The sequence below is a fragment of the Maritimibacter sp. DP1N21-5 genome (genome assembly GCF_019218295.1).
Taxonomy (GTDB): domain Bacteria; phylum Pseudomonadota; class Alphaproteobacteria; order Rhodobacterales; family Rhodobacteraceae; genus Maritimibacter.
In genome coordinates this window covers 168,875-224,444 of sequence record NZ_JAHUZF010000002.1, presented here as the reverse complement: position 1 = coordinate 224,444, position 55,570 = coordinate 168,875, and the positions used below count along the sequence as shown (strand labels likewise).

Genomic DNA, 55,570 nt, shown 5'->3' with positions numbered 1-55,570 from the left:
GCACAGGCGAAGGCCGACGCCGAAATCGCCGCCAAGACCGGCGAGTCGGAAAAGGCGATTGCCGAAATCCGCGCCGGTGCCGTCGAAAGCGCGACCACCGTTGCAAAAGACGCCGCTGCCGAAATCCTGGCTTCCATGGGCTTTTCCGCCGATGCCAAAGCCGTCGATGCCGCCGTGGCAGATCAGATCAAGGGGTAAGAACATGAAAAAGCTTCTCACCCTCCTGCCTCTGGTCGCCGCGACCCCTGCCCTTGCGGCGACGGGTCCCTTCTTCAGCCTGCACAACACGAACTTCATCGTGCTGCTGGCCTTCATCCTTTTCGTGCTGGTCCTGATCTACTTCAAGGTGCCCGGCATGGTGGGCGGCCTGCTCGACAAACGGGCGGCCGGCATCCGTGCCGAACTGGACGAGGCCCGGGCGCTGCGTGAAGAGGCGCAGACGATCCTTGCCTCTTACGAGCGCAAGCAGAAGGAAGTGGCTGAACAGGCCGCCCAGATCGTCGAGCACGCGAAGACCGAAGCCGCGACGGCTGCCGAAGTGGCGAAAGAGGACCTGAAAGCCTCGATCGTGCGCCGTCTGGCTGCCGCCGAAGACCAGATCAAGTCGGCGGAAGCCGCCGCGATCCGCGAGGTCAAGGACAAGGCCGTCACCGTGGCGATCGCCGCCGCGAAAGACATCATCGCCAAGAACATCTCTGCGGCCGAGGGCAACAAGCTCATCGACGCGGCGATCGGCGACGTGGAAACCAAGCTCCACTAAGACTGCTTCGCCTCTGACCTGACTTGTCAGACGGAGGCGAAACATGCGCAACCAACGAATGTTGCGCACTTTTCGTGAAACGCGCTGACGCGGCGTTTCGCGAAACGTTCCAAGAGAGCTTGCACCATGGGACAGTGAACCCGGGCCATCGGCCCGGGTTTTTTTCTTGCGCGGAGGTTGTCCTGAAAAGCCGATCCCGATCAGGCGGGCAGATCGTAGTCCAAGATCACGGACCAGAGCGCCGCGTTCGCTGCGCGAATCTGGGACAGGACCTCGTCGAGTTCCTCGACGCTCTCGCGGCCAAGCGGTTTCTCCTGCCCGTATTTCAGGCCGGACTTCCGATCTGCGATCTTCATCTGGATCGACCGCATGATCCCCTGATTGGCGTCGAACGCATAAAGCGAATGGTTGAGCTGGTTGCGGATGCCTGACAGACGCTTCATGTCATGGGTCAGTTTCAGGATCCGGTCGATCGCCTCTTTCGGAAGCGGATTGCCCTCGCGCTTGGCCAGACGTTCGATCAGGTCGATCCGTGCCCGCGTCGTGTTCAACGTCAAGTGGATGATCGTTGCGGTTTCCTTAGCGCTCGGCCGGGCCGCGTCGAGCAGCCCGGCGAGCACATGGATGAGAAGACTTTCCGTGTTGGTCCAGGCGTAGTTGAGATACCCGATCCGGGTCAGCAGCCGGTCGAAGTCCGGGGGAACGCTGGGCAGCGCCGGTTCCGGGCCTCGAGGCGTCTGACTGGTGCTAGCCATGGAGTGTCTGATGATACCAGACCGCCGCTTCGGTCCGGTTGTTCACCCCCAGTTTCGCGATGATCCGGTGGATGTGCAGCTTCACCGTGTGGCAGGACACGTCCAGATCGCGGGCAATCACCTTGTTGGGCTGACCGGAGGCCACGAGTTTCAGGACCTCGGTTTCGCGCGGGGTGAGCTTGCGCTTCACCACGGCGGGCGTGTCGTCACTGTCCAGCGACTTTCGTGTAACCGCCGGAGGTTCTGCGACAGGCTCATCCGCCTGCGCCGCGTCGCTCGCCTGTTGCACGGGGCGCGATCCGGCCCGCATGGAGACGACGCGCGGCGGCGGTTCGGGCCGTGAGGGCGGTTCGGACTCTCCCTCGCCCGCCAGTGACTTCATGTAGAACGACGGCACATAGCGCGTCCCACAGTCGATCAGCCGGACGAGCTGGATCCACGATGCGAGGTTCAGGTTCATGGGAAGAACACTGACGTTCTCGTAAGACAGAATGTGTGAATTGTCGGCCAGCAGGGCCCGTGCGCTGTCGTCCGACCGAACGGCCACGGCAATCTGCACATCACGGGTCAGGGCCGCGTCGCGGTCGAGGAACTGCGCAAGGCGACCCACCTCCCGCTCGTCAACGATCAGCACCCTCTGGATCAGCCCTTCGTAGTCCTCGGTCTGCGAACGGATCAGATCCCACGTCGCCAGGTCGGGCATACGCACGGCCTGAACATCCTCGAACTCATTTTCTATCGTCCGCAACACGACGTCAGAAAACAATCGTCCTGTTCCGACGAAACAGAACAAGAAATTACCCCCCACAACCTTTCCTCCCTTAAACCCGGTGCGCAATGACACTGGAACTGACAAATCATTTACGACATTACCCAACGGAAATCGCATCTTAGCCCCCTCAAGCTTGCGCGTTCCACGGCCCACAAAAACGACCGAAATGTTATGAATGAGAGACCGGCAGCCGGTCGCCCGATAGTGCTATGTTGATTAGGTTAGCCTTAACACCCCGTGCAGCAACCTATCCACAATATGTACATCTCTTGGGCAACATTCGCATCAACTCTTTCAGGAAACCTCTAAGGGCCTGAGACCGCGTCTTTTATTTGGATGACTTTTTGATCCGCAGCGCGGCGTCCTAGCCAAAAGCACAGGGTAACGTCGCGACATTATTTGCATTTTGCAAAGCGAACGCGCAACCGCAAGTAGAACATCTGGCAAGAGCAGGTGATCTACACCCTTCGGACATGACCAAAGGGCAACGATTCGCGGGCTCGCCGAGCATTTCGGAGGGCGCCGGGATACGATTCGCGGATCATGCAGAAATTTCATGAACATTATCAGTATCTTACGGTGAAATTCGAGATTGATAATCCTAATTCCGGCTGTTTGAACGCCCTCCCCCGGCTCAGTCTGTTGCTTGTCGGCCAACGTGGTCGGCGCTTGCGACATCCGGTTACGCGGTAGTGATGTTGCGGTTCGACAGACCTCCGGGTCCCAAGAACCAGTGTGGATGCGCAGGCCTGAGGGGGGTTTCCCTCACACCGAACGGGGGAGACCCCAACACCGAAACCGGTTCGACGACCGTTTGCGAGATGAGTGACGGCGTCCGGACCACCTTAATCCAGGAGTACCTATTATGGGTGGAAGAAGCCGTAACAACCACAACAACTACAACCATCATCCGTCGAAAGGTGACGACAACGATCAGGAACAGACGCAAACCGAAGCCCAGGCCCAGCTTCAGGCTGAGCTTCAGGCCCAGCTTCAGGGTCAGGGCCAAGGCCAGCTTCAGGGCCAGGCGCAGTCGTCCGAGAGCCACAACGGCAACCTGAACGGCAACGGCAATGGCAACCTGAACGGGAATGGCAACGCCAACGGCAATGGCAACGGGAACCTCAACGGTAACGGCAATGCCAACGGCAACGGCAACCTCAATGCCAATGGCAACCTGAACGGCAATGCCAACCTGAACGGCAACATCAACGAAAACATCAACAAGTCGGAAACCGACGTGGACGTTGATGTCGACGTTGAAGTCGATCTCGATCTCGAAGGCTATGAGCCGGACGACAACGACGCGATCGATATTGATGACGCCGAAGTTGGCGACATCGTGTTTGCGGATGGCGACCTCAGCTATGATCCCGGCAACGAGATCAACCTGAACGACATTCTCGACGAAGCCCTCACCGGTGCCGGCAACGACTCGGGTCAGGTGTTCGCCCAGGCGAACAACAACTACGACAACGATTCGCTCGAAGACGTTTCGGTGAAGAACGACGCTTCGTTCTCGATCACCGGAACGGTGTCGGGCGGCGGCGCGGAAACCGGTGACGGGATCAGCGCGTCCGGTGCTGCGGCTGGCGGTGACGACGGCAAAGACTGGGGTCACGGTGGCCACAAATATGGCGGCGGTCGCGATGATGACGACGATGGTCTCGGCGGCTCGGTCGGCAACTGGGGTTCGGGCAACGGCGATGACGGCTATGCCGACGGTGCGGCCAGCGCCTCGGCGGATGCGGTCTTCGACGTGTCGGCATTCAACCAGGACATCGTGATGGGCGCGAACGTTCTGGGCAACACCGTGGACACCACGGTCGTCGGCGGCAACATGACGTCGACCTACACCATCGGTGACGACGAGATCTGATTTTAGACTCTCAAGTCATTGACCGCTCCGGCTTTCGGACCGCCCCACGTCCGCGGAGCGGCTTCTCTCCTCCCCTCGACCCAAGGGGGAGGAGAGACCCCACTTTTTAGGTAGCGCCAGCCCCAGGTCCCGCCGCGCGGCCGGCTGTTGGAATTAACCAGGCGGGAATTAGTACCGCCTGCCGCATGTGCCATGACCCCTCGTCCATGTATGCGCACCACGGGCGGCCTTAGAGGACAGGGACCATGCTTGACCGCCATACCGAGATCATCGCGCACTTTATCGGAGCCTTTCAGCAGGACATCGAACAAGCCATCCTGCGCCTGCAATACGACGAGCTCCGCGCCCTGAAGGCCAAGATCGAGGAGGCGAACGCGCTTCTGGACGTGAATATCTCGGTCCGTTCGGAAATGACGCTCGATCCCTTCGATCCCGGCGTCTTCTATCAGGGGCCCGCCGATTTCATGGCGGCGCCGAGCGCGCCCTTCCGGGTGTCACCCGATATTCCTAACGCGAAACTATTGGGTCCCCATGCGCCCGCCCCGGAGTTCGACTTCGATGACGCCGGCCGCACGATTCATTTCAAACCCATGCCCTTCGAGATCATGCCTCCGGGCGCGTGGTTCGCGCTTCTCCACCAGACGAACTGGAACTTCGACAACGACTGGCTGATGCAGCGCCCGTTCGAGCTGAGCGACGAGATCCTCGCCGGGCGGTCGGACGCGGCACTTGGCGCCGACTTCGTGACTTTGGCCAAGGTGGCCGATGCGCTGTCGATTCTGGGGGTCGACTTCAGCCACAAGAACGCACTTCTCGACGGCGCCGAGAGCGGCGCACTTCTCGAGCGGGTTCTCGACGCGCTTGCTGACCGAGAGGCGGGCGTCGGCGTGCAACCGGGAGCGCAGGTTCACATGCTTCATGCCGGGACCGCCATCGGCACGCCGATGACCGGGATCATCGGCGACGGGGGTCCGGTGCTCATGGACGGGGTGGCGATGGCCGAGGTGCCTGACACGCTGGTCCTGCGGCTCGACGCCCGGATCGCGGAAGAGAAAGTGCTGGACCAGCACCAGCCGGGCTATGTTCCCCACGACAGCGAAGAAGGGGAAGAGGAGCCGGAAGACGATGGCTTCGGAGATGCCGCCACCGCAGCAGGCGAAACGCTCGACGTCTTGGTCCACCTGGAACCCGGCGACAGCGCCGGCGCGACCTCGGGGGTGGGCGGACTGGTCCAGACCATCGCGACAGGCGAGAACCTCCTGCTCAACGAGTTCTTCCTGACCCATGTCTCGGTCGATGCGAGCAAGTTCATCGTGGGCGGCGAGGCGCGCGAGCTGACCATCGTCGAACAGATCAACATCCTTGCCGACCGCGACCACATCATCGGCGAGCCGGAGGCGCTCCACGGCGCGGGGTCCTCGACGGCGCACAACGTGGTCACGATGGAATGGCTGGACAATGCCGCGAGCGGGCCGACCTTTCCGGTGCCCGCCTCGCACGAAGGGATGCCGGCCTCCTACGCGGTGGCCAACATCGCGGGCGATCTCGTCTATTCCTCGACGACGGTCCAGATCAACCTGATGACCGACAACGACATGATCACCTTCGAGACGGTGTTCCACAACTTCGCCGTCACAATGGGCGACAACGTGCTGTCCAACGCCGCGGTCCTGCAAGGCTTCCAGCACGGTTACGACATGATCGTCGTGGGTGGAGACATGGTTACCATCGCGTCGATCCAGCAGATGAACCTGCTCTTCGACAACGACCTCGTCGCCATGGCGCCGGGCACTGGGGGCAACCTGCATACCTCGGGCAACCTTCTCTGGAACGAAGCCAACATCAGCCGGTCCGGGGTCGATCACGCCGTCGATATGTCCGAGACCGGGCAATCGGCGCTCGACGGGCTGGCCTCCGGCAATTTCAATCCCTTCGTTTTCGATCAGGACGACACGTTCCAGGATTTCTACGTCCCGACGATCCTGACCATCGGCGGGGATTTCATCAGCCAGCAGAGCCTCGTCCAGATCAACATGCTGACCGACGCCGACACGATCCAGATCTTCGCGAGCATACTGGATGCGCTCGGCTTCGGTCGGATCGACGTTTCCACCGGGGACAACGTGCTCGCCAATATCGCGAACCTGACCTTCCACGGCCTGGACAGCGACGTCATGGCGCAGAACGGCGTCTACTCCGACGCGGTGATCTATCAGGCCGGGATGATCGACCACGACGGCGACATGTTCGACCTCGACTTCGGCGACGGCGGTCTCGGAGGGCTCGCCTCGGAGGCGGTCGCCTTCCTCGCGGACGGACTGCTGAACGATCGCGACGACGACGGGCAGGATTGCGGCTACGGCGGCGACGGTGCCGGAGGCGGCTCGGGCACCTTCGATGCCCTGAGCACCATGGTGGCATGACGATTGGGTAAGACATTTTAAGAAGGACAGCGTGGGGGAAAACATGGCTGACAGGAACGAAGACAACGCCGACGGGGTCGACGCCGGCGCAGGTGAAAACGCACACAATCCGCGGCTCATCCTTGGCGCGTCGGAAGACGCGCGCCAAATCGAGGATGACGTGGCGGGCGACCGGTCCACAGCGCCCGAGCCGGCGAGGGGTGAGGGACAGGGGGACACCCCGAAAGGGCCGGTCGCACCAAACAACGCGCCACCCGCGTTGGTGAACGGATCCTCTTCGCCCAGTTTCCACAAACGCACAAAGGCCGCTGACCCGGCGCAGGTGTTGTCCGCGGTGAAGCGGCGCATCACGTCAAACCTGCTTTACGTGATCGTCCTGACCATGGCGACCAACGTGCTCATCCTGGCGGTGCCGCTCTATCTGTTCCAGATTTCGGACCGGGTGCTGACATCGCGGTCCATCGACACGCTTGTGATGCTGACCGTGGTCATCGCCGGCGCGATCGTCCTTCAGGCCGCGCTCGACGCGGTCCGCCGCTTCGTCCTCATGCGCACGGCGGTGGATGTGGCGGCACGGCTCGGGGCACCGGTGCTCGCGGCGGCAGCGCAGGCTTCGCTCCATTCCAACGGACGCGAATACCAGACCCTTGGCGATCTCCAGACGCTGCGGGGCTTTCTCGTCTCCGGCACGCTCCTGTCGTTCCTGGACGTGCCCTTCGTGCCGGCCTTCATCTTCGTCATCTTCCTCATCCACCCGCATCTGGGGATGATCGTGATCGTGACGGCGCTGTTGCTGGCCGTCATGGCCTTCATTAACCAAAAGATCACGTCGCAGGGCTTCAAGGATGCCAATGTCGCGCAGGTGAAGGCCAACCTTCACCTGGAATCCATGTCGCGCAACAGCCAGATCATCAACGCCATGGCGATGATCCCCGAGGCCGTGCGCATCTGGGGCGCCGACACGGCAGCCTCGCTCAAGTCGCAGGTCAAGGCGCAGGACCGCAATATCGTGACCGCCGCTATGAGCCGGATGTTCCGGCTTCTGGCACAGATCGCGATGCTGGGCTGGGGTGCATGGCTGGCGCTCGACGGGCAGATGACCGGGGGCATGGTGATCGCCGCCTCCATCGTGGCAGGGCGAGCCCTGGCCCCGATCGAAGGGTCGATCGAAGGTTGGAACAGCTATCTCCTCGCCCGCGGTGCATATGACCGGGTCGGCAACCTGATGAGCCGGGCCGCGCGCAACAACGACAAGCTGCGCCTGCCGAACCCCGAAGGTCGGCTCGACGTCGAACGGCTTCTCTTCGTGCCCGCCGGCACCAAGAGCGTCGTGCTGAACGCGCTGACCTTCTCAATCGGCGCAGGCGAACGGCTCGCGATCATCGGCAACTCCGGTGCAGGCAAGACGACGCTGGGCAAGATGCTCGTCGGGTCGATCCTGCCCACCTCGGGCGCGGTGCGGCTCGACCTCATGGACCTGCGCAACTGGGACCCGCGCCAGCTTGGCGAATGCGTCGGTTACCTGCCGCAGGACGTGCAGCTCTTTCCCGGCACGATCAAGGCCAACATCGCCCGGATGCGGTCCGACGCCTCGGACGAGGCGATATACCGCGCCGCGATGCTGGCGGACGTGCACGACATGATCGCGGATCTGCCGCAGGGCTATGAAACGGTGGTGGCCGCCGATGGCGCGCCGCTGTCGGGCGGACAGAAACAGCGGATCGGGCTCGCCCGCGCCTTCTTCGGCGACCCCAAGTTCCTCGTGCTGGACGAGCCGAACTCGAACCTCGACACCCATGGTGACGCAGCCCTTGTGCGCGCGCTTGGCCATGCCAAGGAGCACAAGATCACGACCATCGTGATCTCGCAGAAGCCCAACATCCTGACCTCGGTCGACAAGATCATGGTGCTCGATACCGGGCATATCTCGATGTTCGGCTGGCGTGACAAGATCCTCAAGGAACTCGCGAACCGGCGCGCGGCCCGGCAACAGAACGTCGGCCAGCAATCCAACACCTCACTTGAAGGAGCACCGGCATGAGCAGCGCCCGTCTTCCCGTCACCATAGATCACCAACCGGCTGGGGCGGTCGCCCCCTGGGAGGCCTCCTGGGAGGCCGACGTGCCCCGGTCGATCCTCAAGCACCTGATCGCGGGGATCGTGATGATCGCCGTGGCTTTCGGTGGCTTCGGCTACTGGGCGTTCTCCGCGCCGCTTGCCGCCGCCATCATGGCGCCCGGCTCCTTCGTCGCCACGGGTCGCAACAAGATGGTGCAGCACCTGGAGGGCGGCATCATCGCCGAGATGCATGTGGCCGAAGGCGACAAGGTCCGCGCGGGCGCACCCCTTCTCAGGCTGGACGAGACCACGGCGCTCGCCAATCAGAGGGCACTTTTCCTGCGGCGTGTCCGGCTCGAAGCCATCGAGGCGCGGATCCTTTCGGAATACGACGCGAAACCCGAGCTTGTCTTTCCGAAATGGCTTGAAGATGCGCGCAGCGACCCGGAAATCGCTACCATGCTCGACAGTCAGGCGCTTTCATTCGAGGTCGCGCGTTCGCAGCTCGAGAACGACATCGGCCTGATCGAACGCAACATCGCGGTGCTCGACAGCCGGGAAGAAGGCTACCGTATCCAGCGCAAGGCGATGGAGCGGCAGATCGAGCTTCTGAGCGAGGACCGCGACGCCAAGGCGATCCTTCTGGACCGCGCCTTGATCCGGCGCTCTGACTACAACGTGCTCCTGCGTGCATTGGCGGAGGCCGATGGTCAGCTGGGCCGGATCGACGCGGAGATCAGCGAGAGCATCGAGCTTCGTGCGAAATACGAGGCACAGAAGCGCCAGGCCATCGACACCTACCGTCAGGCCGCGCTCGACGAGCTTGAAAGCGTGCAGATCGAGCTTGATACCGTCCGCGAACAGGAACGCGATGCGCAGTCGACGCTGCGCCGGGTGGTGATCGACGCGCCGGTGTCCGGCACGGTCGTCCGGCTCAACTATGCCGGGGTCGGCGGCGTCGTGGAGGCGGGCAAGGTCATCGCGGAAATCCTGCCCACCGACGTGCCGCTCATCATCGAAACGATGATCGCGCGCACCGACATCGACAGCGTGAAGATCGGCCAGCAGGCCTCGGTCCGGCTGACCGCGCTCAATGCGCGCACGACCCCGATCCTGACGGGCGAGGTCTTTTATGTCTCGGCCGACGCCATCGTGGACGACGAAGGGGGTCAGCCGCGGGAGGTCTATGTGGCGCGGGTGAAGATCCCGGTCGAGGAACTGGACCGGATCCCCGGCTTCGCCCCGGTGCCCGGGATGCCGGTGCTCGTGATGATCCAGACCGCCGAGCGCACCTTTGTGCAGTATCTGGTCAAGCCGATCGCGGACTCGATGCAGCGGGCGTTCCGCGAACAGTAAGGCCTCGGGTCAAAGCCCGTGCGTGCCGTCATAGGGGTTTCGCGCGGGCGGGCTCCAGGGTTCGTCGCAGGCGAAGACCTCGACCAGAAGCGGATGACAGGCGGCGGCGTCGGACGAATGTTCGGCGCCGCAGTCGCCACCGGGACAGGCCGACAAGGCGCCAAGGAGCCGGACTTCGGCGAAAAACTCGAGGTAGTCACCGGGGCGGACCGGCGAGGCCTTCATGAAATACTGACCGGTATCACGCGTGAACCCCGTGCACATGAAGACGTTGAGCACGTCGTGCACATGTCGTTCAGCCTCTGCCAACGGAAGCCCGCGTGCCGTGGCGAGGGCACGGGTGAGGTTCGAGTGGCAACAGTGGTGATAATCGTCCTCGGCCAGAAGCCGGTGGGTATAGGGGTCGCAGCGCGTGCCGATCACGTCATGAACACCGCCGCCATGCTCGTCGATCCCATACCAGCCCAGCGTGTCGGCGGTGATCGTGGCCATCGGGCGCAGGTGCGGGAAGGATGACCAAAGCCGGTCGCCCGTGGTGACATGGGTGCCGTGCAGCGCCCGGGTTTTGCCGGAAAAGAAGCGCTCCGACAGGTCCTCCGCGTTCCAGAGGTTGAGGTCGCCCACCTGCGGCCCCTCGATGCTCGTGATCCGGAAGAAGCCGCCCGCAGGCACCTCGAAGGTCGCCGCGTCGCGTGGCGGCACCCGGGTCTCGGCGACTTTGCGCGCGCCTTCCCGGCGGTCGCCATAGGCCGCGAGATCCGGCTTGGGCAGAGTCTCGGTCGGATAACAGATCACCGGCGCGATGGCGCGGCGATCGTCTGCGTCGGCGGGGAGCGGTGGCAGGGGCTGGGTCATGTATTCTCGTAGCATCCGCGACAGCAACGGGAAAGTCGGGGAACACCATTGCAGTGGGGGCTTTTCCCCGTGAGTGAATCCGCGCTACGATCATATCCGAATTGGGGAATATCTCGCACGGGACCTTCGGCGACGAGGTCTGGCGGGATGGGTTGACCAACGGGACTCAAAGGGAGTGGGGCAGGCGATGGGTGGAATGCGCACGGGGCTCTGGGCCACGATCAAACGGCTTATGCCTGCGTTGGTCCTCTTGGGTCTGGCGGCCTGCACGATGCCGGTGGTGCACCCGGATTTCGAGGGCCTGCCGCCCGATGCCGATCCGTCCGAGTTCACCTGTTGCCAGGACCCGGAGCGCCAACCCCGGTGGTTCGCCGACCTTGCCCGCAACATGGGCGAGACGCTCGAACCCCTGACCTCCGACGATGGCCATGGCGGGCTGCTTGCCGCCCGACCCGAGGCGCAGGCCCGGGTGGCCGATGCGGCCCGGCCGCTCGACATCATGGTTTTCGCGGCCAAGAGCCAGATGGTCTCACGCATGATCCCGGGCTGGTTCACACATTCCGCGGTCTACCTCGGAACCGAAAAGGAGCTGCGGGCGGCGGGTCTTTGGAACCACCCTGCCCTCGCGCCCTTTCGTGACGATATCCGCGCCGGGCGCGTGGTGGTGGATGGTGTGCCGCCGAAGGTGCGGCTCGCGAGCCTCGAGGACGTGCTCTCGGGGCGGGATGCAGTGCTGGTCACACGACCCGAGGTCACGGCCAGCGAAAAAAGCGCGGCCTTGGGGACCATGCTGTCCCTCGTCGGGCGTCCTTTCGATTTTCATTTCGATTTCGAGACCTGCGATTCCTACGCCTGCACCGAGGTCATTTGCCGGAGCTTTCCCGGCCTGAAATTCCCGATCCGAGAAAGCTACGGCGCCTTTGCGCTCCTGCCCGACGACATCGCGGCCAAGGCGATCCGGGGCGACGGGTTGCGCATCGTCGACTACGTCCGCGCGACCGAAGACGACTGGCGCGCACCCGGCCTGACGGGCGCGATGGAGGACGTGGCCGGATTCTGGGGCCCGCAGACAGGGCCCGTTGCCCGCGTCACGACTGCCGCGGCGCTGGGGACCTGTCCGCTGTGACGATCAGAAGAACGCCTGAAGCCCGGTCTGCGCCCGCCCGAGGATGAGCGCGTGGACGTCATGGGTGCCTTCGTAGGTGTTCACGGTTTCGAGGTTCACCATGTGGCGGATCACCTGGAACTCGCCGGAGATCCCGTTCCCGCCATGCATGTCGCGCGCCATCCGCGCGACATCGAGCGCCTTGCCGCAGTTGTTGCGCTTCATGAGCGAGATCATTTCGGGGGCTGCGCGACCTTCGTCCATGAGCCGCCCGACCCGAAGGGAACCTTGCAAGCCCAGCGTGATCTCGGTCTGCATGTCGGCGAGCTTTTTCTGGAAAAGCTGGGTCTGGGCGAGCGGGCGATTGAACTGCACCCGGTCGAGCCCGTATTGCCGCGCGGCGTGCCAGCAGAACTCGGCCGCCCCCATTGCGCCCCATGAAATGCCGTAACGCGCCCGGTTGAGACAGCCGAATGGCCCCTTCAGCCCTTCGACATTCGGCAGAAGCGCCCCTTCGCCCACCTCCACGTCCTTCATCACAATCTCGCCGGTGATCGAGGCGCGGAGCGACAGCTTGTTCTGGATCTTCGGCGCCGAGAGCCCCTCCATCCCCTTCTCGAGCACGAAGCCCCGGATCTTGCCGCCATGGGCATCGGACTTCGCCCAGACGACGAAGACATCGGCGATGGGCGCATTGGAGATCCACAACTTCGTGCCGGTGATCCGGTAGCCGCTGCCCGTCTTGACCGCCCGCGTCTTCATGCTGCCGGGGTCCGAGCCCGCGTCGGGTTCGGTCAGACCGAAGCAGCCGATCAGCTCGCCCGAGGCGAGGCCGGGGAGGAATTTCTTGCGCTGCGCTTCCGAGCCATAGGCATAGATCGGATACATGACGAGGCTCGACTGCACGCTCATCATGGACCGATAGCCAGAGTCGATCCGCTCGACCTCCCGCGCGACGAGACCATAGCTCACGTAGGACCCGCCCAGCCCGCCGTATTCCTCGGGCACGGTAACGCCCAGCAGACCCATGTCGCCCATCTCGCGAAAGATCGCCGGATCGGTATCCTCGTTCTCGAAGGCCGAGATCACGCGCGGGGCGAGTTTCTCGGCGGCATAGGCGCGCGCGGAGTCGCGGATCATCCGTTCGTCTTCCTCGAGCTGGTCGTCGAGGCGGAAGGGGTCTTGCCAGTCGAAGGGGCCAAGGTCGGGGCGGCTTTTCGCGGGTAGGTCGTGCGGCATGAGATCCTCCTGTTTCGCCCGAATTTCTGCGCAGGGCGTTACGCGGCGACAAGGGCCGCCGTCACTTCCGTCGCGTCATTGCGCGGGGTTTGGTCGGATGCTACGCCCAAGCGAACAGGAGGAAAACCATGTCGTTGCTGTCCGGTCTAAAGGTCGTCGAACTCGCCCGCATCCTGGCCGGGCCCTGGGCGGGACAGGCGCTGGCCGACCTCGGCGCCGAGGTGGTGAAGGTGGAAAGCCCCGAGGGCGACGACACGCGCCGCTGGGGCCCGCCCTGGATCGAGCGTGACGGCGACAGAACAGCGGCCTATTTCTATGCGGCGAACCGGGGCAAGGCGACAGCGACGGCCGACTTTCGCAACCCTTACGACATCGCCCGCGTGAAGGCGATGATCGCCGATGCTGACGTGGTGATCGAGAACTTCAAGGTCGGGGGGCTCGCGAAGTACGGGCTGGACTACGCCTCGCTCGCCGCCGCGAACCCCCGGCTCATCTATTGCTCCATCACCGGGTTCGGCCAAGACGGGCCACGCGCGGGCGAAGCAGGATACGACTTCATGATCCAGGGGCTCTCCGGGCTCATGTCGATCACGGGCGAGGCCAAGGGCGAGCCGACCAAGGTCGGGGTCGCGGTGACGGACGTCGTCTCGGGCCTCTATGCGGTGATCGGCATTCTGGCGGCGGTCGAGGCGCGGCACCGGACCGGGCGCGGCCAGAGCGTGGACATCTCGCTTCTGGACTGCGCCACCGCGCTTCTGGCCAATCAGGCGATGAATTACCTCGTCAGCGGCGAAAGCCCCGGTCGGCTTGGGAATGCGCATCCCAACCTCATGCCCTATGACACGCTGCCGGTGGCCGATGGCCATGTGATCGTCGCGGTGGGCAACGACCGGCAGTTCGCCTCGCTCTGCACTGTGCTGGGCTGTGCCGAACTGGCCGACGACCCGAGGTTTCGCACGAACGGCGACCGGGTGTCGGCGCGGGCGGAGCTCAAACCCCTGCTCGCGGAGGCGACCGCGCGGTGGAGCCGCGACGCGCTGCTTGCGGCATTGGCCAGGGCCGTGGTGCCAGCCGGGCCGATCAACGAAATCGCCGACGTCTTCGCCGATCCGCAGGTGATCGCGCGGGGCCTCAGGATCGCGCCCGAAGGCGTGCCGGGCGTGCGCGGGCCTTGGGTGTTCTCGGACGCCGACCTCGCCCTCGACCGAAGCGCGCCCGTGTTGAAGCGCGACGACGGCTGAGGGTCGCGGCCCACTCGAAGTCTGGTCAGGGATCGCGTCTGGCGTCGTTTCCCCTTTCCCCTTCGCGCGAACTCTTTCAAATTCGACCGTTGAGTCGGAAATTATTTCGCGCTGCAAAATAAGATTTCACATTGTTGACCTGGTGAACTGCCTCGGCTACGGTCGCATCTGCGGCCCTGCGCCGTCTGGGAGGAAACATGACCTGGCTGCACGACCTGACCCGGCGCCACCCGGCTGGCGACCTTGCGATCATTGACCATGACGGCCGAGAGTTCACATTCGGAGCCATCGATGCCGCGGCCCGCGACCTGGCGCAGCGGTTGGGTGATCTCGGGCTCGGTCCCGGCGACAGGGTCATGCTGGTCTGCGAGAACTCGGCCACCTATGCGATCACGGTCCTCGCGGCCAGTCGGATCCGGGCCTGGGTCATGCCGGTCAACGCGCGGCAATCCCCTGATGAACTTGACGCTCTGCGTGCTCATGCGGGACCGAGGCTGATCGTCTTCACGCCCGAAGCTTCGGCCCCGGCGCGTGACCATGCGGAGCGACTCGGCGCGACGGTGCGCGGGCACCTTGAAACCGGGGAGTTACTGGTCGCCGGTCCCTTTGATGATCCGGCCTGCGCGCCCGAGCCGGTGTCGGACGACCCGGCCCAACAGGTCGCGGCGCTCATGTATACCACCGGGACAACTTCGGCCCCCAAGGGCGTGATGCTGACCCATGCGAACCTCGTCTGGAATGCCGAGGTGTCGGCGCGGTTGCGCGGCATGGCAGCGGGCGACACCGTGGTGGGCGTGCTGCCCGGCACGCATATCTTCTGCTTCGCTTCTGCCTTTCTCGCCTCGCTCGCCGGGGGCAGCGCGATCCGCTTTATCCCGCGCTTCTCCGCCGCCGCCGTGCTCGACGCCTTTGCCCAGGGCGACAGCGTCATGCCCGCGGTTCCACAGATGTATCAGGCGATCCTCGCGGAACTTGCGCGCCGCGGGACCAGACCCGACGCGCCGAACCTGCGCTATATCTCGTCGGGCGGCGCGCCGCTCGATCCTGAGTGGAAGGAAAAGATCGAAGCGACCTTCGGTATTCCGCTTCAGAACGGCTATGGGCTGACGGAAACCTCGCCGGGCGTGTCGGGCACGCGACTTGATGATCCGCGGGGCGACACCTCGGTGGGACAGATCCTCGACGACGTGGAGTGCATCATTGACGCGCCTGACGAGGACGGTGTCGGCGAATTGCTGATCCGGGGCCCGAACATCATGCAAGGCTACTTCCGCAGCCCCGAGGCCACCTCCGAGGCGATCCGCCCCGACGGGTTCTTCCGCTCCGGCGACCTCGCCCGGATCGACCCGGACGGCACGCTCTGGATCATGGGACGGCGCAAGGAGTTGATCATCCGCTCGGGGTTCAACGTCTATCCGCCCGAAGTCGAAGCCATGCTGACGCGCCACCCGAAGGTGCTCCAGACCGCCGTCGTCGGCCGTCCCGTGCCCGGAAACGAAGAGATCCTCGCCTTCGTCACCGCGCGGCCCGGCACGACGGAAGACGAAATGCGGGACTTTCTCAAGGCGCATCTCGTGGGCTACAAAGTGCCGCAACGTGTCTTCATCATCGACGCATTTCCCGCCGCTGCCACCGGCAAGATCCTGAAACACAAGCTCCTGGCGACTTTCGCGCATCTCATCGACGCGCATGACGCCAAGGCTTCCTGACACATCCAAGGACAAGACGACCCCATGACCGCACCGACCAAGATCAACGACGTGATTTCCCTCGAACGTGTGGGGGACGTCGCCCTCGTCTGCATCGACAACCCGCCCGTGAACGCGAGCGCACAGTCCGTGCGCGCCGGGCTGATCGCGGCGATGGATGCCGCGAATGCCGACGAGGACGTGAAGGTCATCGCGATCTATGCGGCGGGCCGCACCTTTGTCGCGGGGGCCGACATTCGCGAGTTCGGCAAGCCGCCGCTGTCCCCGTCGCTCCCCGATACGATCAACCACATCGAAGCCTCAGGGAAACCCGTCATCTCCGCGCCGCATGGCACGGCGCTCGGGGGCGGGCTGGAAATCTGCATGGGCACCCACGCCCGCGTCGGCGTGAAGGGTCTGCGCGTCGGCCTGCCCGAGATCAACCTTGGCCTCCTGCCCGGGGCCGGGGGCACCCAGCGCGGGCCCCGGCTCATGGGGGTGAAGCATACGCTCGACATGGCTCTGTCGGGGAACATGGTCACGGGTGAGGAGGCGCTCGAGCGCGGGCTCATCGACCGGCTGGAAGAAGGCGAGCCGCGCGGCGTGGCCCTCGCGGCTGCCAAAGCCGTGCTCGACGGCAGCCTTCCGACCCGCCGCACCTCGGACCTGCCCGTGGAGGTCGATACCGCGGCGCTCGACGCCGCGCGCGCGATGGTCGCCAAGAAGATGCCCAACCTCGATTCCGCACCCATGGTGATCGAGGCCGTCGAACGCTCGACCGGCGACGTGAAGGAGGGCATGAAGTTCGAGCGCGAATGCTTCATGGCCTCTCTTCAGACCGCCTCGGGACGCGGCATGCAGCACGCCTTCTTCGCCGAACGCGCCGTCGCCAAGATCCCCGAAGCCGGCGCCACCCCGCGCCCCGTCGCGAAAATCGGCGTGATCGGGGGCGGCACCATGGGGTCGGGCATCGCGACCGCGGCGCTGACCTCGGGCCTTGCCGTGCGGCTCATCGAAATCTCGCCGGAGGGGCTCGACAAGGGTGTCGGGTTCATCACCAAGAACCTCGACGGTGCGGTGAAGCGCGGCAAGATGGGTGCCGAGAAACGCGATGCGGCCATGGCGCGGCTCGCGCCGTCGACAGACATGGAGACCCTTGCCGACGTGGACCTCGTGATCGAGGCGGTGTTCGAGAACATGGACGTGAAGAAAGACATCTTCGGCATGCTCGACAAGATCTGCAAACCGGGTGCCGTGCTCGCCTCGAACACCAGCTACCTCGACGTGGACGAGATCGCGGCGGCCACCTCGCGGCCTGAGGACGTGATCGGGCTTCACTTCTTCTCGCCCGCCAACATCATGAAATTGCTCGAAGTCGTGGTCGCCGAAAAGACCGCGCCCGAGGTGGTCGCGACCGGTTTTGCGCTGGCCAAGAGGATGAAGAAGATCGCGGTGCGCGCCGGCGTCTGTGATGGCTTCATCGGGAACCGCATCCTTGCCTATTACGGCAAGACCGCCGGCTACCTGATGGAGGACGGTGCCTCGCCCGAGCAGATCGACGCTGCGCTCGAAAACTTCGGCTTCGCCATGGGGCCCTACAAGGTCGGCGATCTCGCGGGGCTCGACATCGGCTGGGCCAACCGCAAGCGCATGGCGGAGACGCGGCCCAACGAAGAACGCTATGTGCGCATCCATGACAGGATCTGCGAAACCGGCGCCTTCGGCCGCAAGACCGGCAGCGGGTTCTACATCTATGATGAAGGCGACATCCGTCCAAACCCCGTGGCGCTCAGGATCATCGACGAGGAACGGGAAGCCAAGGGGATCACGCCGCGCGACTTCACCAATCAGGAGATCGTGGACCGCTACATGACGGCGATGATTTCCGAAGCGGCTCGCGTCGTGGAGGAAGGCATCGCGCTGCGTCCCATCGACGTCGATGCCGTGTTCCTCTTCGGCTACGGCTTCCCGCGCTTCCGCGGCGGACCGCTGAAGTATGCGGACGAGATCGGCGCGAAGGAGATCGTGCGCCGGATCGAGACCTACGCCATGGACGACCCCTATTACTGGAAGGTGCCCGCCATCCTGCGCCGTATGGCCGAGGACGGGACGACCTTTGCGGATCTGAACGACAAATAAACCGACGAAACGAGCGACGGGGAGGACCCTTATGGACCTGAGCTTCACGGACGAGGAAATCGCCTTCCGCGACGAGGTGCGGGCATTTCTGGACGAAAACCTGCCGAAAGACCTCTCCGACAAGGTGCGCGTCGGCGGCGAGTTGGACAAGGACGACATGGACCGCTGGCACGCGATCCTGAACGCCAAGGGCTGGCTCGCTTCGGGTTGGCCGGTCGAATTTGGCGGCCCCGGCTGGTCTCCTGTCGAGAAACACATCTTCGAGGAAGAAGCCGCCCGCGCCAACGCGCCCCGCATCGTGCCCTTCGGCCTCGCCATGCTGGGGCCCGTGCTCCAGAAGTTCGGCTCCAAGGAACAGCAGGACGAAATCCTGCCCCGCATCCTCGACGGCTCCGACTGGTGGTGTCAGGGCTATTCGGAACCGGGTGCGGGTTCGGACCTCGCCAGCCTCAAGACCCGGGCGGTCCGGGACGGCGACCACTACGTCATCAACGGCCAGAAGACCTGGACCACGCTCGGCCAGTTCGCCAACAAGATCTTCTGCCTCGTGCGCACCAAGACGGACGGGAAACCGCAGGAAGGCATCAGCTTCATCCTCGTCGAACTCGACACCCCCGGAATCGAGATGCGCCCGATCAAGCTCATCGAAGGCGGGCATGAGGTGAACGAAGTGTTCTTCACCGACGTGCGCGTGCCGGTGGAGAACCTCGTCGGGGAGGAAAACCAGGGTTGGACGATCGCGAAGTTCCTGCTCACCCATGAACGCACCAACATCGCGGGCGTGGGCTTTTCCATGAAAGCGCTCGAAGAGCTCAAGGCACAGGCGCGACGGATCAAGCGGGGCGGCAGGCCGCTTCTCGAGAACCCGCTCTTCGCCGCACGGGTTGCCGACGTGGAGATCGAGCTCGAAGCGATGAAGATCACCAACCTCAGGATGCTCTACCGCGCCCAGACGCAGGGACAGCCGGGGCCGGAAACCTCGATCCTCAAGATCAAGGGCACCGTGATCCGCCAGACGTTGAACGACCTCTCACGCCGCGCGCTCGGTCCGGCGGCGGCCCCCTTCCCGTCCGAAGAGATGTTCGGCAACGCCGCCTTGGGCGAGCCGGAAGACGTCTATGCGGCGGCGAAATACTTCAACAACCGCAAGCTGTCGATTTTCGGTGGGTCGAACGAGATCCAGCGAAACATCCTGACCAAAGCAATGCTGGAGCTGTGACATGGACTTTTCCCTGACCGAAGACCGCCGGATGCTGTCCGACAGCCTGACCCGGTTCCTCGCCGACAAATACGCCTTCGACCACCGCGGCAAGGTCGCTTACGACGCGCCGTTCCATGATCCGGCGCTCTGGGGCGAAATGGCGGAACTGGGGGTGCTCTATGCCCTCGCGCCCGAAAAGGCAGGCGGCTTCGGCGGCACTGGGTTCGACATCACCACGGTGTTCGAAGCCCTGGGTCGCGGCCTCTGCCCCGAGCCCGTGCTGGGCACACTCATGGCATCGAAACTGCTCACTGCGGCGGGCGCAGATCAGGCCGGCTTGCTTGACGGCTCGCGCCGCTATGCCGTCGCCATCGGCGAACTGGACGCGCCTTACGATCTGGACAACATCGCAACCCTGGCCGAGGACGACAAGCTGTCAGGCCGGAAGTCGGTGGTCTATGGCGGCAACGACGCGGATGTGTTCCTCGTCGCGGCGCGCAAGGGCGACGCGCTCGCGGTCTACGAGGTCACGGGCACGGACGCGCAGGTCACGGGCTATGGGCTGATCGACGGTGGCGGCGCGGCGGAGTTGTTCCTCGACGCGACCCCCGGCACGTTGCTTCTGGACGACGCCGAGGCCGCGCTCACCGACGCGCTCGACGCAGGGCGCCTCGCGCTTTGTGCCGAGGCGGTGGGGGCCATGGACGCGACGAACGAGATCCTGCTCGACTACCTTCGCACCCGGAAGCAGTTCGGCGTCGCCATCGGCAAGTTCCAAGCGCTCCAGCACCGCGCCGTGGACGTGGTGACCGAGATCGAACAGGCGCGCTCGATCACCATCCTGGCGGCGAGCCGGATGGGCGAGACCGATCAGAGCCGCGCGGTGTCCATGGCCAAGACCCTGACCGGTCGTGCGGCCCGGCTGGTCGCGGAAGAGGCGATCCAGATGCACGGGGGCATCGCCATGACCTGGGAGGCGGCCGTCAGCCATTTTGCCAAGCGGCTGGTCATGATTGACGCACAGCTTGGCGATGTGGACTTCCACCTTGAACGGGTCATGGCAGGCTACGCGGCCTGAAGACGGACCCTTGCGCGATGTCACCTCCCGGCGAGACAGGTCTCGCCAGGAGGTTTGCCTGTTCCGGAACTGTCCGGTCGGTAAACCATTGGTGCGGCCGATATATTCGCGGCTTCAGGATTCCAGAATTCCGGGATTCCAGAGTTCCGGAATCCCGAAACCGAACGCCCCCTGCACCTGCGCCAGACGCCCCGCTCAGCTCGCCCGGTAGCGAAACACGCCGGTCCCGGTGGCAACCTTCGCCCCCGTGTCGTCCGTGATCTCCGCCTCGGCGAAGAAGGTCTTCCGCCCGCCGCCGACTCGCCGCCCCTCGGCCACCAGCAGATCCCCTTTCGGCTGGGACAGGTAATTGACGGTGAGCGACAATGTCATCGCCAGGCGCCGGACATCCGGAGACCCGGTGTAGCAGCCCGCAAAGCCCATCACCGTGTCCAAAAGCGTCGCATGGACGCCGCCATGGGCAATGCCGTAGCGGTTGCCCAGATGCGCCGCCATCGGCAGTTCAAAGCGTGCGTAATCCTCGGACCAGGCCGTGATCCGGAAGCCCAGGAGCTTCTGGAACTCGTAGGGGTCTTCGACGAGCACGGGATCGAGGGACATCAGGCCCCTGCCCCGAGTGCCCCCGACGACAGGTTCTGTGCCGCGCGCTTGAGCGGCTCGGCGTAGTTGTCCATCAGTTCCTCCGGCGAGACGAGGAACGACGGACCACCCACGTTGAGCCCATAGATCCGGTCGCCGTTCAGGGAATAGACCGGGACCGCGATCCCGTGCACTTCCTTGCGCCAGCCGCCGAAGCCGGTGCAAAGGCCATATTTCGCGTAGTCTTCCAGTGCCTTTTCGATGCTTTCCTGGATGCGGTCGCTGTCCTGCGGGCGGTCTTCCTTGGCGAGCTGCACGATATGCGCGCGCTCGGCCTCGTTCATGGCGACGAGGATCGCGCGCCCTATGGCCGAATGCATGATCGGCAGCCGCGCGCCCACGTTGATGGTCAGCGCAACGGCCTGCTGCGAGCGGTGCACTGCGGTGTAGACGGCCGAAAGCCGGTGCTGTTCGGCGAGCGCGGCGGTGATATGCGGGTTGGTCCCCGTGTCGCAGAGCGCTCGGAGCTCGCCCTGGGCGCGGTCGGCGATCTCCATCCCCGACAGCACGCCATAGCCCAGCGACAGCACCCCCGCGCCAAGACGATACGTGCCCGTCCGCTCGGAATAGACGAGGTAGTCGAGCTTGCACAGCGTATGCGTCAGCCGCGAGATCGTCGGCTTCGGCAGGCCGGTGCGCTGTGCGATTTCCTGGTTGGTCAGCGTCGTTTCATGCGGTCGGAAACACCGAAGCACGTCGAGACCCCGCGCAAGCGCGGTCACGAACTTGCGGTCGCCGTCGGCATCGCCGCCGAAATCGTCGATGAACTCGTCTTTCCCCATGGCGTTCCTCCTTATACGGCGGTGAGCCCCCCATCAATCGAAATGGCTTGCCCTGTCATGAATGTGTTCGCGTCCGACACGATCCAGAGCATGGCCTGGACCACCTCCATCGGTTCCGCGACACGGCGCATGGGCACACGGGCCGCGATACGGGCATAGGCGTCCTCCCGGCTGATCCCGTGGCGTTCGCCCATCATGTCGCCCATGGTTTCCACCATCGGGGTCGAGGCGAAGGACGGGCAGATCGCGTTGACGCGTATACCCTTGCGCGCGACCTCGTCGGCGGCGGCCTTGGTCATCCCGATCACGGCATGTTTGGACGCGGCATAGGCAGAGAGCTGGCCTGATCCGACGAGGCCCGCCGCCGATGCCGTGTTGAGGATCGCCCCAGCCCCTTGTTCGAGCATCACCGGGATCTGGTGGCGCATCCCGATGAAGACGCCCTTGGCGTTTATCTCCATCACCCGGTCGTAATCCGCGAGCGGGATCTCGTGGAGCCGCTGCATCCCGTTCCCGATGCCCGCGTTGTTGAGCGCGATGTCGAGCCGGCCAAAACGTTTGACCCCGACGCCCACATGGGCGGCCATCGCCGCGTCGTCCGCCACCGACAGCACATCCGCCTGCACCTCGCACCCGAGGCTTTCGAGATTGCGCGCGACTTCCATCAGACCGGCCTCGTTCACGTCCGAGAGCAGGAGCTGCGCCCCGGCCCGCGCGAATTCCGCCGCCGCGAGCGCGCCAAAGCCGCTCGCCGCCCCGGTGATCTGCACGACCTTGCCGGCGAAGTCAGCCATGTGCCGCCTCCCGTCCCTTGGCCGCGAACTGCGGCACCGCCTTGCCCAGACGCATCGCCCGTTCCGGGTTCGAGGCATTGCCATCGAGCGCGCGCTTGTAGACACCCTGAATGATCGCGGCCATGCGGAAGAACGCGAAAGCCAAGTAAAAATTCATCCCCGCGATCCCCGGCAGCCCCCGCGCCTTGCAATACATCTCGACGAAGGCCTCGTCCGACGGGATGCCCAGCGCCGCGCGGTCGACACCGTCCAGTCCGCGCCCCTCTGCCCCCGGCGGCATCCGCCACTGCATGATCAGCGAGGCGAGATCGGCATAGGGGTGCCCGATGGTCGACAACTCCCAATCGAGCACGGCGGCGCAGCGCGGCCCGCCGACCTCGAAGAGCATGTTGTCGATGCGGTAGTCGCCATGCACGAGCCGGCGCTGGTTGTCGTCGGGAATGTTCGCTCCGAGCCAGTCGATGAGCGCATCCATATCCGCGATCGTCTCGGTCTCGGACGCGCGGTATTGCTTGGTCCAGCGCCCGATCTGGCGCTCGAAATAATTGCCCGGCGGGCCGTAATCCGAAAGCCCCACGGCCTCGATGTCGACCTCGTGGATCGCGGCCAGCACCCGGCACATCTCGGCATAGATCGCCGCGCGTTCCGCGTTGGTGGTGTCCGGGATGCGCGGATCGTCGATGTTGCGGCCTCTGACCGCCTCCATGATGTAGAAGTCCGACCCGATGACTTCGGGATCTTCGCAGAGCGTATGGACCCGCGCGACCGGCACGTCGGTCTCCGCCAGCGCCTTCTGCACGCGGAACTCGCGGTCGACCGCGTGAGCCGACTTCAAGAGCTGCCCCGGCGGTTTACGCCGCAGCACATAGGCGCCCGACGGGCCATCGAGACGGAAGGTCGGGTTCGATTGCCCGACGTTGAACTTGGTCGCCGTGATGGGACCCGAAAAGCCCTCGACATGGGCCTCGGCCCAGCGGGTCACGGCGTCGGTATCGAGGTTCTGGGTATCGGCCATCCGTCCCTCAGCTATAGGTCAGCATCTCGCCCGCCGTGTCGGCGTCGACATGCGGTGTTTCGTTGAATCCGTGCAGATACGTTCCCCCCCGCCCGATGACGAAGCGGTTCACGGCGCAATTCTTCATCTGCAACTGAAGCAGGATCTGTTGTTCTGCGGGAGCCCCCAAGGCGAGCCGGATCATCTGGCTGACCGCGCCGCCAGAGGAGAACATCCAGACGTCCCCTGGCCCGTGTGCCGCCTCCATCGCGTCCTGCACGCGCGCCACGAAGGCGTCGAACCGCTCGGGCGGGTTTTCGATCTCGTCGGCCTGCCAGGCCAGCACCGTCGCCTTCAACTGCCGGAAATGGGCAGCGCGGTTGTCTGTGGTCCGCTCCGGGATCGCGTCGGCCTTCTTGTGCGCCTCCAGAAGCGCCTTGAAGTCGAACTCGTTCAGCCCCGGATGGACGATGGGCGTGGCCGAGGCACCGAAGCCCTCCGCGACACCCTCGAACGTCTCGCGATGCCGGACCTGTTCGCCGACGAAGACCCGTTCTGGCCAGATCGCGCCCTGCGCCTTGAGCGCCCGCCCAAGCGCCACCGATTGGCGCAGACCAAGCTCCGACAATTTGTCGTAGTTGGCTGCGCCAAAGGACGCCTGTGCGTGGCGTATGACGGTCAGAAGCGCCATTCAGATCTTCTCGTTGGTGTATTGGCGAAGCTCACGGCGCGCGACCTGCCGGCGGTGGACCGCATCGGGTCCGTCGGCAAAGCGCAAGGTGCGCAGGTTGGTATACATCCGCGCCAGCGGGAAATCCTGGCTGATCCCTGCCCCGCCGTGCATCTGCATGGACTCGTCCACCACCTTGGTCGCCATGAGCGGCGCCACGACCTTGATCATGGAAATCCACGGCTGCGCTTCCTTCACGCCGACCGTGTCCATCATATAGGCGGCCTTCAGGCACAGGAGCCGCGCCTGTTCGATCTCCATCCGCGCATTGGCGATGATGTCGTAGTTTGCACCGAGCGCGGCGATCTTCTTGCCGAAGGCCTCGCGCGACAGACCGCGCCGGCACATGAGCTCCAGCGCCCGCTCGGCTTGTCCGATGGCACGCATGCAGTGGTGGATGCGCCCCGGTCCAAGCCGGCCCTGCGCCACCTCGAACCCGCGTCCTTCGCCCAGGATCACCGAATCCGCCGGGATGCGCACATCGGTGAAACGCATGTGCATATGCCCATGCGGCGCGTCATCGTTGCCGAAGACCTGCATCGGGCGCAGCACCTCGACACCGGGGGTATCGGCGTCCATGACGAACATCGTATGGCGGGCATGTTTCGGCGCAGTCGGGTCGGTCTGGGCCATGACAATATAGACGCCGCAGCGCGGATCGCCCGCCCCGGAAATCCACCACTTTTCGCCGTTCAGGACCCAGTCGTCGCCGTCTTTCTTCGCCTCGAACGAGAGCTGCACGGCATCGGACGACGCGACCCCCGGCTCGGTCATCACATAAGCCGACCGGATTTCACCCTCGAGCAATCGACCGAGCCAGCGGTCCTTGTGTGACTGCGAGCCGTAGCGTTCGAGCACTTCCATGTTGCCAGTATCGGGCGCGGAGCAATTGAAGGTCTCGGCCCCGAGCGGCGCCTTTCCCATCTCTTCCGCGAGATAGGCATATTCGACTGTCGACAGCCCATAGCCCGCGTCGCTGTCGGTCAGCCAGAAATTCCACAGGCCGCGCTTCTTCGCCTCGGACTTCAGCTCGTCCATGATCTCGAGCTGGCGATCGTTCAGAACGAAGCGGTCGCCCGTCGGATTCTTGCCGATCTCTTCCTCGTATTCCTCGGACAGCGGAACGATCTTTTCCGCCATCAGCTTGCGCACCGCGTCGATCAGCGGCTGGACCTTGTCCGTGACGCCCAAATCCATCTTCTTCTCCTCCTAAGCCCCGACCGGGGTCGGCGCAATTGAACACACATGTTCAACACTGCGCAATGCTGTTTATGTGCTCAGAGCACTTCGAACAGGCCCGCGGCCCCCATGCCACCGCCCACGCACATGGTGCAAACGACGTATTTCGCACCCCGCCGCTTGCCCTCGATCAGCGCATGTCCGACCATCCGCGCGCCCGACATGCCGTAGGGGTGGCCCACGGAAATTGCCCCGCCGTTCACATTCAGGATCTCGTTCGGGATGCCCAGAACGCGGGCCGAGTGCAGCACCTGACAGGCGAACGCCTCGTTCAACTCCCACAGCCCGATGTCGTCCATGGTAAGCCCATGCGCTTCGAGGAGCTTGGGCACCGCATAGATCGGGCCGATCCCCATCTCGTCGGGGTCGAGGCCAGCGGCCATGACGCCCACGTAACGACCGAGCGGCGCGAGGCCGCGTTTTTCGGCCAGCTTCGCCTCCATGATCACGGCGGCGGAGGCCCCGTCGGAGAGCTGGCTCGCGTTGCCCGCCGTGATGAACTTGCCCTCCTGCACCGCGATACCGTCCTTGAACACGGGCGACAGGCTTTGCAGGTCCTCGAGTGTCGTCGAGGGGCGGTTGCCCTCGTCCCTCTCAAGTGTCACTTCGGCGTAAGAGACCTCTTTCGTCGCCTTGTCGATCACGGCCTGGGTCGAGGTGAGCGGCACGATCTCGTCATCGAACTTGCCCGCCGCCTGCGCCGCCGCCGTGCGTTGCTGGCTTTGCAGCGCGTAGGCGTCCTGATCCTCGCGCGTCACGCCATAGCGGTCCGCCACGATCTCGGCGGTTTCTAGCATGGACATGTAAAGGGACGGCACGTGTTCCTTGATCCACGGGTCGCGCAGGTGGTCCATCCGCATGTTCTGGTTCTGCACCAGCGAAATCGACTCGACCCCGCCGCCGATGGCGACCTCCATGCCGTCATGCACGACCTGCTTGGCCGCGGTGGCAATCGCCATCATCCCCGACGCGCATTGCCGGTCCATGCTCATCCCCGCGACGCTCGTCGGCAGGCCAGCGCGAATGACCGCCTGCCGCCCGATGTTGCCCCCGGTCGAGCCCTGCTGGATCGCGGTCCCGATGACGCAGTCCTGCACCTCGTGCCCCTCAAGCCCCGCGCGCGACACGGCGTGTTTCACGGCATGGCCGATCAGTTCCTGCGCATGGGTGTTGTTGAAGGCCCCGCGATAGGCTTTGCCGATCGGGGTCCGTGCGGTCGATACGATGACGGCGTCACGCATGTTGTCTGTCCTCTCCTAAATGTCGTTCCACGGGAGCGGCAGCCCCCGCACAGCCGCCCCGCCCCGCGCGTATTTGCGCGTCTGCGAGAAAGCGTTGTCCATGACCTCGGCCCCTTCGGGATCGCGAATGCGGTCCATCGCGGCAATGACGCCCTCGGGCGTGAGGTCCTCGTCCAGCAGGGCGACACCCTGCGTTTCCGTGATCCGGATTTCCGCGAAACAACCGCCGCCCGCGCCAAGGATCATCTTGGTCGGCGCGTCCTCGGCGACGAGCGCGAGAAGACCGGGCGTGATCGTCTCGGGTTGAAGCAGCGCGAGCGTTTCCGGCGTCAGCAGGCTCTCGGTCATCCGTGTCGCGGCGGTGGGGGCGAGCGTGTTGACGCGAATGTCCTTCTTCGCACCTTCGATGGCGAGCGTGTTCATCAGCCCGACGACACCCGCCTTTGCCGCGCCATAGTTCGACTGGCCAAAGTTGCCGTACATGCCCGAGCAGGAGGTGGTGACGACGATCCGGCCATAGCCGCGTTCGACCATATGCCCCCAGACCGCCTTGCAGCAGTTGGCCGTGCCAAAAAGGTGCACGTCGACGACCTTCTTGAAGGCCGGCAACTCCATCTTGGCGAAGGATTTGTCGAGCAGGATACCGGCGTTGTTCACGAGGATGTCGACCTGACCGAACTCTGCGATTGCCGCCTCGACCATCGCCTGCACGGCGTCGAAATCCGTGACGTCGGCCCCGTTCGCCATGGCCCGGCCACCCTTGGCGCGGATCTCTTCGACCACCGCATGGGCCGCATCGGACCCCGACGCCTGCCCGTCCGTCGTCACGCCAAGGTCGTTGACCACAACCGCCGCACCACGCTCGGCCAGCCCCAGCGCGTGACAGCGGTCAAGCCCCGCGCCCGCGCCCGTGACGATCGCCACCTGTCCATCAAACCGAAGGCTCATGCCGCCTCTCCCATGTATCTGCGCCCGATCCACTCGGCGACGAGCGCGGGCTTGTCCTGCCCTTCGATCTCGACGGTGACGTCGGTGATTGTGGTGAATTCGCCGGGTTTCGACGTTTCGCAATCGGTGAGCACAAAGCGCCCGCGCACGCGGCTGCCGACCTTGACGGGCGAGATGAAGCGCATCCGGTTCATCCCGTAATTCACGCCCATCGTGACGCCGTCCACCGCTGGAAGCGCATCATAGACCATGGCCGACAACAGGCTCAGGGTCAGAAAACCATGCGCGATGGTGCCGCCGAAGGGGGTTTTCGCCGCCGCCTCCGGGTCCACGTGGATGAACTGGTGGTCATGGGTGGCTTGAGCAAAAGCGTCGATCTGGTCCTGCGTGATCTCGAACCAGTCCGAGACTCCGACCTCCTGTCCCACCAGCCGCTGAAATTCTTCGAGCGTCATGGCGTCACTCCGCAAACAGCGAGCCCGGGGAATGCACGTTGATGCCCCCGGACAGGGGCAGGATCGCGCCCGTAACATAGGCCCCCGCGCGCGAGCAGAGGTATTGCAGCGCCCCCGCGATGTCGCCCGGATCCCCCAGACGGCCCAGCGGCACCCGGTCGGCGGTGCGGTCCGCCTGTCCTGCGTCGGTGAGCGCGAAGGCGGTCATCTTGGATTTGAACGGCCCCGGCGCGATGGCGTTGACCGTGATCCGGCGCTCGGCCAGTTCGTTGGCGAGGATGCGCGTCATGTGATGCACGCCCGCCTTGGACACGGCATAGGAATAGGCCCCGCCGCCCTTTTCCACGTCGCCCATGACCGAGCCGGTGTTCACGATCCGCGACGGGTCGTCGTCGGTCGCGGTGGCGGCCAGCATCGGAAGAAGCGCCTGCGTCAGTTGGAACATGCCGGTGAGGTTGAGGTCGTTGACCTTGTCCCAGCCTTCCCACGGAAATTCGCCCAGAGGCGCGCCCCATGTGCGGCCCGCGTTGTTCATCAGGATATGAAGCTTGTCTGTCCGCTTGGCCACTTCGGCGGCAAGCGCATCGACGCCCGCCTGCGAGGACACATCGCCCGCGAAGCCTTCGACCGAGCCGGGCAGACCCAGAGCGTTCACCTCTGCCGACACCGCCGCGCAGGCATCGCCCTTGCGCGACGCGATCAGAACGCGGGCACCGGCGGAGGCCAGCCCTTCGGTCGCCATGCGCCCGATGCCGGAGGACCCGCCGGTGACCAGCGCCACCTTGCCGGTCAGGTCGAAAAGCGATTGGGGTGTCATGTTCATGCTGCTGTCTTTCCTCTCAGGTCCGCAACGCGCGCCGCGTGATAGCCATAGTCGCCCAGCCATTCGGCCCCGACCCGCGCGCGTTTCATGTAAAAGCCCATGTCGTATTCATCGGTCATCCCGATGCCGCCGTGCATCTGAACCCCTTCTCGCACCGCAAGGCCAGCGGTTTCGGAGGCGCGCGCCTTGGCCAGAGACACGGCGAGGTCCGCGTTTTCCGGGTCGTGGTCGAGCATCCGTCCCGCATTCGCGATGGCCGAAGCGGTGACTTCGATCTCGCAGAAAAGATGCGCGGCGCGGTGCTGGAGCGCCTGAAAGCTGCCGATCAACCGGCCGAATTGCTTGCGTGCCTTGAGATAGGCGGTGGTCATGGCGAAGGCCCCGGCGGAGAGACCGAGCAACTCTGCCGACAGCGCCGCCTGCCCTGCCCTGAGCGCAGGTGCAAGCGCGGCAAGACCGCCGCCGACCTCGCCCACCACATCGTCGCCGGTGGCATCGACCCCGTGGAAACGCAAGGTGGCATGGTCACGGCTGTCGACAAGGCCCAGCCTGTCACGAGACAACCCGGCGCGCTCCGCGTCGACGTCGAAAAGCGTCAGCCCTGCCTCGGCCCGCGCGAGCACGAGCACCCGTGAGGCGCTCGTCCCGTCGGCGACGAAGGTCTTGGACCCGGTCACGACGAAACCGTTGCCCGACGCCCGCGCCTCCATCGCCGTCGCCTCGGGCGCGAACTTGCGGGTCTCGTCGAGCGCGAGCGCATAGGTCGCGGTCCCATCCGCAATCGCCGCCGTCGACCGGCCCGCCCGGCGCAGCGCCGTCGCAGCGATCACCGCCGTCGACAGGAACGGCGAAGCGATCAACGACCGACCCATCTCCTCCGCCAGCACATTCGCCGCCGCGAAGCCCATGTCGGACCCGCCCTCGTCTTCGCTCACGAGGACGCCGGCCCAGCCCATCGCGACCATCTCGGCCCACAATGCATTATCGTAGGGTTTGCCCGCGTCGCGACAGGCCCGCAGGTTGGCGACGCCGGCGGCGTTGCAGAACCCGCGCGCGGCGTCACGCAGCATGACTTCATCTTCGGTCGGGGTCAGTGTGGTCATATCGTTCTACTCGCCCGGCAGTTCGAGGACCCGCTTGGACAGGATGTCGAGCATGACCTCGGAGGTGCCGCCTTCGATGGAATTGGCCTTGGTCCGCAGCCACTCCGGCGCGAGTGCCCCATAGGCACCCTCCCAAGCCAGCGCATCGGACCCGCCCGCGGCCATGAGGAGTTCATAGCGGTCCTTGTTGAGCTCGGTGCCATAATACTTGAGCATCGCCGAGGCATGGCCGACACCGCCTTGTTTCGCGAGGTCTTTGTAACGATCCATGGTGAGTGCAAAGGCAAGGCTGTCGACCTCGAGCTTCTGCGCGCGCGCAATGGTATGTGGATCGGTCACGTCGTCGTCGGTCAGCACCGACCCGATGGACCGCGCCCCGATGGCGCCGGAGCCGCCACCCCCGATCATCTCGCGCTCGTGGGTCAGCAGGTGTTTGGCCACGTCCCAGCCCCGGTTCACTTCGCCCACGATTTGGTCCTTGGGGATCACCACATCGGTGAAGTAGGTCTCGCAGAAGGGCGACTTGCCGGAAATGAGCTTGATCGGCTTCGTGGAAATTCCCGGCGTGGTCATATCGACCAGCAGGAAGGAAATCCCCCTGTGCTTGGGCGCCTCCCGATCCGTGCGCACCAAGGCGAATATCCAGTCGGCCTTGTCGGCATAGGATGTCCAGATCTTCTGACCATTCACCAGCCAATGATCGCCTTTGTCAGCGCCGTATGTCTGCACGTTCGCGAGGTCGGACCCCGCCCCTGGTTCTGAATAGCCCTGGCACCAGCGGATTTCTCCGCGCGTGATCTGGGGCAGGTAATGGCGCTTCTGGTCCTCGGTCCCGAAGGCGAGCAGCGCCGGGCCGAGCATCCAGAGACCGAAACTTTCCAGCGGCTTTTTCACCCGAAGACGCGCGAGCTCTTCCAGCCAGACCTTTTCCTGCCCGCGCGACAACCCGGCTCCGCCATAGGCCACGTCCCAGCGCGGCGCGGTCAGGCCCCGTTCGGCGCAGCGCTCCATCCAGAGCTTCTGGCCCTCGGACTTGAACATGAAGTTGCGCCCGCCCCAGCAGATATCGCTCTCGTCGAACGCGCGATCACGCACGTCAGCGGGTGCATTCTTGTCGATCCAGTCAGCGATTTCTTCCCGGAAAGCCGCAAGACTTTCCTGTGCCCCATCAGCCATGGGTGATTCCCTCCCGTTTGCCCCATACCGACACAAAGCCGTTCTGTTTTGCAATGCAAAACTGAGTTTCACAATTTTCTTGACAGGTCGGGACATGTTGTCTTGGATGACCCCAGCAAACGACGAGGAGGAACGTCGTTTCGACAAAGGGAGGATACCAATGAATATTCGGAAAACTGCCATTCTGGCGGTGGCGACTTCTGTTATCGCGCTCACGGCGGCCAACGCCGAGACGGTCAAGATGGCCTTCATCGACCCGCTTTCGGGCCCCATGGGTCCGTCGGGAGAAGCCGCCTATACGAGCTTTCAACTCGCCGCGGAGCACATCAACGCCAATGGCGGCGTGAACGGCAACGAGATCGAGATCATCGGCTACGACAACAAGGTGGACCCCAAGGAAAGCCTCGTCCAGCTTCAGAAGGCCATCGACGACGGCGCGCGCTTCATCTTCCAGGGCAACGGATCGTCGGTCGCGGCCGCGATCATCGAAGCGGTGAACAAGCACAACGCGCGCAACCCGGGCGAAGAGGTGCTGTTCTTCAACTACGCCGCCGTGACGCCCGCCTTTACCAATGAAATGTGCAGCTTCTGGCATTTCCGCTTCGATGCGCACGCCGACATGAAGATGGCGGCGATCACCGATTACATCAAAGACAATCAGGACATCGAAAAGGTCTACCTGATCGGGCAGGACTATGTGTTCGGACAGGCCGTGGCCGACGCCGCGGTTAGCATGCTGACCGAGAAACGCCCCGACATCGAGATCGTCGGGAACGAGCTCCACCCGCTCGCCAAAGTTACCGACTTCACGCCCTACATCCAGAAGATCATCTCGTCCGAAGCCGACGCGGTCATCACCGGCAACTGGGGCGCGGACATGCAGCTTCTCATGAAGGCCGCCGCGGAGTCGGGCTCCGACATTCCCTATCTGACCTTCTATGGCGGCTCGAAGGGCGCCGTGTCTTCGCTCGGCGAAGGGGCCATCGACCGGCTCTATCAGGTCACCGAAGCCATCACGAACCTCGACGCCTCGGACGAGCAATATGCCCTGATCGAGGAATACAAGCAGCGCTTCCCGGACTATGACTACTATTACCACCGGGCCTGGAACGCGATGGACTTCTTCGTGGCCGCCGCCGAGAAGGCCGGCTCCGTGGACCCGATCCCGGTCGCCAAGGCGCTTGAAGGTCTGTCGATCGAAGAAGCCTACGGCACTGCGACCATGCGCGCGGACGACCATCAGGTGCAGCAAAACCTCTATATCTCGACCGTTTCGGCGGACGTGAAATACGGCGTCGACAACATCGACCTCGGCTGGAAACTGGTGGAGGGCGGCAAGATCGACATGGCCTCGGCCGAGCAGCCCACCAACTGTGAGATGGAACGCCCCGAGTAACCCTGACCTCGTCAGTTCGGGACCATCCGGGGCGTCGTGCCGTGCCGCGCGGCGCCCCTCTTCACATCCTTCCACCGGAACGAGGCTCCTATGGAAACCATCGTCTTCGCACTGCTCAACGGTGTGATCTATGGCCTGCTGCTCTTCATGCTGTCATCAGGCCTGACGCTCATCTTCTCGATGATGGGCGTGCTCAACTTCGCACATGCGAGCTTTTACATGCTCGGCGCCTATCTGGCCTTCACCATCATGGGGGCCACGAGTTTCTGGATCGCGCTTTTCCTCGCGCCCGTGCTCGTCGGGCTCGTCGGCGCCGTCGTCGAACGATACGGTTTGCGGCGCGTACATGCGAACGGCCATGTGGCGGAGCTTCTGTTCACATTCGGTCTCGCCTATCTCATCGAAGAGGTGGTCAAGATCATCTGGGGCAAGACGGCGGTCGACTACCGCATCCCCGATCTTCTGAATTTCCCGGCTTTCACCGTCTATGGCGCAAGCTTCCCGGCCTACCGCATGTTCATGCTGGTGGTCGCGATCTCGATGCTGGTGGGCCTGTGGCTCCTGCTCAAGAAAACCCGCGCCGGCCTCATTATCCAGGCCGCCCTGTCGCATCCCAACATGGTTGGTCACCTGGGCCATAACGTGCCGCTCATCTTCATGACCGTCTTCGGCATCGGCTGCGCGCTCGCGGGCCTCGCCGGTGTGATCGCGGGCAACATTTTCGTCACCGATCCGGCCATGGCGATCCAGATGGGTCCCATCGTCTTCGTGGTCGTTGTCGTGGGCGGGATCGGTTCGCTGGAAGGGGCCTTTCTCGCCTCGATCCTCATTGGCCTCCTGCAGAACTTCGCGGTCGGCATCAACGCGAGCTTCGCCGACATCTTCGGCTTTCTGGGTCTCACCGAGGCGATGGAGGTCGGCCAGATCAACATCTCGTCTCTCGGACCGATGCTGCCCTTCCTGCTGCTCGTCCTGATCCTGATCTTCCGCCCGCGCGGCCTCATGGGGGAGAAAGAGCTTTGACCGACGCCACCACCACCTACGACCTCGCCCCCACCACGGGTGCCAAGTTTCGCCAGCGCACGCTGCCGATCCTGATCTTCGCGGCCATCCTGCTGGCCATCCCGATGGTCGGTCCCAGCCGCACGATGTACACGCTCATGCACCAGATGGGCATCAACATCGTCTTCGCGCTCTCCTACAACATGATCCTTGGCAAGGGCGGGCTTCTGTCCTTCGGCCATGCCGTCTACTTCGGTCTCGGCGGCTATCTCTGCATGCATGCGCTTAACTGGATCGAGGACGGCGTGGGCCTCTGGGGCAGCTTCCCGGTGTTCTTCATCCCGGTCGTGGGCTTCGCGGGCGGCGCGCTCGCCGCTGCCGTCATCGGCTGGCCGTCCTGCCGCCGGGCCGGCACCACCTTCGCCATGATCTCGCTCGGGATCGCGGAACTGGTCTATGCGGGCTCCTACATGTTCGACTCCATCTTCGGCGGCGAACAGGGCGTCTCGGGCGACCGGATGAACGGTCCGGAGCTATTCGGCCTGTCGCTGGGCCCGATCTCGGACGTCTACTGGTTCATCGCCTTCTGGACCGTGCTCGGCGTCATCGCGATGTATGCCTTCACCCGGACGCCACTCGGCAAACTGTCCGAGGCGACCCGCGACAATGCCCAGCGCGTGCAGTTCATCGGCTACAACCCCCAGACCGTGCGTTACTTCGTCTTTATCGCGGCAGGCGGTTTCGCGGGCGTCGCAGGTGGCATGGCGGCGGTGAACTACGAGATCTTTACCCCGATCAACCTGTCATTGGCCCCCTCGGGTTTCGTCCTGATCATGGCCTATGTCGGCGGCATCACCTACTTCGTGGGGCCGATCTTCGGCGCGATCCTCCTGACCTACATGCAGTCGATGATGTCGGACTTCACCGAGGCGTGGCTCCTCTACCTTGGCGTGCTCTTCATCGCCATCGTGATGTTCGCGCCGCGCGGCATCGCCGGGATCGTGTTCGGCATCTGGCACGGGATCACCGGGTCGGAGCCGTCGAAGTATCTGGGCAAGCTGATGATGCAACTGGGCGGCATCCTCCTGATGCTCATCGGCCTCATCGTCCTCGTCGAGGTCTCGGTGCGCTGGTCCAACGGCTACGGCCATGTCTACGAGCCCTTCGGCCTGCACCTTAGTCACACCGACATCCTGACTTGGATCATCGTCCTCGCGGCGAGCGCGGCCGGCGTTGCGCTCACCCGTTATGCCAACCGTTCCGAGGAGGCCGCCCAATGAGCACCCCCGCCCTCAAGCTCGAGGGGCTGAACAAGAGCTTCGGCCCCGCGAGCATCATCAACGACGTGAACCTCACCATCGAGAAAGGCGAACGCCACGCGATCATCGGCCCGAACGGCGCGGGGAAATCCACGCTCTTCAACCTGATCTCGGGCCTCTACACGCCCACCTCGGGAACCGTCAGCCTCAACGGCGAGATCGTGAGCGGTATGCCCGCACATGAGATCAACCGGCGCGGCCTGTCACGGTCCTTTCAGGTGTCCAACATCTTTACCAACATGACGGTGCGCGAAAACGTGCGCTGCGGCGTGCTGCATTCTATGGGACAAGGCTATGCCTTCTGGAAAAATATTGGTGCGAACAAACCGGTGCAGCAAAAGACAGCCGAAATCCTCGAGCAATGCGGGCTCATCGACAAGGCCAACGTGCCCGCCTCGCTCCTGCCCTATGCCGACCAGCGGTCTCTCGAAATCGCGATCACCATCGCGGGGGGCGCGGATGTGATCCTGCTCGACGAACCCACCGCGGGGATGTCCAACACCGAAACCGACCGCGCCATCGCGCTTATCGAGAAGGCCTCGGTCGGCAAGACGCTTGTCATCGTCGAACACGACATGAACGTGGTCTTCGGCCTCGCCGACCGGATATCGGTGCTGGTCTATGGCGAGATCATCGCCACCGGCAAACCGAGCGAGATCCGCGGCGACCCCCGGGTGATCGAAGCCTATCTCGGCGAAGAAGCGGAGGACGCCGCATGAACGACATGACCCCGATGCTCGAGGTGCGCGACCTCCACGCCTTCTATGGCAAATCCCACGTCCTTCACGGCGTGAACATGCAGATCATGCCGGGCGAGGTCATCGCGCTTCTGGGCCGCAACGGCGTCGGCCGCTCGACCACCGCCAAGGCGATCATGGGCGAGGTCGCGCCAAAGGGCGAGATCCTGTTCAAGGGACAGCCGATCTCGGGCCTGGAAAGCCACAAGATCGCGCGCCTTGGTCTGGGATACGTCCCCGAAAGCCGGGACATCTTCCCCACGATGACCGTGCGCCAGAACCTCGTCCTGGGCGTTAAGGACATGAAGAACCCCGGAAAATACTCGATCGACCAGATGCTCGACATGTTCCCCAACCTGCGCGCACGCGCCGACAATCAGGCGGGGGTGCTCTCGGGCGGCGAGAAACAGATGCTCACCATGTGCCGCACGCTCATGGGCGACCCCGACCTCATCATCATCGACGAGCCAACCGAGGGGCTCGCCCCCAAGATCGTGCAGCAGATCGGCGACATGATCGCCGAAATCGCGAAAACCGGGGTGGCCATCCTGCTGATCGAACAGAAGCTCTCCATCGCGCTCCGGATCGCCCATCGCGTCTATGTCATGGGACACGGCGAGATCGTCTATGGCGGCACGCCCGAGGATTTCCGCACCCGCGACGACGTGCGGGCGGAGTGGCTCGAGGTGTGATCCTCCCGACCACCCGATGCCCTCCGGAACGCCCGGCCCCCCAAGGCCCGGGCGTTTGCCGTAGGTGAGCGAGGCCACCAGAAATCCCGGGTACATAGAGCAAACATCGGACCCTTCATCGCTTCCTAAGTACTTTGGGGAGGTCTGGAGGGGCAAAGCCCCTCCAGCGTCGCGACGACGCGGTCGGCGCAACCAAGGGAAAAGGGCGGCACCCGTCGGCACCGCCCTCTCGCCGGCAACACGCGCGGGACCAAAGGAAGGAAAGTCCCGCGCGATCTGAAATCCTATCCGCCGAGCGGCTGGATGAAGCAGGTCGACGTTCCGAGGGCGAGCACCTTGCCGCCAAGGTCCTCCACCCGGCCCTCGACATTGGCCACCCGCCGCCCGCGCGTCTGCACCGTCGCGACCGCGCGCAACTGGCCCATGCCGGGCATCAGCGGGCGCACGAACTTCACCGCCGTGTCCATCGACACGAAGCCCTCGCCGGTTGCGCAGGTCGTATGCACCGCGCAACCCAGTACGCTGTCCAGAAGCGTCATCGCCCAGCCACCGTGCACCAGCCCGAGCGGGTTCATGTGCCGTCCGTCGGGCTCGCCGCGAAACTCGACCGTGCCCTCGTCGGCCGACACCAGCCAGAAATTCATCGTCTCGGCGATCGATGGCCCCGGAAGCTCGCCCGAGACCACGCCGCGCATGATGTCGAGCCCGGTCATCCCGGCGAGCCGCGCGAAATCGGGCGCGCCGATGCGGAAGTCGGGTCTTGGAACTGCGTCGAGCATTTGCCATCCTCCAGATCAATGCATATACATGGGATAAGCATGCATATGCATGGAGTCAACGGAAGGATGTGCGACGTGGCGGAAGATGTTTCACCGGAACTGGCGGAACTGCTGACAGGGAACTGCTACTGCCTCACCGCGCGCCGGGCCTCGCGCCGGATGCTGCGCCTCTATGACGCCGCCATAGCGGGAACCGGCGTGACCATGTCGCAACTGGCCGCCATGGCCTGGATCAAAGGGATGCGCGCGCCGACGGTCCAGAAACTGTCGCGCAACATGGACCTCGAACAAAGCGCGATGTCCCGCCTTCTGATGCCGTTGGAGCGTGACGGGCTGGTAATCCGGGCCGACCACGCCCAAGACAAACGCAAGAAGGTCCTGGCGCTGACGGCTGCGGGAGAAACGGCGCTCGAGACCGGGGCCAAGGCCTGGGCCAAGGCGCAGCGGCAGGTCGAGGCCGAGATGGAGGCCGACCTTGCCACGCTCATGTCCGGGATCAATGCTCTCGCCGCCGGGCAGGGCCTGCGCTAACGCAAGACGATCAGGCGGTGACTTCGGTTTTCTTCACCACGCGCGCCCGCAGGTCCGACAGCGCGGCCAGGGCCGGATCCTCACGATAGGCGCCGAACGCCTCCTGCGACGGAAAGCGCAGACGCAGGATCTCCTGCGGGCCGTTCACCGCATCGGGCCGCGCGACGTCGAGGAGCCGCGCCCCGTGCCGCGCCATGATGGCCACGGTCCGGCTGCCATAATCCTGAAACCCGGCATCCTCGCCCGGCCGCACCCAAAGGCGCATCTCGATTTCATATCCCATTGCCCGCTCATCCCGCCTGATCTGAACGACCGCTCGCGGTCGTCTGCACGTTTCGGCACGAATTTCCCGAGCGGGTCCGAGAACCCGCTCTTTCATTATCGTTCGTTGGGGAGAACGTAACGGGACCGTCTCGTTCACGCCACCTCGGGGTGTTTGTAGTCCGCCAATTGCTGACGGAGTGTCAATTTGGACACTTTTCCCGTCGCGGTCAGCGGCAGCGCCTCGACCCAGATGATGTCGTCCGGCAACTGCCATTTGGCGAAATGCGCCTCCATGTGGTCGCGCAGCTCTTCAAGGCCGGGCTTCGTCTCCCCCGCTGCCACGGCCACGAGCACGGGCCGTTCGTCCCATTTCGGATGGGCCACGCCGATGGCCGCGCAATTGGCCACCCCCGGATGGCTCATCGCCGCGTTCTCGAGGTCGATGGAGGAAATCCACTCGCCGCCAGACTTGATAAGGTCCTTCGCGCGGTCCTGGATGATCAGGTAACCGTCGGGCGAGATCGAGGCGACATCGCCGGTCCCGAACCACCCCTCGGCATCCATCGCCTTGGCGCTGGCTTCCTCGTTACGGAAATATCCCGACACGACCGCGTTCCCGCGCACGAAGAGCTCGCCGATGGCCTTGCCGTCATGGGGCTGGCGCTGGCCGTTCTCGTCCACGATCTTCAGGTCCACGCCGAAACAGCGCCGGCCCTGCTTTTGCTTGACGTCGAGCTTTTCCTCGAGCGGAAGCGCCTCGACCTTCGGCGGTTGCGATCCATGCGTGCCGATGGGCGACATTTCGGTCATGCCCCAGGCATGGTTCACACGGACGCCAAGCTCCTCGAAGGCCTTGATCATCGACCGTGGCGCGGCCGAACCGCCGACGACCATGTCGCCCAGGTCCGAAGGCTTGCGTCCCTGCTTCCTGATCTCGGCCAGTAGGCCCATCCACACGGTCGGAACGCCCCACGCCGAATAGACCTTCTCGCTTTCCATCAGCTTGAACAGGTTCTCGCCGTCGAGCGCGGCACCCGGGAAGATCAGGTTCACCCCCAGAAGCGGCGCGGCATAGGGCAGGCCCCAGGCGTTCACGTGAAAGAGCGGCACGACGGGAAGGACGTTGACCCCCTGTCCCAGCGACGGCCCCATGATCGCGGCGACCATGAGCGCGTGAAGCACGTTCGAGCGATGCGAATAGAGCGCGCCCTTGGGATTGCCCGTGGTGCCCGACGTATAGCAAAGCCCGGCAGCCGTGTTCTCGTCCAGCTCCGGCCAGTCATAGGTATCAGGCTTGCCCTCCAGAAGCTCCTCGTAGCACAGCGCCTCGAAGGGGGTGTCGGGCATATGCGCCCGGTCGGTCATGATCACGACCTTGAGGTCCTTGGGCAGATGGTCCTTCAGCCCGGCGATGATCGGCACGAAATGGGTGTCGACGAAGATCACCTTATCCTCGGCGTGATTAACGATATAGGTCGCCTGCTCGGCCGACAGCCGCGGGTTGATCGTGTGACAGACCGCGCCGATGCCGGAAATGGCATAGTAAAGCTCGAGGTGCCGGTAGCCGTTCCAGGCGAGCGTCGCGACCCTGTCCCCGTCCTCGATCCCCAGCGCCTTGAGCGCATGGGCCAGCTGCGCCGCGCGTCGGAAACAGTCGCGGTAGGTCTGACGGTGGATGTCGCCCTCGGTCCGGACCGAGACCATACCCGCGTCCGGGTGCGCTTCCGCCGCATATTCCAGCAGCGAGATGATCGACAACGGCCGATGCATCATCATGCCAAGCATAATGTTCCTCCCTTTGATGTCCGGCCCGGTGAGCGAGGTTCCTCCTCCGTCGCGTCACCACCGGCGTTTTGCCTTGCGAAACTTTGTTTCAGGATTGAGTATCCGCAAGGAACAGGGAGAAGGAAAGCACAAATGTCCGTAACTGCGAAGCAAATCGTGCTGGCGAGCCGCCCGGGCGGGGCAGTGTCCGCCGAGAATTTCCGGCTGGAAGAAGTGACGCTGCGGGCGCCGGCCGAGGGCGAGGTCGTGGTGCGTGTCACGGCCTTGTCGCTCGACCCCTACATGCGGGGCCGCATGGACGCGGCCAAGTCCTATGCCGCTCCTGTCGAGGTGGACGCGGTGATGGAGGGCGGCACCGTCGGTGAGGTCATCGAGTCGAACGCACCGGGCCTCGAGGTCGGGGACAAGGTCTTCGGCATGACCGGCTGGACCACCCATTCCGTGCAGAAGGCCAAGCTTCTGCGCAAACTGCCCGACGGCATCCCGGAAACCACCGCACTGGGCGTTCTCGGGATGCCCGGCTTCACCGGCTGGTATGGGCTGACCGCCATCGGACAGCCGAAAGAGGGCGAAACGCTCGTCGTGGCGGCCGCCACCGGACCGGTGGGCTCGATGGTCGGGCAATACGCGAAACACAAGGGTCTGCACGTCGTCGGTATCGCGGGAGGCGAGAAGAAATGCGCCCATGCGAAAGAGGTCTTCGGCTTTGACGAATGCCTCGATCACCGGACCTTTGCCGACGCGAAGAACGCCCGTGAACAGATCGCGGCGGCTTGTCCGGACGGGATCGACATCTATTTCGAAAACGTCGGCGGCACCGTGCTCGAAGGCGTTCTGCCCAATCTCAACGTGTTCGGCCGCATGCCGATCTGCGGTATGGTCGCCTGGTACGATGGGGCCGCAAGTGCCGAGCGCTACGACCTGCCCAAGCTTTGGCGCACGCTTCTGGTCCAACGCGCCGTGGCGCATGGCTTCATCATCTCGGACCACTGGGACAAGTTCCCGGCGTTTCTCGAAGAGGTCGCGCCGCTCGTCGCGAACGGCACGATCAAATACACCGAAGACGTGGCCGAGGGGCTAGAGAACGCGCCCGAGACCTTCATGTCGATGCTCAAGGGCGGCAACTTCGGCAAGCAGGTGGTCAAGATCGGATGACCCATTCGCTCTTTGACCTGACCGGCAGGACCGCCCTCGTCACCGGGTCCACGCGCGGGATCGGCAAGGCCATCGCCATGGCCTATGCCGAAGCCGGGGCCAATGTGGTCATCTCCTCGCGCAAGGCCGACGCCTGTGACGCGGTGGCGGATGAGATCAACGCGCTCGAGGGTGGCCGCGCCACCCCCATCGCCGCCAATATCTCGGAAGATGCCGATATCGACCGGCTGGTGAGCGAGACAGAGAAACAGGTGGGCGCGGTCGACATCCTCGTCTGCAACGCCGCCGTGAACCCCTATATGGGGCCCTTCCTCGACACCCCCGACGATGCCTTCGACAAGACGATTGCCGTGAACATCCGCTCCAACATGCGGCTCTGCCGCGCGGTAGTTCCGGGGATGCAGGCCCGGCGGGATGGGGCCATCGTCATCATCTCTTCCATCGCGGCCTTCAAGGGCTCGCGTAACCTCGGCATCTATGCCGTGACCAAGGCGGCGGACACCCAGATCGTGCGCAACCTCGCCACGGCCTATGGCCGTGACAACATCCGGGTGAACGGGATCGCGCCGGCCGTCGTGAAGACCAAATTCGCCTCGGCGCTTTACGAGGACCCTGAACGCGAGAAGGCCATCGCGCGGTCCTATTCCCTCAAGCGGCTGGGCGAGCCCGACGATATCGCCGGTGCGGCGCTTTATTTCGGCTCTCGGGCGGGGGCCTGGACCACGGGGCAGACGCTCATCGTCGATGGCGGCTGGTCCATTGAGGAAAACGTCTAGGACTGCTAGGCTTCCCGGGTCAGAAAAGGTTCAGCCGGTGCGGTTAGCCCGGCCTCTGGGTGAGGTGCCTCCCCGCCCAGGTCCTGTCCCGGCCCAAGCGCCGCGAGTCCCGTGACCTTGAACGCCCCGCATGTCGTGGGGCGATCTGAAAGGTTGCGACATGCTCCAATCCCTCTCCCTCGTCACGCTCGGCGTGACAGACCTCGCCCGGTCACGGGCGTTCTATACCGGAGGCTTCGGTTGGCCGCCGGTCTTTGAAAACGACAGCATCGTCTTCTACCAGATGAACGGGTTCCTCCTCTCCACCTTCCTGCACGCTGCGCTGGAAGAAGATATGGGCGGGCGCCGCCTCGCCCCGAACGGGGCCTTCTCGCTGGCTCATAACGTGACCACGCGAGACGCGGTGAACGATGTGGTCGCCACGCTCCTGTCCCATGGCGCGACGCTTATCCGCCAGCCGGACGAACCACCCCATGGCGGCTATCGCGGTTATGTCGGCGATCCCGACGGGCACGCCTGGGAAATCGCCTGGATGCCGGGGATCATGCCTGACGCCGATGGTTTCGTGCGGATGGAGGTCTGAATCGAAGAAAGCGTGCGGGCCCGGCACATCGGGACCATCTCGGAGGGTCAGGCCCGCCCGCCCTCGCTTGACAGGACGAGGGGGTCGATGCCCAGCTTGCCCAGCGCCCGGGACCATTTCGTCCCGAGGTCGGGCTCGAAGACGATCGCCATATCGGCATCGACCGTAAGCCAGGCGTTCTGCTGCAACTCGCCTTCGAGCTGCCCCGGCCCCCAGCCGGCATAGCCCAGCATGGTCAGGGACCGCGCTGGCCCCGTGCCGCGCGCGATGTCCTCGAGGATATCCTTGGTCGCGGTCATGCCGAAAGTTTCGTCCACCTCCAGCGTGCCTTGGCTGCTTTCGTATTCCGAAGAGTGCAGCACAAAGCCGCGCCCGCCTTCGACCGGACCGCCGAAATGCACACGGATACCATCGCTGGCGCGTCCCCTGTCGATGTCGAGCTGGTCGAGAAGATCGTTCAGCGACACGTCCGGAACTTCCTTGTTGATGATCAGCCCCATCGCGCCTTCGTCGGAATAGGCGCAGAGGAACACGACGGAATGATCGAACCGCGGATCGCCCATGCCGGGCATGGCGACCAGGAGTTTGCCGGTCAGGTCTTGGGGAAAGCTGTCCATGTTTCCAAGATGGGCATGTGCACCCCTGTTTCGCAAGTGCCCGATTGCAACGTTACACTGGCTCTCTATTCCTTGTCATGAATGTGACTTCTCCTTGGGCGGCGGTCGTCTATATCGGATGCATGATCCGAACGCTTCTTGTCATCGCCCTTGCCACCGGCACCGCCACCGCGACCCTCGCCCAGAGTGTCGGGGAAAGCGTTGCCGAGGATACCGTTCTCGCGGGCGAGCCGGCTCAAGTGTCGCTCCTGCCCGGATGGCGGATGGAGAACGGCAACCACATGGCCGCGCTGCGCGTCGTGCTGGCCGACGGGTGGAAGACCTACTGGCGCGCGCCGGGCGAAGGCGGCATCCCGCCCGATTTCGACTGGTCCGGCTCCCTCAACCTCGAAGACGTGACCTTTCACTGGCCGGTGCCCGAGGTGATCGACGCGGGCGACATGGAGACCATAGGCTACCGTCACGAGTTGATCCTGCCGATCGAGATCACGCCGCACGCCCCGGGTGCTGATGTGGAGCTGTCCGCCGACCTGCTGATGGGCATCTGCGAACATATCTGCGTGCCGCTCGAAAGCGCGGTCTCGGTCGATCTGCCCGCCACCACGACCGAGGCCGATCCGCGCATCGAACGGGCGCTTGCCAACCGGCCGGACACGGCGGAGGAGGCCGGCATCACCGACGTGTCCTGCACGCGCGAAGACCTGCGTGACGGCGTGCGCGTGACCGCGCGTCTCCCGGTGCCGCTCATGGGCGGACCCGAGGCGGTGGTCTTCGAGGCCGCCGATCCGCAGGTCTGGGTCTCCGAGGCGATGGAACACCGCGAAGGCGGCACACTCGTCGCCACCGCCGATCTCGTGCCGCCGACAGGCCGGCCCTTCCCGGTCGCGGGTCAAGACCTGCGCTTTACCGTGCTCGGTGCGGGCCGGGGGATCGACATTCAGGGCTGCGACGAGATCGATTAACGTGCGGCCTGGACGCGCCGCTTACTCCGCGGGGCTTGTCCGGCCACTTCGACCCATGCCGGTGAAGACGGCCAGGCCATAGGCCACCACGCTGACCAGAGCCGCCCCACCAAGGAACAACACCGCCGCGAGCCCCATGCTTCCCGTGCCCCAAGGCAGCGCCCCGGTGACGAAGACCCAGCCCATCGTGCCCACGAAGATCAGCGCGACTAGCCCGCCGGCGACACCGACCAGCCGGGCCAGCCCCGGCGCGCGCCGATGGCCGCCCGCCGCCCGGCGCAAGGCCGTGGTCTGGCGCCGGATGTCTTCCTGAATGGCGAGGATCGAGGGCACCACCAGAAGCACGAGGAAGAAGCCGAAGCCCAGCCCGTAGACCAGCGTGACCACCGTGGGTTTCAGGAACACCGCCTGTTGCGATGTCTCGAACATGAGCGGTGCAAGGCCAAGCACGGTGGTCGCCGTGGTCAGGAAGACCGGGCGCAGGCGGTCCGCCGTCGCATCCACGATGGCATGGCGCATGCCCCGTTCGGTCGCGTATTCATCTACCGTGGACACGAGCACGATCGAGTCGTTGATGATGATGCCCACCATGCCGATCAGCCCCACGATGGAGAACATCGAAAGCGCGAGGTCCCAGTGGTAGTGACCGTAGATCGCGCCCACCAGCCCGAAGGGAATGATCGCCATCACGACAAGCGGCCGTGTCCAGCTCGAAAAGATCCAGGCGAGCACGATGAAGATTCCGACAAGACACAGGACGAAGCCCGACATGGCCGAGGTCAGGAACTGGTCCTCCTGCTCGCTCATCCCAGATAGCCGGTATTCCACGCCGAAGTCCTCGGCGATCTGGGGCAGGATGGTGTCCTCCATGGCAAGCTCGATCTGGCTCGCCCTCTCGCCATCGCTTTCGTCAAGGTCGCCGGAGACCGACACGACACGCAGGCCGTTTTCCCGGTTCACCGTGGAAAAGCCCGACCGCGACGAGATCGAGACCACATCGGCCAACGCCACATAGCTGCCCTCCGGCGTGCGCATCTGGCTTTTCTCGAGGAAGGCCCGCGTCAGTTCGTCGTCGGGAAGCTGCACCCGAATGGTGGCCGAGCGCATCCCGTCAGGATAGGTCGCGGCCTCGATCCCCGACAGCCGGTTGCGCAGCTCGCCCCCCACGTCGTCGATGGTGAAGCCCAGTGCCTGTCCCTGCGGCGACAGTTCCAGAACCAGCTCCTCCTTGTCATAGGCGAGACTGTCCTCGAGCGCTGAGACCTCCGAGAAGTCGCCGAGCGCGGTCTTGAGCGCTTCGGCGGCGGCCTTCAGCACCTCGGCATCCGCCCCCATGAGCTGCACGTCGATGGCATCGCCTCCCGGGCCCCAACGCCCACCCCGGAAGGTGAATTCCTCCAGTAGCGAGGACTGCGGGAGGCCATCGGTAAGCGCCGAGACGATATCGAAGCTCGTATAGGGGCGCAGGTCCGCGTCGATCAGCTCGATGGTGACGGATCCCAGGAGATCCTCGTCCTTATCCTCGGCGCTGGCGAGGCCACGGCCCGACGAGCCGCCGATTTCGGTCAGGACATAGGTGAAAGGCGCGACGCCATGCTCGGCTTCGAGCGCCTCGCCCACGTCCGCGATGGAGGCCTGCAGCGTCTGCAACATGGCGAGCGTGTCGTCGCGCGTGGCCCCGTTCACCATCGCGAAGTTGCCCGTGACCGTGCCCTGTTCCGGGGCCGAGAAGAACCGGAAGGGCACGTCCCCCCGAATATAGAGCGCAACCTGTGTCGACAGGATCAGGACAGCGCCCGCCAGCACCGCGTAGCGCGCCGTGACCACCATCTCCATGAAAGGCCGGAAGACGCGCTCGCGGAACCAGCGAAACCCCTTGTTCACCTGCCGCGACGGCCAGTCATACCAGTGTTCCTTGTTCACATGGGCCAGCGCATGGGCCATATGGTTGGGCAGGATCAGGAAGCACTCCATGAGAGAGGCGAGCAGGACCGCGATGACGGTGAAGGGCACGTCCTGAATGAATTCGCCGAAGCGGCCGTCGATCATGGTCAGCCCGAAGAAGGCGATGACCGTGGTGAGTGTCGAAGAAAACACCGGCAGGAACATGCGTCGCGCCGCGTTCTCCGAGGCTTCGATGGGCGTTTCGCCCCGCCTGCGCGCCCGGAAATCGGCGTGTTCGCCCACCACGATGGCATCGTCCACCACGATCCCCAGCGTGATGATCAGCGCGAAGAGCGAGATCATGTTGAGCGTGAGCCCGAAGGCATACATCAGCGCCACGGCGGTGAGCATCGAGACCGGGATACCGGCCGCGACCCAGAACGCGGTGCGCGCATTGAGGAACAGAAAGAGGGTGATCAGGACGAGGACGAGGCCCTGCGCCCCGTTCTCGAGCAGGATCTGGAGCCGGTCGGTGATCATCTCGGCCCGCGTGCGGATGAGGTCGATCCCCATGCCCTCGGGCAGCATCGGGCGCAGGACGGCGGCGACGTCTTCGACCGTGCGCTGGATGCCAATGGCATCGCCCTGGGCCGAGCGCGCGACCGAAATGGTCACGGCAGGGTCGGCCCCGACAAAAAAGGTGCGCCCCCGGTCGATCCCCTCGACCCGAACCTCGGCCACGTCCCCGATGGTCAGCGCGTTGCCTTCGAGATCCGAGCGTAGCACGATGGCCTCGATCTCCTCGGCCGAGCGCTTGGCGACCCCGGCCCGGATGCGCGCCGTGCCGTCGCCCACGTTGCCGGCCGGGGCGGCATCGGCCTCGCCCGCGATGGCTTGGGCGATCTCGGTCAGCGTGACGTCGTTGCGCATGAGCGAGGCGGTGGTGACCTCGACCACGGTCTGGGGCGCGACGACGCCGTTGATCGTGGTGCGCGTGACGCCCTCGGCAAAGAGCCGCGCCACCATCTCGTCTGCGAAACGGGCAAGCTGGTCCACGCCCACCGGCCCGGTGATGACCACATCCGTGACCCGGTCGGACCAGCCGCCGCGCGTGACGCTGGGCTCATCGGCATTGTCGGGCAGGTTCGTGACCCCGTCGACCGCCGCCTTCACGTCATCGAGCGCCTGCGCCATGTCATAGTTGGGCTCGAAGGTGAGCCTGATGCGCGCCGAACCTTCGCGCGCCCGGCTGTCGCTTTCGGCCACGCCCTCCACCGCCAGCAGCGCGGGTTCGATCACCTGAACGATGCCCGCGTCCACGTCCTCGGCCCCGGCACCCTCCCAGGAGATGTCGATGCGGATGTCGTCCTCGATCACATCGGGGAAGAACTGCGCGCGCAGCTGCGGCATGGCCATAAGTCCGACCGCCAGAAGCCCGACGAAAAGCAGGTTCGCCACCGTCGCGTGGCGCGCGAAATAGGACAGGATGCCACCCGCCGCGCCCGAGGTGCGAAACCGCGCCATCGCCTAGCTCCCCATCCGGGCTTCGATCCGGTCGACCATCTGCTGTGGCACCTCCGGTTGACGAAGCTGGGTGAGGAGGCGTTCCTTCGCGGGCGCGGGCATCTGGGTGCTGCCTTCGACGAAGCTGATGAGCCGCGCGCGCCGGTCGTCGTCCAGCGTGATCATCGCCGCCTCTTCCGGTGCGGCCGTCTCCTCGGCGCCTTCGCGCAGGGGCCGGATGCGGATGCCCGCCCCCAGCGTCGGCACCCGTTCCGCGATCACCTCGCGACCGGCGAGCGTAGCGGCCTCGATCAGCACGCTTTCGCCCTGCCGCCGGACCACGGTCACGCGCTCTTCGCTCAACCGGTCTTCTTCGCCCAGAACCAGCACCGTGCCCGTGCTCGAAACTGCGGCGGCAGGAAGCCGCGCCACGCCGTCCAGAGCCGGTTCCTCGATCCGGACCGTCACGAAGTCGCCGGGCCGGAACCCGCGCGGGGTGTCGAGCGCGGCAAAGATCAGCCGCCCGGTCTGGCCCTCGCCCACCGCCGCGCTTTCGCGCGCGATCCGGCCCTGCCCCAGCATGTCGATCCCCGCAACATCGAGCGAGATCGTGACCTTTGCGGGGACAAGCCCGCCATCGTCATCCAGAAGTCGCAGGTATTGCGCCGTCGAGAGGCGGAAGCTGACCTCGAGCGCATCGGGGTCGACCAATGTCGCCACGACCTCGTTGACCTGCACCAGCCGCCCTTCGAGCGCGGCCACATCCGACAGAGCCCCCGCGAATTGCGCCGTGATCGTCGCCTCCAACAACCTCCGCTCGGCCTCGGCCAGGGCGATCCGGGTCCGCTCCAGCGCGATCCCGGCGCTCGCGACCCGGGCCTGCGCCGCGTTGACGGTGGCCCGGGCCGACAGCACGGCCTGCTGCGCCGACGACAGCGCGATCTCGGCGGATTCGAGCTCGGCGGCGAGACCCACCCCGCGCGACGAGAGGTTCTGCTGCCGGTCGAGTGCGGCCTGCCTCAGTTCCACTTGTCGCCGCGCGGATACGAGATCGTCCTGCTCCAGAAGCAATGCCGCCTCGGCATCGGCAACCTCGGCTTCGGCCTCGGCGACATCGGCCCGGCCCAGCGCCACGGCGTCCTCGAGGTCCGTCGGGTCGATCCGAAGCAGCATCTGCCCGGCTTCAACCCGGCCCCCGTCGACGAAGTTCTCACCGAGTTCCACGACCCGCCCCGAGGCACTCGCCCGCACCTCGAGCGTGCGGCGCGACACAACCTCGCCGAAGGCTTCAAGCACCGGTTCGACGGTTTCGGGCGTCACTGGGACGACGGCAGCGGTATAGACCCGCTCGCGCGCGGGCATTGACCCGCCGGTCTGCGCCATCCGGGTCTCGACCGCGCCTTTCACGATCCAGGCCGCCATGGCCAGCCCCGCCAAAGTGAGCGCGACAAGGAAAAGCCCGGTCAGGGAACGTCGTAGAAAGCGCATGCGTGGTCCTGCGTCAAATGATCCCGCCTACCTTGCCCACAGCCGCGAGACCGCGCAATCGCGGATCATCTCGCGTCCCTTAACAAGGCCGTTACGCTTCATACGGCCGACGGGATCATTTCCGTCGCTTGTGTTCGTCGAGACGCGGAAAAATCTCGACGAAATTGCAGGGGTTGTGGCGATAGTCGAGCTGATGGACGAGGATCTCGTCCCAGGCATCCTTGCAGGCCCCGGTCGATCCGGGCAGCGCAAAAAGATAGGTGCCATTGGCCACGCCGCCCGTCGCCCGCGACTGCACCGCCGAGGTGCCGATCTTTTTCATCGAGACGATGGTGAAGACCGTGCCGAAAGCGTCGATTTCCTTCTCGTAGACATCCCGATGCGCCTCGACCGTCACGTCCCGCCCGGTGAGCCCCGTGCCACCGGTGGAAATCACCACGTCCACCTCCGGGTCGAGCGTCCAGGCGCGCAGCTGGTCCGCGATCAAGTCACGCTCGTCCTGCACGATCACCCGGTCGGCGAGCAGATGCCCCGCCTCGGTCAGACGCGCGACCAAAGTGTCGCCGGAGCGGTCGTCCTCCGGCCCGCGCGTGTCCGACACCGTCATCACGGCGATCCGCACCGGAATGAAATCCCGTTCCGCCATGCTCACACCTCGAACCAGTTGACCGTGGGACCAAGGTTGCGGACCTGGCTCGCGCCGATCAGCCCCTCCTGCCCCCAGCAGTCGTGAATATGCCCGCAGACCACGAGCTTCGGTTGCACCCGTTCGACCGTTTCCCTGAGCGCGAGATAGCCCACGGGCCCCAGCCCGGTGACCACATCCGCGATCCCGCGCGGCGGCGAGTGAGAGATGATCACATCCGCAGTCGTCGCGCCCGACAGAAGCGCCTCGGCCTCGCCCTCGGTGAAATCCCACGACCAGTCGCAACCCGGCAATGGCGGTATCCCGCCCCCGATCCCAAAAAACGTTACGCCGTCGATCTCCACGCTCGTCCCATGCAGCACATGCGCGCCCGAAGGTGCGGCGGCATTCAGTTCCGCAAGGCTCTCATTGTTGCCCGGCACCATGACGAAAGGCGCCTTGATGCCTGACAGCATCTCCATCGCCTCCGCGACGCCGCGCCGCTGGTTTCCAAAATCGCCCGCACCGATGACCAGATCCGCCCCGGCACTCGCTGCGACGATATCAGCGGCCCGTGAGCGCGCCTGATGCATGTCGGAAAAGGCAAGGATCTTCATGCGCCGCTCCTGAGCCGGGCCTGCACCTCGAGCAGATCGGCCCAGGCGGCCTTCTTGTCCTGCGGTGCCCGGAGCAACTCGCGCGGATGGAACATCGGCATCACCGGCTTGCCCTCAAACGTGGCCCAGCGCCCTCGGGCCCGCTTGATGCCCGACGCCCCGGTCAGCGCCCTCGCGGCCACGGACCCCATGGCCACGATCACATCCGGGTCCGCGAGGAACACATGTCGGGCGAGAAAAGGGCGGAACATCTCGAGCTCCCCGTCATGGGTCACGCGGTCCGATGGCGTGCGGTAGGGGATCACGGGCAGCGCATAGAGCGCAGCCTCGGCATCCGGCACGTCGCGCTTCAGACCGATGGCCGCGAACATGGCATCGAAAAGCGTGCCCTCCCGGCCGACGAAGGGCCGCGCGTCGCGGTCTTCCTCCGGCCCCGGAGCATCGCCAACCACCATGACGCGGGCGGCGGGCATGCCGTCCGCAAAGACGAAATTCCGGGCGCCTCGTTTGAGTTCGCAGCCCTCGAAATCCTGCATCGCCTGCGCCAGCGTCTCGAGGTTGTCGACCGAGGCCGCGACCCGCCGGGCCTCGGCCACCCAATCGACACGTTGAGGTTCGGGCGCCACGTCCTGCGCTGGGGCCACCGCGGCGGACACGCGCAGGTGTTTGGGCGCCTGCGCCTCCAGTTCATAACGGTTGATCGGTGCGTCGCCCACCGTGTCGGTGACGCCAAGCTCGACATACCAATCGAGGAGGGCTTTCGCCTGATGCCAATCGAGTGCCGATTCCATGGCCGTAACCTAGGCCCGCTGGAAGAGCCCGTCCATGGCGCGTATCGTCCCCGCTGCCGGGCTTGGGGACCGCCCCTTTTGGATTGCCCCGCCCCCGGCCCCTGCTATAAGCCCGAAAGAACAAGGGGGTCCCGGCCATGACATTTCGCCACCGTCACCTTTTGGGGATCGAACCGCTCCACCCTGCGGAAATCACGACCGTTCTCGACCTCGCCGACCGCTATGTCGACCTCTCACGTTCTCCGCACAAACGCTCCGACGCGCTCGCGGGGCTGACCCAGATCAACATGTTCTTCGAGAACTCGACCCGCACGCAGGCTTCGTTCGAGATCGCGGGCAAGCGGCTCGGTGCGGATGTGATGAACATGGCAATGCAGGCGTCCTCGATCAAAAAGGGCGAGACGTTGATCGACACCGCCCTCACGCTCAACGCCATGCGCCCGGACCTTCTGGTGGTCCGCCACCCCCATTCGGGCGCAGTGAACCTGCTCGCGTCCAAGGTGAACTGCGCGGTGCTGAACGCCGGTGACGGCAAGCACGAACACCCGACGCAGGCGCTTCTGGACGCGCTGACGATCCGGCGCGCCAAGGGGCGGCTTCATCGCCTGACCATCGCGATCTGCGGTGACATCGCCCACAGCCGCGTGGCACGATCGAACCTGATCCTTCTGGGCAAGATGGAAAATCGCGTGCGGCTCGTCGGTCCCCCGACCCTGATGCCCAGCCAGATCGGCGCGTTCGGCGTCGAAGTCTATGACGACATGGCCAAGGGGCTGGAAGGCGCCGACGTCGTCATGATGCTGAGGCTCCAGAAGGAACGCATGGACGGCGGCTTCATCCCCTCCGAGCGCGAATACTACCACCGCTACGGCCTTGATGCCGAGAAACTGGCCCATGCCAAGCCCGACGCCATCGTCATGCACCCGGGCCCGATGAACCGCGGCGTGGAGATCGACGGGACCATCGCCGACGACATCAACCGCTCCGTCATTCAGGAGCAGGTCGAAATGGGTGTCGCCGTTCGCATGGCCGCGATGGACCTCCTGGCCCGCAACCTGCGTTCCGAACGTGTATCAGACACGGAAGGAACCATGGTATGAGCGATATCGACGACACCGACCTCGCGTTTTCAGGACAACCGCAGCCCCGCACGATCTGGGTGTTCGAACTGAAGGTCCCTACCGACGAACTTCCCATGTGGGAGGCCGACGGCGCGGACGAGGGCTGGCCCCTGCCCCGCGTGCTGGGCGTGGAGAGCCTCGACCCGGCCCATGTCGAAGTCTTCCCGGACAATCGCATCGCGGAATACGGGCTTGCCCGTTACCTCGCCGATGCCAACGGCATGGACGAAAGCGAAGTCGCGCCCGATGCGGCCAAGCTGGAAAGCGTGAGCCAGCTCGTTGTGCTGGTCCACGCCAAGGCGGTGACCGAACCTGGCCGCTTCTCGCCCCAGCCGCCCGCGCGCTTCGTGGGCAAATACGCGGCCAAGGGCCATCTCACCGCCTCGGTCCCCCCGATGTCGCGCAGCGCCGAGGGCGTTGTCGCAGGCGGCGGGCCGACCACGGTGACGCCGACCTCCTTTCCCTGGCGTGTAATCGCGCTGTCGTCTCTGCTCGTGGCGATCCTCGCCCTTCTGATCTGGTGGGTTGCGTGACGGAAAACAGAACCACCCCGGTGTTGGCCGAAGGCGAGACGATGATCGCGCAGTTCACCGCGAGCCGCGCGACCTATGTCAAGGAACACATCATGCTCGCCGCCATCGCGAGCGTTGCCGGTGCCGGGCTGCTCATCTTCATGGGCAACGAACATGCCTGGACCGGTGTCGTGGGGGCTCTGGCCGCCATCGGCGTGCGCGGGGTCTATGTCGCCTCCGAGGCGCTCGGACAGACCTGGACCCTCACCGACCGTCGTCTTATCGCCCCCTCGGGCATGGACATTCCCCGCGCCCGGATCGCAAAGGCCCGCTCCATCTTCTCGGCCGCTCAGGTGATCACCGACACCGGTGACAAGCATATGATCAAGTATCTGTCCGACCCGGCAGCAGCCGCGAGAACGATTGAGAAGGGCGCGACATGACCGACACCCCGGCAGGCTGGGAAGGCATCCTCGACGACGGCGAAACGATCCTCTGGCAGGGCCGGCCCCTGCAGGATTTCCACATCGCGCTGTCCAATGTGGTGACGATCGCCTTCGGCATCTTCTTCGCGGGCTTCGCGCTCTTCTGGATGGTCGGCGCGGCCTCGATGGGCGGCGGGCCGTTCTGGATGTTCGGCCTCATCCATTTCTCGGTCGGCGTCGGTATCGTCTTCTGGTCGATCTTCGGCTCGACCTATTCGCGCCGCAACACCTGGTACACGCTGACCGACCGCCGGGCCATCGTCGCCACCGACTTCCTCTTCAAGCGCAGATCGCTGGTCTCCTATCCGGTGCAGGACGCCCTGGTGGAGTTCAAGGCCGGCCCGCCCGATGACATCATCTTCGGCCACGAGACCAAGCGCGGCTCCAAGGGCCGCACCTACACCGTTCCCGTGGGCTTCTTCCGGCTCGAGGACGGCCACGCCGTTATGCGCATCGTCCGCAAGAAGATCCACAAGGTTCGCGACTACGACGACGAGATCGCGACCGATACGCCGCCGCCCCTGCCCACAGAGACCCTGCAATGACCCTGATCACCTTCACCAACGCTCGCCTGATCGACCCCGAGGCGGGCACCGACACGCTGGGCTCTCTCACCGTCGAGATGGGCGAGATCGTCGCGCGGGATGATGGTGAACGGGGAGAAATCGTGGACTGCCGTGGCAAATGCCTTGCCCCGGGGATCATCGACATCGGCGTGAAGATCGGCGAGCCGGGTGAACGGCATAAGGAGGGCTTCAGGACGGCGGGCCGCGCCGCCGCCGCCGGGGGCGTCACCACCATGGTCACCCGCCCCGACACGACCCCCGCCATCGACAACCCCGAGACGCTGGACTTCGTCAAACGCCGGGCGCGCGAACGGGCGCCGGTGCGGGTCAATCCCATGGCCGCCCTCACCAAGGGGCGCGAAGGGCGCGAGATGGTCGAGATGGGGTTCCTTCTGGACGCGGGCGCCGTGGCCTTCACCGATTGCGACCACGTGACCCCCGACAACAAGGTGTTTTCGCGCGCGATGACCTATGCCCGGTCGCTGGGCGCGTTGATCATGGCTCATCCGCAAGACCCCTCGCTGTCGAAGGGCGCAGCCACCACCTCGGGCAAGTTCGCCTCGCTCCGGGGCTTGCCCGCCGTGTCGCCCATGGCCGAACGGATGGGGCTCGAACGCGACCTCGCGCTGGTCGAGATGACGGGCGTGAAATACCACGCCGACAGCCTGTCCACCGCGGCCGCCCTGCCCGTGCTCGAACGCGCCAAGGCGGCGGGGCTGGACGTGACCGCAGGCGTCAACATCCATCACCTGACGCTCAACGAGCTGGACGTGGGCGACTACCGCACCTTCTTCAAGCTGAAGCCGCCGCTCCGGTCCGAGGACGACCGGCTCGCCATGGTCGAGGCGGTGGCCTCGGGCCTCATCGACATCGTCTGTTCGATGCACACTCCGCAGGACGAGGAAAGCAAGCGCCTGCCCTTCGAGGAAGCCGCCTCGGGTGCCGTCGCGCTCCAGACGCTGCTTCCCGCCGCCATTCGGCTGGTGCAAGCCGGTGCGATGGACCTGCCCACGCTCTGGCGCGCGCTCTCGCTCAATCCCGCCCGGCGCTTCGACCTGCCCGGGGGCACGCTGGCCATTGGGAACCGCGCCGACCTCGTCCTCTTCGACCCGGACGTGCCCTTCGTGATGGACCGCTTCAAGCTCGAGTCCAAGTCCAAGAACACGCCTTTCGACGAAGCGCGCATGGAAGGCCGGATCCTCGGCACATGGGTCGGCGGCCAAAGGGTTTATCCCTTCGAGGACTGAGCACAGCCGAAACCGGGACGCTTCATGATCCGCCTTGCTACCCTAGACGACCTTCCGGCCATGGCCAACGTGACCATGGCCGCCAAAGCGCATTGGGGCTACGACCGGGTCTTTCTCGAGGCCTGCCGGGACGAGTTGTCGCCGAAACCGGCCGACCTTGGCCCGGGACTCGCGCTTTGGGAGGACGAAGGCGTGCAGGGGGTCGTCCATGTGGTGATCCCGGGCGACGAGGCGCATATCTTCCTGCTGTTCGTGCATCCGGTTGCGATGGGGCGGGGCATCGGACGCGCGCTTTTCGACTGGGCGCTTGCGACCGCGCGCGGCGGCGGGGCGTCTCGTCTTACGCTTGATGCCGACCCCTACGCCGAGGGCTTCTACCGGCACCTCGGCATGACCAGGATCGGCGAGGTGCCCTCGGCCACATGGCCGAACCGGATGCTGCCGCTGATGGCGATAGACCTGTGAGCCCATTGGCGACCACAGCCCGGTTCACCCGCCCGCGCACCCTTTCCCAGACCCGCACAATCTGCGACAAGGCGACGACCTTCCCTGCCTCGGACGCACCATGCCCGACCTCATCACACCGATCCCGCTTCTCGCTCTGACCGCGCTCGTGGCCTATCTGCTCGGGTCGGTGCCCTTCGGCATCGTCATGGCGCG

The 55,570-nt window shown here is 64.8% G+C and carries 54 protein-coding genes (2 of these 54 cut by a window edge); 29 read left to right on the top strand and 25 right to left on the bottom strand.

The annotated features are described in order from the left end of the window. Together KJP29_RS01650 and KJP29_RS01645 are read left to right on the top strand one after the other, a co-directional pair. Nucleotides 1–198, top strand: the 3' portion of a protein-coding gene (locus KJP29_RS01650; protein ID WP_218461798.1) for a F0F1 ATP synthase subunit B'. The gene continues 375 nt to the left of window position 1, outside the view; the window shows 198 of its 573 coding nt (coding positions 376–573); its start codon lies beyond the left edge, outside the window; the stop codon is at nt 196–198. Nucleotides 199–202: 4 nt separating this feature from the next. Continuing rightward, on the top strand, nt 203–760 hold the full coding sequence (locus KJP29_RS01645; RefSeq protein ID WP_218461797.1) for a F0F1 ATP synthase subunit B: 558 nt from the start codon (nt 203–205) through the stop codon (nt 758–760). Nucleotides 761–960: 200 nt separating this feature from the next. Here the strand turns inward: KJP29_RS01645 and KJP29_RS01640 are convergent, their stop codons facing one another. Both KJP29_RS01640 and KJP29_RS01635 read right to left on the bottom strand, forming a co-directional pair. Then, nucleotides 961–1,515 (bottom strand): hypothetical protein, encoded by a 555-nt coding sequence (locus KJP29_RS01640; protein WP_255553386.1) that lies wholly within the window; start codon nt 1,513–1,515, stop codon nt 961–963. Beyond that, nucleotides 1,508–2,218: a response regulator transcription factor gene (locus KJP29_RS01635; protein ID WP_255553396.1), complete on the bottom strand. Its 711-nt coding sequence runs from the start codon at nt 2,216–2,218 to the stop codon at nt 1,508–1,510. The genes KJP29_RS01640 and KJP29_RS01635 overlap by 8 nt, the downstream gene beginning before the upstream one ends. Nucleotides 2,219–3,152: 934 nt before the next feature. Here KJP29_RS01635 and KJP29_RS01630 point away from each other — a divergent pair. The 4 genes from KJP29_RS01630 (at nt 3,153) to KJP29_RS01615 (ending at nt 10,003) form a co-directional block, all read left to right on the top strand. After that, nucleotides 3,153–4,166: a hypothetical protein gene (locus KJP29_RS01630; RefSeq protein ID WP_218461795.1), complete on the top strand. Its 1,014-nt coding sequence runs from the start codon at nt 3,153–3,155 to the stop codon at nt 4,164–4,166. A gap of 245 nt (nt 4,167–4,411) precedes the next feature. Further along, complete coding sequence (locus tag KJP29_RS01625; protein ID WP_218461794.1) at nt 4,412–6,589, top strand: hypothetical protein; 2,178 nt, start codon at nt 4,412–4,414, stop codon at nt 6,587–6,589. Between the two features lie 43 nt (nt 6,590–6,632). Further along, the gene (locus KJP29_RS01620) at nt 6,633–8,630 is read left to right on the top strand and encodes a type I secretion system permease/ATPase (protein WP_218461793.1); all 1,998 of its coding nucleotides are present in this window, start codon (nt 6,633–6,635) and stop codon (nt 8,628–8,630) included. Then, on the top strand, nt 8,627–10,003 hold the full coding sequence (locus tag KJP29_RS01615) for an HlyD family type I secretion periplasmic adaptor subunit (protein ID WP_218461792.1): 1,377 nt from the start codon (nt 8,627–8,629) through the stop codon (nt 10,001–10,003). Before KJP29_RS01620 ends, KJP29_RS01615 begins: the two co-directional genes overlap by 4 nt. A 9-nt stretch (nt 10,004–10,012) precedes the next feature. On the opposite strand, the gene KJP29_RS01610 is transcribed toward KJP29_RS01615, so the two are convergent. Further along, nucleotides 10,013–10,858: a DUF1989 domain-containing protein gene (locus KJP29_RS01610; RefSeq protein WP_218461791.1), complete on the bottom strand. Its 846-nt coding sequence runs from the start codon at nt 10,856–10,858 to the stop codon at nt 10,013–10,015. 187 nt (nt 10,859–11,045) lie between these two features. On the opposite strand from KJP29_RS01610, the gene KJP29_RS01605 reads away from it, so the two are divergent. After that, nucleotides 11,046–11,984 (top strand): YiiX/YebB-like N1pC/P60 family cysteine hydrolase, encoded by a 939-nt coding sequence (locus KJP29_RS01605; RefSeq protein WP_218461790.1) that lies wholly within the window; start codon nt 11,046–11,048, stop codon nt 11,982–11,984. Nucleotides 11,985–11,987: 3 nt separating this feature from the next. On the opposite strand, the gene KJP29_RS01600 is transcribed toward KJP29_RS01605, so the two are convergent. After that, nucleotides 11,988–13,202 (bottom strand): acyl-CoA dehydrogenase, encoded by a 1,215-nt coding sequence (locus KJP29_RS01600; RefSeq protein ID WP_218461789.1) that lies wholly within the window; start codon nt 13,200–13,202, stop codon nt 11,988–11,990. Between the two features lie 128 nt (nt 13,203–13,330). Here KJP29_RS01600 and KJP29_RS01595 point away from each other — a divergent pair, with 128 nt between their 5' ends. From KJP29_RS01595 to KJP29_RS01575, 5 genes are all read left to right on the top strand, one after another. Next, complete coding sequence (locus KJP29_RS01595) at nt 13,331–14,443, top strand: CaiB/BaiF CoA-transferase family protein (protein WP_218461788.1); 1,113 nt, start codon at nt 13,331–13,333, stop codon at nt 14,441–14,443. A gap of 197 nt (nt 14,444–14,640) precedes the next feature. Continuing rightward, entirely contained in the window at nt 14,641–16,152 is a 1,512-nt protein-coding gene (locus KJP29_RS01590; RefSeq protein ID WP_218461787.1) for a class I adenylate-forming enzyme family protein, read from the top strand. A 24-nt stretch (nt 16,153–16,176) separates the two neighbouring features. After that, nucleotides 16,177–18,270, top strand: a complete 2,094-nt coding sequence (locus KJP29_RS01585) for a 3-hydroxyacyl-CoA dehydrogenase NAD-binding domain-containing protein (RefSeq protein WP_218461786.1) — start codon at nt 16,177–16,179, stop codon at nt 18,268–18,270. A gap of 31 nt (nt 18,271–18,301) precedes the next feature. Then, nucleotides 18,302–19,489 (top strand): acyl-CoA dehydrogenase family protein, encoded by a 1,188-nt coding sequence (locus KJP29_RS01580; protein WP_218461785.1) that lies wholly within the window; start codon nt 18,302–18,304, stop codon nt 19,487–19,489. 1 nt (nt 19,490) lies between these two features. Next, on the top strand, nt 19,491–20,549 hold the full coding sequence (locus tag KJP29_RS01575) for an acyl-CoA dehydrogenase family protein (protein WP_218461784.1): 1,059 nt from the start codon (nt 19,491–19,493) through the stop codon (nt 20,547–20,549). A 195-nt stretch (nt 20,550–20,744) separates the two neighbouring features. Here the strand turns inward: KJP29_RS01575 and KJP29_RS01570 are convergent, their stop codons facing one another. The 12 genes from KJP29_RS01570 to KJP29_RS01515 form a co-directional block, all read right to left on the bottom strand. Continuing rightward, nucleotides 20,745–21,149: a PaaI family thioesterase gene (locus KJP29_RS01570; protein ID WP_218461783.1), complete on the bottom strand. Its 405-nt coding sequence runs from the start codon at nt 21,147–21,149 to the stop codon at nt 20,745–20,747. Further along, nucleotides 21,149–21,970, bottom strand: coding sequence for an IclR family transcriptional regulator (locus tag KJP29_RS01565; RefSeq protein WP_218461782.1), 822 nt, complete (start codon nt 21,968–21,970; stop codon nt 21,149–21,151). The genes KJP29_RS01570 and KJP29_RS01565 overlap by 1 nt, the downstream gene beginning before the upstream one ends. 11 nt (nt 21,971–21,981) lie before the next feature. After that, nucleotides 21,982–22,764: an SDR family NAD(P)-dependent oxidoreductase gene (locus KJP29_RS01560; protein WP_218461781.1), complete on the bottom strand. Its 783-nt coding sequence runs from the start codon at nt 22,762–22,764 to the stop codon at nt 21,982–21,984. Continuing rightward, a complete protein-coding gene (locus tag KJP29_RS01555) occupies nt 22,757–23,779 on the bottom strand; it encodes a phosphotransferase family protein (protein ID WP_218461780.1) in 1,023 nt (340 codons plus the stop codon). The genes KJP29_RS01560 and KJP29_RS01555 overlap by 8 nt, the downstream gene beginning before the upstream one ends. A gap of 7 nt (nt 23,780–23,786) precedes the next feature. Further along, nucleotides 23,787–24,449, bottom strand: a complete 663-nt coding sequence (locus tag KJP29_RS01550) for a histidine phosphatase family protein (protein WP_218461779.1) — start codon at nt 24,447–24,449, stop codon at nt 23,787–23,789. Further along, nucleotides 24,450–25,685, bottom strand: a complete 1,236-nt coding sequence (locus tag KJP29_RS01545; protein WP_218461778.1) for an acyl-CoA dehydrogenase family protein — start codon at nt 25,683–25,685, stop codon at nt 24,450–24,452. A gap of 80 nt (nt 25,686–25,765) precedes the next feature. After that, nucleotides 25,766–26,968, bottom strand: a complete 1,203-nt coding sequence (locus KJP29_RS01540) for an acetyl-CoA C-acyltransferase (RefSeq protein ID WP_218461777.1) — start codon at nt 26,966–26,968, stop codon at nt 25,766–25,768. Nucleotides 26,969–26,983: 15 nt separating this feature from the next. After that, nucleotides 26,984–27,916: an SDR family NAD(P)-dependent oxidoreductase gene (locus tag KJP29_RS01535; RefSeq protein WP_218461776.1), complete on the bottom strand. Its 933-nt coding sequence runs from the start codon at nt 27,914–27,916 to the stop codon at nt 26,984–26,986. Next, nucleotides 27,913–28,371 carry a MaoC family dehydratase gene (locus tag KJP29_RS01530; RefSeq protein WP_218461775.1) on the bottom strand — a complete coding sequence of 153 codons (459 nt, stop codon included), beginning with the start codon at nt 28,369–28,371 and terminating at the stop codon, nt 27,913–27,915. The genes KJP29_RS01535 and KJP29_RS01530 overlap by 4 nt, the downstream gene beginning before the upstream one ends. A 4-nt stretch (nt 28,372–28,375) precedes the next feature. Then, a complete protein-coding gene (locus tag KJP29_RS01525) occupies nt 28,376–29,188 on the bottom strand; it encodes an SDR family oxidoreductase (RefSeq protein WP_218461823.1) in 813 nt (270 codons plus the stop codon). A 2-nt stretch (nt 29,189–29,190) separates the two neighbouring features. Beyond that, the gene (locus KJP29_RS01520; protein WP_218461774.1) at nt 29,191–30,297 is read right to left on the bottom strand and encodes an acyl-CoA dehydrogenase family protein; all 1,107 of its coding nucleotides are present in this window, start codon (nt 30,295–30,297) and stop codon (nt 29,191–29,193) included. A gap of 6 nt (nt 30,298–30,303) precedes the next feature. Next, nucleotides 30,304–31,473 (bottom strand): acyl-CoA dehydrogenase family protein, encoded by a 1,170-nt coding sequence (locus KJP29_RS01515; RefSeq protein ID WP_218461773.1) that lies wholly within the window; start codon nt 31,471–31,473, stop codon nt 30,304–30,306. Between the two features lie 160 nt (nt 31,474–31,633). On the opposite strand from KJP29_RS01515, the gene KJP29_RS01510 reads away from it, so the two are divergent. From KJP29_RS01510 to KJP29_RS01490, 5 genes are all read left to right on the top strand, one after another. Then, complete coding sequence (locus KJP29_RS01510) at nt 31,634–32,869, top strand: branched-chain amino acid ABC transporter substrate-binding protein (protein ID WP_218461772.1); 1,236 nt, start codon at nt 31,634–31,636, stop codon at nt 32,867–32,869. Between the two features lie 90 nt (nt 32,870–32,959). After that, nucleotides 32,960–33,892, top strand: coding sequence for a branched-chain amino acid ABC transporter permease (locus KJP29_RS01505; RefSeq protein WP_218461771.1), 933 nt, complete (start codon nt 32,960–32,962; stop codon nt 33,890–33,892). Then, the gene (locus tag KJP29_RS01500; protein WP_218461770.1) at nt 33,889–35,151 is read left to right on the top strand and encodes a branched-chain amino acid ABC transporter permease; all 1,263 of its coding nucleotides are present in this window, start codon (nt 33,889–33,891) and stop codon (nt 35,149–35,151) included. The genes KJP29_RS01505 and KJP29_RS01500 overlap by 4 nt, the downstream gene beginning before the upstream one ends. Continuing rightward, nucleotides 35,148–35,909: an ABC transporter ATP-binding protein gene (locus KJP29_RS01495; RefSeq protein ID WP_218461769.1), complete on the top strand. Its 762-nt coding sequence runs from the start codon at nt 35,148–35,150 to the stop codon at nt 35,907–35,909. Before KJP29_RS01500 ends, KJP29_RS01495 begins: the two co-directional genes overlap by 4 nt. Beyond that, entirely contained in the window at nt 35,906–36,619 is a 714-nt protein-coding gene (locus KJP29_RS01490; RefSeq protein WP_255553385.1) for an ABC transporter ATP-binding protein, read from the top strand. The genes KJP29_RS01495 and KJP29_RS01490 overlap by 4 nt, the downstream gene beginning before the upstream one ends. 284 nt (nt 36,620–36,903) lie before the next feature. Here the strand turns inward: KJP29_RS01490 and KJP29_RS01485 are convergent, their stop codons facing one another. Next, a complete protein-coding gene (locus KJP29_RS01485) occupies nt 36,904–37,398 on the bottom strand; it encodes a PaaI family thioesterase (protein ID WP_218461768.1) in 495 nt (164 codons plus the stop codon). A gap of 66 nt (nt 37,399–37,464) precedes the next feature. Here KJP29_RS01485 and KJP29_RS01480 point away from each other — a divergent pair, with 66 nt between their 5' ends. Then, nucleotides 37,465–37,929, top strand: coding sequence for a MarR family winged helix-turn-helix transcriptional regulator (locus KJP29_RS01480; protein ID WP_218461821.1), 465 nt, complete (start codon nt 37,465–37,467; stop codon nt 37,927–37,929). A 10-nt stretch (nt 37,930–37,939) separates the two neighbouring features. Here the strand turns inward: KJP29_RS01480 and KJP29_RS01475 are convergent, their stop codons facing one another. Together KJP29_RS01475 and KJP29_RS01470 are read right to left on the bottom strand one after the other, a co-directional pair. After that, nucleotides 37,940–38,212, bottom strand: a complete 273-nt coding sequence (locus KJP29_RS01475; protein WP_218461767.1) for a DUF1330 domain-containing protein — start codon at nt 38,210–38,212, stop codon at nt 37,940–37,942. Nucleotides 38,213–38,346: 134 nt separating this feature from the next. Then, nucleotides 38,347–39,978, bottom strand: a complete 1,632-nt coding sequence (locus KJP29_RS01470; protein ID WP_218461766.1) for a long-chain-fatty-acid--CoA ligase — start codon at nt 39,976–39,978, stop codon at nt 38,347–38,349. A gap of 132 nt (nt 39,979–40,110) precedes the next feature. On the opposite strand from KJP29_RS01470, the gene KJP29_RS01465 reads away from it, so the two are divergent. The 3 genes from KJP29_RS01465 to KJP29_RS01455 all read left to right on the top strand — a co-directional run bounded on the left by KJP29_RS01465 (nt 40,111) and on the right by KJP29_RS01455 (nt 42,492). Continuing rightward, complete coding sequence (locus tag KJP29_RS01465) at nt 40,111–41,133, top strand: NADP-dependent oxidoreductase (protein ID WP_218461765.1); 1,023 nt, start codon at nt 40,111–40,113, stop codon at nt 41,131–41,133. Next, nucleotides 41,130–41,909 (top strand): SDR family NAD(P)-dependent oxidoreductase, encoded by a 780-nt coding sequence (locus tag KJP29_RS01460; protein WP_218461764.1) that lies wholly within the window; start codon nt 41,130–41,132, stop codon nt 41,907–41,909. Before KJP29_RS01465 ends, KJP29_RS01460 begins: the two co-directional genes overlap by 4 nt. A 160-nt stretch (nt 41,910–42,069) precedes the next feature. Next, complete coding sequence (locus tag KJP29_RS01455; RefSeq protein ID WP_218461763.1) at nt 42,070–42,492, top strand: VOC family protein; 423 nt, start codon at nt 42,070–42,072, stop codon at nt 42,490–42,492. A gap of 47 nt (nt 42,493–42,539) precedes the next feature. Here KJP29_RS01455 and KJP29_RS01450 read toward each other — a convergent pair whose 3' ends face one another. After that, the gene (locus KJP29_RS01450; protein WP_218461762.1) at nt 42,540–43,109 is read right to left on the bottom strand and encodes a YqgE/AlgH family protein; all 570 of its coding nucleotides are present in this window, start codon (nt 43,107–43,109) and stop codon (nt 42,540–42,542) included. 122 nt (nt 43,110–43,231) lie between these two features. Between KJP29_RS01450 and KJP29_RS01445 the strand changes: the two genes are divergently transcribed. Then, a complete protein-coding gene (locus KJP29_RS01445; RefSeq protein WP_218461761.1) occupies nt 43,232–44,071 on the top strand; it encodes a protein-disulfide reductase DsbD domain-containing protein in 840 nt (279 codons plus the stop codon). A gap of 21 nt (nt 44,072–44,092) precedes the next feature. Here the strand turns inward: KJP29_RS01445 and KJP29_RS01440 are convergent, their stop codons facing one another. The 5 genes from KJP29_RS01440 to KJP29_RS01420 form a co-directional block, all read right to left on the bottom strand. Next, a complete protein-coding gene (locus KJP29_RS01440) occupies nt 44,093–47,479 on the bottom strand; it encodes an efflux RND transporter permease subunit (protein WP_218461760.1) in 3,387 nt (1,128 codons plus the stop codon). Nucleotides 47,480–47,482: 3 nt separating this feature from the next. Then, on the bottom strand, nt 47,483–48,946 hold the full coding sequence (locus tag KJP29_RS01435) for an efflux RND transporter periplasmic adaptor subunit (RefSeq protein ID WP_218461759.1): 1,464 nt from the start codon (nt 48,944–48,946) through the stop codon (nt 47,483–47,485). A gap of 115 nt (nt 48,947–49,061) precedes the next feature. Beyond that, the gene (gene moaB, locus KJP29_RS01430) at nt 49,062–49,592 is read right to left on the bottom strand and encodes a molybdenum cofactor biosynthesis protein B (protein WP_218461758.1); all 531 of its coding nucleotides are present in this window, start codon (nt 49,590–49,592) and stop codon (nt 49,062–49,064) included. 2 nt (nt 49,593–49,594) lie between these two features. Continuing rightward, nucleotides 49,595–50,188 (bottom strand): metallophosphoesterase, encoded by a 594-nt coding sequence (locus tag KJP29_RS01425; protein ID WP_218461757.1) that lies wholly within the window; start codon nt 50,186–50,188, stop codon nt 49,595–49,597. Beyond that, complete coding sequence (locus tag KJP29_RS01420) at nt 50,185–50,979, bottom strand: uracil-DNA glycosylase family protein (protein WP_218461756.1); 795 nt, start codon at nt 50,977–50,979, stop codon at nt 50,185–50,187. Before KJP29_RS01420 ends, KJP29_RS01425 begins: the two co-directional genes overlap by 4 nt. Before the next feature lie 137 nt (nt 50,980–51,116). Here KJP29_RS01420 and KJP29_RS01415 point away from each other — a divergent pair, with 137 nt between their 5' ends. From KJP29_RS01415 to plsY, 7 genes are all read left to right on the top strand, one after another. Continuing rightward, nucleotides 51,117–52,079, top strand: a complete 963-nt coding sequence (locus KJP29_RS01415) for an aspartate carbamoyltransferase catalytic subunit (RefSeq protein WP_218461755.1) — start codon at nt 51,117–51,119, stop codon at nt 52,077–52,079. Further along, the gene (locus tag KJP29_RS01410; protein WP_218461825.1) at nt 52,076–52,633 is read left to right on the top strand and encodes a hypothetical protein; all 558 of its coding nucleotides are present in this window, start codon (nt 52,076–52,078) and stop codon (nt 52,631–52,633) included. The genes KJP29_RS01415 and KJP29_RS01410 overlap by 4 nt, the downstream gene beginning before the upstream one ends. Beyond that, on the top strand, nt 52,630–53,055 hold the full coding sequence (locus tag KJP29_RS01405; RefSeq protein ID WP_370630753.1) for a hypothetical protein: 426 nt from the start codon (nt 52,630–52,632) through the stop codon (nt 53,053–53,055). The genes KJP29_RS01410 and KJP29_RS01405 overlap by 4 nt, the downstream gene beginning before the upstream one ends. Next, nucleotides 53,052–53,642 carry an aspartate carbamoyltransferase catalytic subunit gene (locus tag KJP29_RS01400; RefSeq protein WP_218461754.1) on the top strand — a complete coding sequence of 197 codons (591 nt, stop codon included), beginning with the start codon at nt 53,052–53,054 and terminating at the stop codon, nt 53,640–53,642. Before KJP29_RS01405 ends, KJP29_RS01400 begins: the two co-directional genes overlap by 4 nt. Beyond that, on the top strand, nt 53,639–54,910 hold the full coding sequence (gene pyrC, locus KJP29_RS01395) for a dihydroorotase (RefSeq protein WP_218461753.1): 1,272 nt from the start codon (nt 53,639–53,641) through the stop codon (nt 54,908–54,910). Before KJP29_RS01400 ends, pyrC begins: the two co-directional genes overlap by 4 nt. A gap of 24 nt (nt 54,911–54,934) precedes the next feature. Then, the gene (locus KJP29_RS01390) at nt 54,935–55,375 is read left to right on the top strand and encodes a GNAT family N-acetyltransferase (protein WP_218461752.1); all 441 of its coding nucleotides are present in this window, start codon (nt 54,935–54,937) and stop codon (nt 55,373–55,375) included. 100 nt (nt 55,376–55,475) lie between these two features. Beyond that, on the top strand, nt 55,476–55,570 hold the 5' end (the start) of the coding sequence (gene plsY / locus KJP29_RS01385) for a glycerol-3-phosphate 1-O-acyltransferase PlsY (RefSeq protein ID WP_218461751.1). Its footprint extends 514 nt past the window's final position; the window shows 95 of its 609 coding nt (coding positions 1–95); its start codon is at nt 55,476–55,478; its stop codon lies off the right edge, out of view.

Bases quoted from the DNA above. Each gene is read 5' to 3' on its own strand.
- KJP29_RS01645 (WP_218461797.1), top strand. From the start codon at position 203: ATGAAAAAGCTTCTCACCCTCCTGCCTCTGGTCGCCGCGACCCCTGCC.
- KJP29_RS01640 (WP_255553386.1), bottom strand. From the start codon at position 1,515: ATGGCTAGCACCAGTCAGACGCCTCGAGGCCCGGAACCGGCGCTGCCC.
- KJP29_RS01635 (WP_255553396.1), bottom strand. From the start codon at position 2,218: ATGCCCGACCTGGCGACGTGGGATCTGATCCGTTCGCAGACCGAGGAC.
- KJP29_RS01630 (WP_218461795.1), top strand. From the start codon at position 3,153: ATGGGTGGAAGAAGCCGTAACAACCACAACAACTACAACCATCATCCG.
- KJP29_RS01625 (WP_218461794.1), top strand. From the start codon at position 4,412: ATGCTTGACCGCCATACCGAGATCATCGCGCACTTTATCGGAGCCTTT.
- KJP29_RS01620 (WP_218461793.1), top strand. From the start codon at position 6,633: ATGGCTGACAGGAACGAAGACAACGCCGACGGGGTCGACGCCGGCGCA.
- KJP29_RS01615 (WP_218461792.1), top strand. From the start codon at position 8,627: ATGAGCAGCGCCCGTCTTCCCGTCACCATAGATCACCAACCGGCTGGG.
- KJP29_RS01610 (WP_218461791.1), bottom strand. From the start codon at position 10,858: ATGACCCAGCCCCTGCCACCGCTCCCCGCCGACGCAGACGATCGCCGC.
- KJP29_RS01605 (WP_218461790.1), top strand. From the start codon at position 11,046: ATGGGTGGAATGCGCACGGGGCTCTGGGCCACGATCAAACGGCTTATG.
- KJP29_RS01600 (WP_218461789.1), bottom strand. From the start codon at position 13,202: ATGCCGCACGACCTACCCGCGAAAAGCCGCCCCGACCTTGGCCCCTTC.
- KJP29_RS01595 (WP_218461788.1), top strand. From the start codon at position 13,331: ATGTCGTTGCTGTCCGGTCTAAAGGTCGTCGAACTCGCCCGCATCCTG.
- KJP29_RS01590 (WP_218461787.1), top strand. From the start codon at position 14,641: ATGACCTGGCTGCACGACCTGACCCGGCGCCACCCGGCTGGCGACCTT.
- KJP29_RS01585 (WP_218461786.1), top strand. From the start codon at position 16,177: ATGACCGCACCGACCAAGATCAACGACGTGATTTCCCTCGAACGTGTG.
- KJP29_RS01580 (WP_218461785.1), top strand. From the start codon at position 18,302: ATGGACCTGAGCTTCACGGACGAGGAAATCGCCTTCCGCGACGAGGTG.
- KJP29_RS01575 (WP_218461784.1), top strand. From the start codon at position 19,491: ATGGACTTTTCCCTGACCGAAGACCGCCGGATGCTGTCCGACAGCCTG.
- KJP29_RS01570 (WP_218461783.1), bottom strand. From the start codon at position 21,149: ATGTCCCTCGATCCCGTGCTCGTCGAAGACCCCTACGAGTTCCAGAAG.
- KJP29_RS01565 (WP_218461782.1), bottom strand. From the start codon at position 21,970: ATGGGGAAAGACGAGTTCATCGACGATTTCGGCGGCGATGCCGACGGC.
- KJP29_RS01560 (WP_218461781.1), bottom strand. From the start codon at position 22,764: ATGGCTGACTTCGCCGGCAAGGTCGTGCAGATCACCGGGGCGGCGAGC.
- KJP29_RS01555 (WP_218461780.1), bottom strand. From the start codon at position 23,779: ATGGCCGATACCCAGAACCTCGATACCGACGCCGTGACCCGCTGGGCC.
- KJP29_RS01550 (WP_218461779.1), bottom strand. From the start codon at position 24,449: ATGGCGCTTCTGACCGTCATACGCCACGCACAGGCGTCCTTTGGCGCA.
- KJP29_RS01545 (WP_218461778.1), bottom strand. From the start codon at position 25,685: ATGGATTTGGGCGTCACGGACAAGGTCCAGCCGCTGATCGACGCGGTG.
- KJP29_RS01540 (WP_218461777.1), bottom strand. From the start codon at position 26,968: ATGCGTGACGCCGTCATCGTATCGACCGCACGGACCCCGATCGGCAAA.
- KJP29_RS01535 (WP_218461776.1), bottom strand. From the start codon at position 27,916: ATGAGCCTTCGGTTTGATGGACAGGTGGCGATCGTCACGGGCGCGGGC.
- KJP29_RS01530 (WP_218461775.1), bottom strand. From the start codon at position 28,371: ATGACGCTCGAAGAATTTCAGCGGCTGGTGGGACAGGAGGTCGGAGTC.
- KJP29_RS01525 (WP_218461823.1), bottom strand. From the start codon at position 29,188: ATGACACCCCAATCGCTTTTCGACCTGACCGGCAAGGTGGCGCTGGTC.
- KJP29_RS01520 (WP_218461774.1), bottom strand. From the start codon at position 30,297: ATGACCACACTGACCCCGACCGAAGATGAAGTCATGCTGCGTGACGCC.
- KJP29_RS01515 (WP_218461773.1), bottom strand. From the start codon at position 31,473: ATGGCTGATGGGGCACAGGAAAGTCTTGCGGCTTTCCGGGAAGAAATC.
- KJP29_RS01510 (WP_218461772.1), top strand. From the start codon at position 31,634: ATGAATATTCGGAAAACTGCCATTCTGGCGGTGGCGACTTCTGTTATC.
- KJP29_RS01505 (WP_218461771.1), top strand. From the start codon at position 32,960: ATGGAAACCATCGTCTTCGCACTGCTCAACGGTGTGATCTATGGCCTG.
- KJP29_RS01495 (WP_218461769.1), top strand. From the start codon at position 35,148: ATGAGCACCCCCGCCCTCAAGCTCGAGGGGCTGAACAAGAGCTTCGGC.
- KJP29_RS01490 (WP_255553385.1), top strand. From the start codon at position 35,906: ATGAACGACATGACCCCGATGCTCGAGGTGCGCGACCTCCACGCCTTC.
- KJP29_RS01485 (WP_218461768.1), bottom strand. From the start codon at position 37,398: ATGCTCGACGCAGTTCCAAGACCCGACTTCCGCATCGGCGCGCCCGAT.
- KJP29_RS01480 (WP_218461821.1), top strand. From the start codon at position 37,465: ATGTGCGACGTGGCGGAAGATGTTTCACCGGAACTGGCGGAACTGCTG.
- KJP29_RS01475 (WP_218461767.1), bottom strand. From the start codon at position 38,212: ATGGGATATGAAATCGAGATGCGCCTTTGGGTGCGGCCGGGCGAGGAT.
- KJP29_RS01470 (WP_218461766.1), bottom strand. From the start codon at position 39,978: ATGCTTGGCATGATGATGCATCGGCCGTTGTCGATCATCTCGCTGCTG.
- KJP29_RS01465 (WP_218461765.1), top strand. From the start codon at position 40,111: ATGTCCGTAACTGCGAAGCAAATCGTGCTGGCGAGCCGCCCGGGCGGG.
- KJP29_RS01460 (WP_218461764.1), top strand. From the start codon at position 41,130: ATGACCCATTCGCTCTTTGACCTGACCGGCAGGACCGCCCTCGTCACC.
- KJP29_RS01455 (WP_218461763.1), top strand. From the start codon at position 42,070: ATGCTCCAATCCCTCTCCCTCGTCACGCTCGGCGTGACAGACCTCGCC.
- KJP29_RS01450 (WP_218461762.1), bottom strand. From the start codon at position 43,109: ATGGACAGCTTTCCCCAAGACCTGACCGGCAAACTCCTGGTCGCCATG.
- KJP29_RS01445 (WP_218461761.1), top strand. From the start codon at position 43,232: ATGATCCGAACGCTTCTTGTCATCGCCCTTGCCACCGGCACCGCCACC.
- KJP29_RS01440 (WP_218461760.1), bottom strand. From the start codon at position 47,479: ATGGCGCGGTTTCGCACCTCGGGCGCGGCGGGTGGCATCCTGTCCTAT.
- KJP29_RS01435 (WP_218461759.1), bottom strand. From the start codon at position 48,946: ATGCGCTTTCTACGACGTTCCCTGACCGGGCTTTTCCTTGTCGCGCTC.
- moaB (WP_218461758.1), bottom strand. From the start codon at position 49,592: ATGGCGGAACGGGATTTCATTCCGGTGCGGATCGCCGTGATGACGGTG.
- KJP29_RS01425 (WP_218461757.1), bottom strand. From the start codon at position 50,188: ATGAAGATCCTTGCCTTTTCCGACATGCATCAGGCGCGCTCACGGGCC.
- KJP29_RS01420 (WP_218461756.1), bottom strand. From the start codon at position 50,979: ATGGAATCGGCACTCGATTGGCATCAGGCGAAAGCCCTCCTCGATTGG.
- KJP29_RS01415 (WP_218461755.1), top strand. From the start codon at position 51,117: ATGACATTTCGCCACCGTCACCTTTTGGGGATCGAACCGCTCCACCCT.
- KJP29_RS01410 (WP_218461825.1), top strand. From the start codon at position 52,076: ATGAGCGATATCGACGACACCGACCTCGCGTTTTCAGGACAACCGCAG.
- KJP29_RS01400 (WP_218461754.1), top strand. From the start codon at position 53,052: ATGACCGACACCCCGGCAGGCTGGGAAGGCATCCTCGACGACGGCGAA.
- pyrC (WP_218461753.1), top strand. From the start codon at position 53,639: ATGACCCTGATCACCTTCACCAACGCTCGCCTGATCGACCCCGAGGCG.
- KJP29_RS01390 (WP_218461752.1), top strand. From the start codon at position 54,935: ATGATCCGCCTTGCTACCCTAGACGACCTTCCGGCCATGGCCAACGTG.